36 protein-coding genes (1 of these 36 running past the window's edge) are annotated in these 40897 nt (G+C 46.0%); 32 read left to right on the forward strand and 4 right to left on the reverse strand.

Annotated features, from left to right (window positions below; translation table 11 throughout):
* On the forward strand, window positions 1-842 hold the 3' portion of the coding sequence (lolE, locus tag E8M12_RS12955; protein ID WP_136736638.1) for a lipoprotein-releasing ABC transporter permease subunit LolE. Its footprint begins 409 nt before the window's first position; only the last 842 of its 1251 coding nucleotides appear in the window; its start codon lies off the left edge, out of view; it ends in the stop codon at window positions 840-842.
* A 117-nt stretch (window positions 843-959) separates the two neighbouring features.
* Here the strand turns inward: lolE and E8M12_RS12960 are convergent, their stop codons facing one another.
* Window positions 960-1475, reverse strand: coding sequence for a DUF2062 domain-containing protein (locus E8M12_RS12960; protein ID WP_136736639.1), 516 nt, complete (start codon window positions 1473-1475; stop codon window positions 960-962).
* A 66-nt stretch (window positions 1476-1541) separates the two neighbouring features.
* On the opposite strand from E8M12_RS12960, the gene E8M12_RS12965 reads away from it, so the two are divergent.
* The 5 genes from E8M12_RS12965 to kdsB all read left to right on the forward strand — a co-directional run bounded on the left by E8M12_RS12965 (window position 1542) and on the right by kdsB (window position 7936).
* Entirely contained in the window at window positions 1542-3923 is a 2382-nt protein-coding gene (locus tag E8M12_RS12965) for a DNA internalization-related competence protein ComEC/Rec2 (RefSeq protein WP_136736641.1), read from the forward strand.
* Window positions 3924-4168: 245 nt separating this feature from the next.
* On the forward strand, window positions 4169-5938 hold the full coding sequence (gene msbA / locus E8M12_RS12970; protein ID WP_136736643.1) for a lipid A export permease/ATP-binding protein MsbA: 1770 nt from the start codon (window positions 4169-4171) through the stop codon (window positions 5936-5938).
* Window positions 5939-5986: 48 nt separating this feature from the next.
* Complete coding sequence (gene lpxK, locus E8M12_RS12975) at window positions 5987-6982, forward strand: tetraacyldisaccharide 4'-kinase (protein ID WP_136736645.1); 996 nt, start codon at window positions 5987-5989, stop codon at window positions 6980-6982.
* Window positions 6982-7161, forward strand: coding sequence for a Trm112 family protein (locus tag E8M12_RS12980; RefSeq protein ID WP_136736646.1), 180 nt, complete (start codon window positions 6982-6984; stop codon window positions 7159-7161). Before lpxK ends, E8M12_RS12980 begins: the two co-directional genes overlap by 1 nt.
* Window positions 7162-7171: 10 nt before the next feature.
* Window positions 7172-7936, forward strand: a complete 765-nt coding sequence (kdsB, locus tag E8M12_RS12985) for a 3-deoxy-manno-octulosonate cytidylyltransferase (protein WP_136736648.1) — start codon at window positions 7172-7174, stop codon at window positions 7934-7936.
* 53 nt (window positions 7937-7989) lie between these two features.
* Here the strand turns inward: kdsB and dapD are convergent, their stop codons facing one another.
* The 3 genes from dapD to map form a co-directional block, all read right to left on the reverse strand.
* On the reverse strand, window positions 7990-8814 hold the full coding sequence (gene dapD / locus E8M12_RS12990; protein ID WP_136736649.1) for a 2,3,4,5-tetrahydropyridine-2,6-dicarboxylate N-succinyltransferase: 825 nt from the start codon (window positions 8812-8814) through the stop codon (window positions 7990-7992).
* 92 nt (window positions 8815-8906) lie between these two features.
* Window positions 8907-11561: a [protein-PII] uridylyltransferase gene (gene glnD, locus E8M12_RS12995; RefSeq protein ID WP_246034140.1), complete on the reverse strand. Its 2655-nt coding sequence runs from the start codon at window positions 11559-11561 to the stop codon at window positions 8907-8909.
* Between the two features lie 41 nt (window positions 11562-11602).
* Window positions 11603-12460 carry a type I methionyl aminopeptidase gene (gene map, locus E8M12_RS13000; protein ID WP_281277721.1) on the reverse strand — a complete coding sequence of 286 codons (858 nt, stop codon included), beginning with the start codon at window positions 12458-12460 and terminating at the stop codon, window positions 11603-11605.
* 268 nt (window positions 12461-12728) lie between these two features.
* On the opposite strand from map, the gene E8M12_RS16500 reads away from it, so the two are divergent.
* From E8M12_RS16500 to E8M12_RS13130, 26 genes are all read left to right on the forward strand, one after another.
* Entirely contained in the window at window positions 12729-13235 is a 507-nt protein-coding gene (locus tag E8M12_RS16500; RefSeq protein ID WP_246034141.1) for a hypothetical protein, read from the forward strand.
* Between the two features lie 676 nt (window positions 13236-13911).
* On the forward strand, window positions 13912-14409 hold the full coding sequence (locus E8M12_RS13010) for a TFIIB-type zinc ribbon-containing protein (RefSeq protein ID WP_136736653.1): 498 nt from the start codon (window positions 13912-13914) through the stop codon (window positions 14407-14409).
* Between the two features lie 60 nt (window positions 14410-14469).
* Window positions 14470-15204, forward strand: a complete 735-nt coding sequence (locus E8M12_RS13015; RefSeq protein ID WP_136736655.1) for an SIMPL domain-containing protein — start codon at window positions 14470-14472, stop codon at window positions 15202-15204.
* Window positions 15205-15264: 60 nt separating this feature from the next.
* The gene (locus E8M12_RS13020) at window positions 15265-15654 is read left to right on the forward strand and encodes a hypothetical protein (RefSeq protein ID WP_136736656.1); all 390 of its coding nucleotides are present in this window, start codon (window positions 15265-15267) and stop codon (window positions 15652-15654) included.
* A 347-nt stretch (window positions 15655-16001) separates the two neighbouring features.
* Window positions 16002-16214, forward strand: a complete 213-nt coding sequence (gene cspE / locus E8M12_RS13025) for a transcription antiterminator/RNA stability regulator CspE (protein ID WP_136736658.1) — start codon at window positions 16002-16004, stop codon at window positions 16212-16214.
* Between the two features lie 942 nt (window positions 16215-17156).
* Window positions 17157-17885: a 30S ribosomal protein S2 gene (rpsB, locus tag E8M12_RS13030; protein WP_136736659.1), complete on the forward strand. Its 729-nt coding sequence runs from the start codon at window positions 17157-17159 to the stop codon at window positions 17883-17885.
* A gap of 102 nt (window positions 17886-17987) precedes the next feature.
* Entirely contained in the window at window positions 17988-18827 is an 840-nt protein-coding gene (tsf, locus tag E8M12_RS13035) for a translation elongation factor Ts (RefSeq protein WP_136736661.1), read from the forward strand.
* A 140-nt stretch (window positions 18828-18967) separates the two neighbouring features.
* A complete protein-coding gene (pyrH, locus tag E8M12_RS13040) occupies window positions 18968-19708 on the forward strand; it encodes a UMP kinase (protein ID WP_136736663.1) in 741 nt (246 codons plus the stop codon).
* Window positions 19709-19783: 75 nt separating this feature from the next.
* Entirely contained in the window at window positions 19784-20305 is a 522-nt protein-coding gene (gene frr, locus E8M12_RS13045; protein ID WP_438363462.1) for a ribosome recycling factor, read from the forward strand.
* Window positions 20306-20435: 130 nt separating this feature from the next.
* Window positions 20436-21155 carry a polyprenyl diphosphate synthase gene (uppS, locus tag E8M12_RS13050; protein WP_136736666.1) on the forward strand — a complete coding sequence of 240 codons (720 nt, stop codon included), beginning with the start codon at window positions 20436-20438 and terminating at the stop codon, window positions 21153-21155.
* 53 nt (window positions 21156-21208) lie between these two features.
* Window positions 21209-22087 carry a phosphatidate cytidylyltransferase gene (locus E8M12_RS13055; protein WP_136736668.1) on the forward strand — a complete coding sequence of 293 codons (879 nt, stop codon included), beginning with the start codon at window positions 21209-21211 and terminating at the stop codon, window positions 22085-22087.
* A 6-nt stretch (window positions 22088-22093) separates the two neighbouring features.
* On the forward strand, window positions 22094-23329 hold the full coding sequence (ispC, locus tag E8M12_RS13060) for a 1-deoxy-D-xylulose-5-phosphate reductoisomerase (protein ID WP_136736670.1): 1236 nt from the start codon (window positions 22094-22096) through the stop codon (window positions 23327-23329).
* A 1-nt stretch (window position 23330) separates the two neighbouring features.
* Complete coding sequence (gene rseP, locus E8M12_RS13065) at window positions 23331-24695, forward strand: sigma E protease regulator RseP (RefSeq protein WP_136736672.1); 1365 nt, start codon at window positions 23331-23333, stop codon at window positions 24693-24695.
* Window positions 24696-24719: 24 nt separating this feature from the next.
* Window positions 24720-27182: an outer membrane protein assembly factor BamA gene (gene bamA, locus E8M12_RS13070; protein ID WP_136736674.1), complete on the forward strand. Its 2463-nt coding sequence runs from the start codon at window positions 24720-24722 to the stop codon at window positions 27180-27182.
* Between the two features lie 51 nt (window positions 27183-27233).
* Complete coding sequence (locus tag E8M12_RS13075) at window positions 27234-27752, forward strand: OmpH/Skp family outer membrane protein (protein ID WP_246034143.1); 519 nt, start codon at window positions 27234-27236, stop codon at window positions 27750-27752.
* A 10-nt stretch (window positions 27753-27762) separates the two neighbouring features.
* The gene (gene lpxD / locus E8M12_RS13080) at window positions 27763-28803 is read left to right on the forward strand and encodes a UDP-3-O-(3-hydroxymyristoyl)glucosamine N-acyltransferase (RefSeq protein ID WP_136736676.1); all 1041 of its coding nucleotides are present in this window, start codon (window positions 27763-27765) and stop codon (window positions 28801-28803) included.
* Window positions 28804-28818: 15 nt separating this feature from the next.
* Complete coding sequence (fabZ, locus tag E8M12_RS13085) at window positions 28819-29271, forward strand: 3-hydroxyacyl-ACP dehydratase FabZ (RefSeq protein WP_136736677.1); 453 nt, start codon at window positions 28819-28821, stop codon at window positions 29269-29271.
* Window positions 29272-29274: 3 nt separating this feature from the next.
* Window positions 29275-30045 carry an acyl-ACP--UDP-N-acetylglucosamine O-acyltransferase gene (gene lpxA, locus E8M12_RS13090; RefSeq protein WP_136736679.1) on the forward strand — a complete coding sequence of 257 codons (771 nt, stop codon included), beginning with the start codon at window positions 29275-29277 and terminating at the stop codon, window positions 30043-30045.
* 3 nt (window positions 30046-30048) lie between these two features.
* Window positions 30049-31209 (forward strand): lipid-A-disaccharide synthase, encoded by a 1161-nt coding sequence (gene lpxB, locus E8M12_RS13095; RefSeq protein ID WP_136736681.1) that lies wholly within the window; start codon window positions 30049-30051, stop codon window positions 31207-31209.
* 8 nt (window positions 31210-31217) lie between these two features.
* Window positions 31218-31820 carry a ribonuclease HII gene (rnhB, locus tag E8M12_RS13100; protein WP_136736683.1) on the forward strand — a complete coding sequence of 201 codons (603 nt, stop codon included), beginning with the start codon at window positions 31218-31220 and terminating at the stop codon, window positions 31818-31820.
* An 8-nt stretch (window positions 31821-31828) separates the two neighbouring features.
* Complete coding sequence (gene dnaE / locus E8M12_RS13105) at window positions 31829-35314, forward strand: DNA polymerase III subunit alpha (protein WP_136736685.1); 3486 nt, start codon at window positions 31829-31831, stop codon at window positions 35312-35314.
* A 40-nt stretch (window positions 35315-35354) separates the two neighbouring features.
* The gene (accA, locus tag E8M12_RS13110; protein WP_136736687.1) at window positions 35355-36311 is read left to right on the forward strand and encodes an acetyl-CoA carboxylase carboxyl transferase subunit alpha; all 957 of its coding nucleotides are present in this window, start codon (window positions 35355-35357) and stop codon (window positions 36309-36311) included.
* Between the two features lie 130 nt (window positions 36312-36441).
* On the forward strand, window positions 36442-37848 hold the full coding sequence (gene tilS / locus E8M12_RS13115) for a tRNA lysidine(34) synthetase TilS (RefSeq protein WP_136736689.1): 1407 nt from the start codon (window positions 36442-36444) through the stop codon (window positions 37846-37848).
* A gap of 47 nt (window positions 37849-37895) precedes the next feature.
* Entirely contained in the window at window positions 37896-39071 is a 1176-nt protein-coding gene (locus E8M12_RS13120; RefSeq protein ID WP_136736691.1) for a dicarboxylate/amino acid:cation symporter, read from the forward strand.
* Between the two features lie 471 nt (window positions 39072-39542).
* The gene (locus tag E8M12_RS13125; protein WP_136736693.1) at window positions 39543-39914 is read left to right on the forward strand and encodes a SirB2 family protein; all 372 of its coding nucleotides are present in this window, start codon (window positions 39543-39545) and stop codon (window positions 39912-39914) included.
* Window positions 39915-39975: 61 nt separating this feature from the next.
* Window positions 39976-40776, forward strand: coding sequence for a tetratricopeptide repeat protein (locus tag E8M12_RS13130; protein ID WP_136736695.1), 801 nt, complete (start codon window positions 39976-39978; stop codon window positions 40774-40776).
* The last annotated feature ends 121 nt before the right edge of the window (window positions 40777-40897 follow it).

The raw sequence follows: 40897 nt of genomic DNA on the forward strand, positions 1-40897 counted from the left end.
AATGGCTCGACGATCACGGCCAGACATTAGTGATTGGCCGCGGCATTGCCAGCAAGCTTGGGGTGAAGCCGGGGGATACGGTACAGCTTTTATTACCCAGGGAGCAGGGAGAACAGGGACTATCGACGCGTTTTGCGGCGCCAATGAAAAAGAATATGACCATCGTTGGTGTCTTCGACTTTGGCGGTACCATTGATGATTCAATGGCCTTTATGCCACTTGCAACCGGGGCCGAATTCCTCAATCTGGGCGATAAGGTTCATGGCATCCGCATCAGCGTCAGCGACGTATTCCAGGCTCCGAAAGTCATTGCTGAAATTGGCCATAGCCTGGAAATTTATGTTTATATGCACGACTGGACTCGCACCCAGGGTCATTTGTTTAACGATATCCAACTGGTTCGAACAGTGATGTTTGTTGTGATGTTGCTGCTTATTGCGGTGGCCAGCTTTAATATTGTGTCGAGCCTTATCATGGCGGTGAATGAGAAAAAAGGCGATATTGCCATTCTCAAAACCATGGGAGCGACACCGCAGACCCTGATGCTCGCATTTATCGTCCAGGGATTGGTCAATGGAATCTTAGGTTGTTTGCTTGGTGGCCTGGCCGGGGTGTGGTTATCGCAGCATCTGACTGCCATTATTCGTCAAATTGAACAGTGGTTCGGAGTGAATTTCCTCTCCGGAGACATCTACTTTATTGATTTTTTACCGACGCATTTGCAAGCTTCTGATGTGATCACTACCATTTGTGCAGCTTTGCTGCTGAGCCTGTTAGCTACTCTTTATCCGGCCTGGCGAGCCACTAAGGTTGAACCCGCGCAGGTTCTTGGCCACGTTTAACGCCGATAAGCCCATCATTTGTTATTGAGCGCCCAAATGGCGGCGCTCTCTCTTCTACAATGAAATAGTCACAAACTTATGGTGATGAGATTCCGGTATTGCCAGCCGAACTGGGAATTAGGAATTACGTTGTTTGCGGTTACGCCAGTTTCTCGACACATTAAGTTTCCACAATGTGCTGATACCCAGGTAGCCAAGGGTTGAAAAAAATACAGCACAAACCAGACACCCTAACAAAAATGGTGCCCAGACGGCGGTCAGGCTTTCGGTTATCCATGCCCAGCTTAACTGGAAGGTAAATTCTTTAGGCGGCACATTCAGTAATAACGTCCCGAGTTTATAACAGCCATAAAAAATAGGAGGGATTGTAATCGGGTTACTTAACCAGACTAAAGCCACGGATAAAGGCAGGTTGGCGTGCAACCAGATAGCGGTACCGGCCGCCAGTAACATCTGAAAAGGAACCGGTACAAATGCCATAAACAAGCCGATCGCAAAAGCTTTAGTTACTGAACGGCGATTGAGATGCCATAAATTACCATCGTGCAGAAGGTCTCCAAACACCTGCAGGTGCTTGTGGCTTTTTAGTGTGTGATGGTCTGGCAACCAGCGTTTAATCAGTTTTTTCGGCATAGGGTTATTGAATAAGGACCAGGTTAGCTTAGTTAACTTAGGAATTATTACAGGATAATTAACACAATGGAAAAGTGGTTACTCTCGTTCATCCTAGGAGCCATATTGTCGCTATTTTTGCCGACAGTACCAGAAGTTTTTTCGATTATCATCACTTTTACCCTGGGACTGGCTTTTTTACTGGTGAAAAAGCTTCGCTTTGTTAGTGGCTTGTTAATTGCGGCAGCGTATATCTGGTGTCAGGCCGATCTGCATTATACCGTATTGGCGGCAAATGCACCGGCAACAAAAAACCTGTTTAGCGAACCGATGCGGATTGATGCAACGATTGCCACCTTAATCGATAAGCAAACGACCGACAAACGCTTCACCGTTATCGTCGATGCAATAAATGATGAAAAGCTAGTTCAGCCGTTCAAGGTGCGCTTGAGCTGGTATCGTAACAGTCCGGCATTGTCCCAGGGAAATCGCATTGCGGCATGGGTGAAGTTAAAGCCGGCGCATGGGTTTGCCAATCCTGGGAGCTTTTCATATCAACGCTGGCTGTTGGTAAGCGACATTGTAGCGACTGGCTACGTGTTATTTGACCCGCCTCATACCACAGCTGATATATCGGCCACCGTCACAATGGCACAGCGTATTCGTAATCAAATAGATGCTTTTATCCCTGAATCTGAGGTGAAACCGCTGATTTTTGCTTTGACACTCGGCGATCGGCAGGCGTTTACTGCAACTCACTGGCAGGTGCTACAATCCACCGGTACCGCCCATTTGATGGCGATTTCAGGTTTGCACCTTGGCATCATCGCGGCCTTAGGTTACTGGTTAGGGCGCGCCTTGGTGTTGCTTTTACCAGTAACTCTGCTGCAAACCGCACCCGCGTTTTATGTGCCGGTAATGTGCAGCCTGTTAAGTGCTCTGGCATATGCTCATCTGTCGCAGTTCTCGACACCAACCGTACGGGCACTGCTGATGTTAATGTTATTTTGGCTAATTCGACTCAGTCATGGCAGGCTAAGCCTGTGCCTTTGGGTGCTGGCAGGAATGGTTTTAGTGATTGTGGTTCAGCCGTTCAGCCTGGTGTCGCCGTCATTCTGGCTGTCCTTTTTGGCATTGCTGAGTATTTTAATTTGGGTGTACTGGAGCCGGAGTTCGCAACCACCTGGCATAATTACCAGAATCTGGTGGTTTGTCAGGTTGCAGCTGGCTCTTGCAGTGATGTTATTGCCGATAAATTTAGTGCTATTTGGGCAGTCCTCATGGCTTCCCTGGCTGGCAAATTTGTGGATATTGCCCTGGTTTAGTTTGCTCCTGATGCCAACATTAATGCTGATGGTTCTGGTATCTTCGTTGTTTCCTTTACTCGCCAGCTACCTGGCGATGTTCAGCCACTGGCAGCTGGCATTTATCTGGGAACAATTACGTTGGCTCGATTCTCAGCAAATTATGGTCCTGTCCCGCAGTTATCAAACAGCGCTATGTTCATTGACTCTAATGGCGATGGTGATGACCGTGTTATTCAGGTCAAAAACAATGAAACGCAATATCGCCCTATTGGCCGGTGCTTCAATGCTAATGTATTTCATCGTATTACCAGCGCATCAGCACGCAAACAGGCATCGATGGACGATGAGTATCCTTGATGTTGGCCATGGCCTGAGTATCGTAGTTGAGAAACAGCGCCGCGCCTTAATTTATGATACCGGAGCTCGATTTTTCTCGGGGCAAAGCATCGCCAGCTCTGTGGTCATTCCATTTATGAAAAGTCAGTGGTTGCAGACCCTGGATTATCTGGTGATCAGTCACAGCGATAACGACCATGCCGGCGGCATGATGGATATTCTCGCAGACTTTTCGCCAACCACAGTAGTGGCGAATATCCCTGCATCGGATGATATCTATAAAGTAATTGAGCAACGAAAAACGGGAAATGTTAGCCAATCTTGTCAGTTCCCCAGGCGATGGTCATGGCAGGGTTTAAGCTTTGAGGTGCTATGGCCTGATTTACCTCGTTGGCAGGAAAATGAAGATTCCTGTGTATTGCTCATATCTGACGGCGCCACCAATGTGTTGCTAACGGGGGATATTACCGCTGCGGTTGAGGCAAAACTCCTACCCAGGCTGATTCAGCACAAAATCGATATTCTGGTAGCACCTCATCATGGTTCGCGAACCTCATCCTCAATTGCGTTCGTGGACGCATTGCAACCTGAGCATGTGGTTTTTTCAACCGGATATATGAATCGCTGGCAGTTACCGGCAGATGATGTGGTGGCTCGATATCAACAGGCCAACGTTAAGATGCATAATACCTCGGTATCGGGGATGGTAAGGTTTTCGATCGATCAGCATCGCGTGAATAATGTTATCGCCAGTCATTACCGTCAGGACCTGGCACCGTTATGGTTTTTAAATCAGTTTGCTACACTTGCTCAGGATAAACCGTGAACGAATGTCGATGTCCAATTGCCATAGCCATTTGCTCAACCTGAACGGCAAGAATGTTTATGCCCTTAATGTCTATTGCTTTTAAATGTAGTGCGATTGCTGAATAAAAAATCATCGTATATCTCACTGTCAATTCTCGCGAGATGAGAAATCTGCTGAGGTAATTGCTATAAGCTAGTTATTTAGTTGGTAGATCAGGCGATTATCGTTAGAATACAGCTGTATTGTTTTACTTGAGAGTTTTAATGCAAACTACAACGTCTTTAGAAAGTCATACCACTAAAGAGAGCCGTACCTGGCCCAATTTTCGACGCCTGATGACCTATACCCGGGGCCTCAGAGCCGGGTTAATCTTATCCATTGTAGGTATGCTCGGTTACGCTAGTATCGACACTCTGTTTTTTTCGCAACTTAAACCTCTGATTGATGAAGGATTAACCCAGGAAAATCCGGATATTCTTAAATACGCTCCGATATTCGTGTTAGTTGCTTTTTTATTCCGTGGTATTTTTCATTTTATCGGTACCTATTGTCTGGCCTGGGTTGGCAACCATGTGGTGATGAAACTGCGCCAGGAATTATTTGAACATATTCTCGCCATGCCGGTGTCATTCCACGACAAAGAATCTACCGGTGCTTTAATTTCCAAGCTTACTTATGATACCGAACAGGTACTTAATACCACCTCAAAAGCGGTCTTGACCTTAGTTCGCGAAGGTGCGTTCGTGATCGGCTTATTAGGCCTGATGTTTTACTATTCGTGGCAATTATCATCGATATTTTTGCTGATCACTCCGGTTATTTCGGTGATTGTAGTGATTGTCTCAAGACGATTCCGGGCGGTGAGTAAACATATTCAGCAAGCGATGGGCGAAGTGACCGGCGCTGCCGAACAAAGCTTTAATGGTCATAAAGTGGTCGTGACATTTGATGGCCAGGTTCGGGAAAATGAACGGTTTGCGAAAATAAATAATCAAAACCGCTCGCAACGGATGAAAATGGCTGCGGCTAAGGCGATCAGTGTGCCGGTCATTCAAATCATCGCTTCATTCGCACTGGCGTTTGTGCTCTATATCGCCAGTATGGAAAACATGATGGCGAACCTGACACCAGGTATTTTTACCACCGTAGTCACTTCCATGATCATGTTACTACGGCCATTAAAACTGCTCACCACAGTGAACAGCGAATTTCAAAAAGGCATGGCCGCCTGTACCAGTATTTTTGAAGTGCTGGATCAACCGATTGAAGCGGATACCGGTACCCTGGATATTACCCGTAGCCGTGGTGACATCTCCTTTAAAAATGTCAGCTTTTCCTATGACGGAACCGAAAATCCGGCGCTCGATAATGTCAGTTTTGACGTGCCTAATGGCACTACGCTGGCACTTGTTGGGCGTTCTGGTTCCGGTAAATCCACTATCAGTACCTTGCTACTGCGTTTTTACAGCGCTACCGACGGCGAGGTGACAATTGACGGTGAAAACATCGAAGCGTATCGCCTCAAACCGCTGCGTAAGCAGTTTGCTTATGTATCACAGCAAGTGGTGTTGTTTAATGATACCTTAGCCAACAATATCGCTTATGGTCGCCCGGATGCCAGTGAACAGGAAATTATCGATGCAGCCAGACACGCTCACGTACTGGAATTTGCAGAAGACCTGCCGGATGGCTTAGAAACGGTGATTGGTGAGAATGGCTCGATGCTCAGTGGTGGTCAGCGACAGCGGGTGGCGATTGCCCGGGCGTTGCTTTGCGATGCACCAATATTAATTTTGGACGAAGCGACCAGTGCTTTGGATACGGAATCGGAACGACACATCCAGGACGCATTAAAGTTCCTGCAGCAAAACCGCACCTGTATCGTTATTGCCCATCGATTATCAACCATCGAAAGTGCTGATAACATTGTTGTCATGGAAAAGGGTAAGCTGATTGAACAGGGCAACCATCAGCAGCTACTGGCCAAAGACGGCGCTTATGCGCAACTTCATAAGTTTCAGTTTGGGGCGTAACGTCTTGCTTAAGGTTGGTTATACCAGGTCAAAAGGAAGGGCTGGAACATGCGCTTAATTGAACAGGCCTGGTATCAGAATCACTGGCTTAGGTGGCTGCTGCTTCCCTTGTCATTGTTGTTCTGGGTACTGTCTTCGCTCAGAAAATGGGCGTACGCATCAGGCCTGAAGAAAAGTTTTAACGCCGGTGTGCCGGTGATCATTGTCGGAAACATAGGGGTTGGTGGCAATGGCAAAACGCCGGTGGTTATTTACCTGGTGAAATTACTGCAACAGATGGGCATCACGGTCGGCGTAACCTCACGGGGCTATGGCGGTAATGCCGAGTCCTACCCATTGACGGTGGAGGCAGACACTCGTGCAGAGCAGGCTGGCGATGAACCAGTATTAATTTATCAGCGTTGTCAGGTTGCAACGGTAATAGGTCCGGATCGGGTAGCCAACTGTCAGCGTTTGGTTGAGCAGGGTTGCCAGGTGATCATTAGTGATGATGGCTTGCAGCATTACCGATTACAGAGAACCCTGGAGATCGTGATCATTGATGGCCAACGACGATTTGGCAACGGTTGGTTGTTACCGGCAGGGCCGTTACGGGAACTCCCTTCAAGATTAAAGCAGGTTGACGCTGTCATTTGTAACGGCGCAGAAGCGCAGGGCGACGAATTACAATTGACACTGCAACCGGGACACCTTGTTCATGTTGCCTCAGGTAAGACATTATCGGTGGATGAATTTCAGCAAGCCCATGGTAAGCAGGCCCAGGCGCTCGCCGGAATCGGCAACCCACAACGTTTTTTCGACACATTGGCGGCGCTGGATTTTCAATTGCATAACCCATTGGGATTTGTCGACCATCACAAATTTATCGCCACCGACTTTGAGCAGTTTTCCAGTCAGCAGCCACTGTTGATGACAGAAAAGGATGCCGTCAAATGTCGGGAGTTTTGTCCGCAGAATGCCTGGTACTTGCCGGTAGACGGCGTATTGAATGAGGCAGATGCACAACATTTAACCCAATTAATTAACACGAGAGTATTGAACTAATGGCTTTTGATATCAAACTGATCGATATTCTGGCTTGTCCGATTTGTAAGGGCAAACTGGCTTATGATAAAGAACAACAAGAACTGATCTGTAAATTTGATCGCCTGGCCTATCCCATCGAAAAGGACATTCCGGTATTGCTGGAAAACCAGGCCCGAAAAATTGCCAATGACGAGTAACGAGGTATCTATGTCATTTACTGTCGTTATACCTGCTCGTTTTGAGTCGAGCCGCTTACCGGGAAAAGTGCTGGCGGATATCGGCGGTAAGCCGATGATCGAATGGGTGGTCGAAAAGGCGTTGGCTTCGGGCGCATCGCGAGTTATTGTCGCGACCGATAATCAGCAGGTCATGGATGCTATTGCCCATTTGCCGGTGGATGTCTGTAAAACCCGTGCCGACCATCAGTCAGGAACCGAACGCCTTGCCGAAGTCGTCGAGAAATATCAGTTTGCTACCGATGAGATTATTGTAAATGTGCAGGGTGATGAGCCTTTCATACCGAGTGAAAACATCGCCCAGGTTGCTGCAAATCTCGATAGCCAGTCAATGGCGAGGATGGCAACGTTAGCAGTAGAAATTCAGTCTGCGGAAGACGTATTTAACCCTAATGTGGTTAAAGTGGTTTGTGATCATCAAGGGTATGCCCTGTATTTCTCCAGGGCCAGCATTCCATTCGACAGGGATCAGTTTAGTATCCAGCAGAGCCGTGATGAGCTGCGTACTAAATATTTGCGCCACCTTGGCATTTATGCCTATCGGGCAGGCTTTATCAGCGATTATGTCGCATGGCCAGAATCTGAGTTGGAGCAGATAGAGGCACTTGAGCAATTACGGGTATTGTTCCAGGGAGAAAAGATCCATGTCCAGCAGGCCGTCAGTCATTTGCCGGTTGAAGGGGTGGATACCGCCGAGGACCTGGAAAAAGCCAGGCGTTATGCAGCATCGCTCTGAGCATAACGAGTCGGGTGTAACCCGACTCGCCATTGCATTTCGTTTTCCAGATGTTAATCGACCGAGCGAAGTAATTCGTTAATACCGGTTTTTGCCAGGGTTTTAGCATCGACTTTTTTGACGATGATGGCAGCATATAGCTGACAGGTACCGCAGCTCGATGGCAGGGTGCCAGGTACTACCACGGAGCCTGCTGGTACGCGGCCATAGTGAACTTCTCCGGTCTCCCGATCAAAGATCTTCGTTGACTGGCCGATATAAACGCCCATGGAGATCACTGAACCTTCCTCAACGATAACGCCTTCAACAATTTCCGAGCGGGCACCGATAAAACAGTTGTCTTCAATGATTGTCGGACCGGCCTGCAGCGGCTCAAGAACACCACCGATGCCAACGCCACCGGACAGATGAACATTTTTACCAATTTGTGCACAAGAGCCCACGGTTGCCCAGGTATCAATCATACAACCGTCATCGACAAAGGCTCCAATATTCACAAACGAAGGCATCACCACTACATTTTTACCGATAAAGCTGCCGGTGCGAACACTGGCGCCAGGAACCACGCGTACGCCATCGTTATTAAAATCAGCGCGACCATATCCTTCATATTTCAGTGGCACCTTATCAAAATAGGTACTCTCGCCGGCATGCATTACCTGGTTATCGTTAATCCGAAACGATAGTAAAACCGCTTTTTTCAACCATTGATTAACAACCCAGTCGCCGTTAACTTTTTCAGCCACGCGGGCGTGACCTTTATTGAGAAGATCCAGTGCCGCTAGAATCGAGTTTTTGACTTCAGGATCCACACTGTTGGGACTGATGTTGGCTCTGTCTTCAAAAGCCTGTTCAATGATGTTTTGAATGTCTTGCATCGATAAATTCCTGTTTAGATTGCGTATAATTTTTTTGATGTTTTTTTCTGTGACATCCCTCCTGCCGGGTTGGCAGGAGGGCGTTGGCAGCATCAGTAAGCTGCTGTTTTAATTTTTGCTAACGGTTTGTTGATCAGACAAAGTTTCTGTTCCAGCTCCATTTGTTGCTGCTCACTCAATGCATGGTTATCTTTGGTTGAGATCAGGAACATGTCCTCCGCACGCTCGCCAAAGGTGGTGATTTTTGCCGAATGGATACTCAACCCCTGTTCCTGGAACACCTTGCCAATTTCCGCAAGTAATCCGGGCCTGTCCAAAGCAACCAGCTCCATCGAGGTCATTTTGGCATTGTTATAGGGCATAAAACTGACCTGCGTCGGAATATTAAATTGCCTGAATTTAAGGGGAATTGGCTGAGGCACAATTAATACTGGCTCTTTAGACTGGAGGTAATGCGTCAGCGAGTCTTTAATATCCTGCATATGATAATCATCTTTTAATGCATGGCCTTTACTGTCCAACACTACAAACGTGTTTAAGGTATATCCGTCTTTACTGGTCAAAATTTTCGCATCATGGATAGACAGTTTCTTGCCGCCTAATACTGCCACGATAGTCGCAAAAATATTTTCTTTATCTTTAGTGTAAATGAATACTTCGGTACCACCACGATAAGGCTTAGGGCTTACCAACACTAATGGTGAAGAGCGATCGTGAGTAAAGATTGCTTTAGAATGCCAGCGAATTTGCTGAGGACTGTAGCGCAGGAAATAATCTGGCTTGAATTGCTTCCAGACTGGTTTGATTAAATCTTTGCTAATTTCATCCTGATTCAACAACATTAACGCCTGCTGCTGATTTTCTTTGATTTGCGCCCGGTATTCCACCGGCTTTTCCAGACCGCGGCGCAGGGCGCTTTTGGTGGCATAGTATAGCTCTTCCAGCAAATTGCCTTTCCAGCTATTCCATAAGCTTTCGTTGGTAGCGCGCATATCAGCCACGGTCAGGCAATACAGGTAATCCAGGTGCGCTTCATCGCGGACGATTTTGCCAAATTCGCGGATCACATTAGGGTCGGATATATCACGACGCTGGGCGGTGACTGACATCAGTAAATGGTACTTAACTAACCAGGAAATCATCTTGGTGTCATGTTTGGTGAGGCCATGCATTTCACCAAAGTTTATCGCATCGACCGCACCCAGTTCGCTGTGGCTGCCGCCCCGGCCTTTGGCAATATCATGGAAAATACCGGCGATATACAACAGTTCCGGTTTACGAATGCGTTGCACGATCTTGCTGCACAGGGGAAATTCATGATTGTGTTCTGGCAGGGAAAAACGATACAGGTTTTTAATGAGTCGGTAGCTATGCTCATCAACGGAGTAAGCGTGAAATAAGTCAAACTGCATTTGTCCGACTATGTTTTGCCATTCGGGTAAATAATGGCCCAGCATTTCATGGCGATACATTAAGTTAAATGCACGTCCAAGACCGCGGGGATGGCGCATTAACGCCATAAACAGGCGTCGACACTCGGCGTAATCGATCAGCTCAGAAATTAATCGGCGGCGGGAGTTTCGTAACAGGCGAATGGTATCGGAATGAATTCCTTTAATTTGCGGATTATCGGCGATCACCAGAAAGATTTTCAGCATCATTTCTGGTCGTACAAAGGCGCGATAATTCTTGGCCTGGATCAGATTTCCGACCATCATGAAATCTTTGTCGATATCCACGTCCGGTTGCTTCACGTCGTGGTTCAAGATCGCTTGCTGGAAATGCTGGAGCAACATTTCATTCAGTTCGGAAACGTAATTGATAACCCGGAAGAACCGTTTCATCATGCGTTCAATGGCCTTTTTGCCATCTTCGCCAAACCCCATCAGGCGAGCGACATCACCCTGATAGTCAAACAACAGGCGGTTTTCACTGCGACCGGCAATTAAGTGCAGGGCAAAACGCATCCGCCATAAATAGTCCTGACATTCCATTAACTCGTAAAATTCATTGAGGGTCAGGTAATCATGCTGAACCAGCTCATACAAACTATCAGCGTGAAAATGGCGCATCGCGACCCAGGAAATATTCTGAATGTCGCGCAACGCTCCAGGGTTGGCCTTCAGGTTTGGCTCAAGCGTATAGGCCGCACCCTTATATTGCTGGTGACGTTTAAACTGTTCATTGCGTTTGGCGATAAAGAACTTTTCTGATGGCCAGAAGTTTTTAACCCAAAGTTGCGGCCATAATTCATCGGCAAGGGCCTGGTTACCACAGATCAGCCTTGATTCCAGCAGGTTGGTGGCAATGGTGATGTCTTTGCTGGCCAGTTTTATGCATTCTTTAACACTACGGACGCTGTGGCCGATGTCGAGGCGAATATCCCATAACTGGGTAATAAAAGCACCGATATAATCCTGCAGTTCCTGACTCAGGTTTTTCTGGGTCAGGATCAAAATGTCAATATCAGAGTAGGGGTGGAGTTCGCCACGCCCATAACCACCGACGGCCATCAAGGCGATTTGATGTTCATCCAGATGCTGCTGGCACCATATCTTTTTCAGCACCAGATCCACATACTCGGCCCTGGTGTGAACCAGCTCAGTCACTTCATGGGCAGCAAATGATTGCTGCAGCCATTGATAAAACGCTTCACTTTGCTGTTGAAAATCACTGAGCGACATTGCTGGTGCCGCCAGTGAAAGCTGCTCTTTAAAATGAGCGGGTAAGATACTAGTGTCAACCACAGTGCTAAACCATCCTTATTTACGGGCAGAACATTGACAGATTAATTAACCAGGACCCTTGGTAATTCTTTCTCTTCCTGGCGATGGGTAAGAATTTCACAACCAGTTTTGGTCACCAGAATGGTGTGTTCCCACTGGGCGGAGTTTTTACCATCGACAGTATATGCCGTCCAGCCGTCGTTTTTGTCGAGTACGGTACCGCCTTTACCCAGGTTAATCATGGGTTCAATGGTAAAAATCATGCCTTCTTTCATAACCCGGGCATCACCATTTTTATAGTGCAGAATTTGTGGCTCTTCGTGAAATACGGTACCGATGCCATGACCACAGAAGTCTTTAACGATCCCGTAACGCCCGGCTTTTTTGATGTACTTCTGAATGGTGGCACCAATTTCGTTAAATTTCGCGCCAGGCTTCACTTTACGAATTGCCTGATACAGACTTTCCTGGGTAATACGGCACAGGCGACGATTTTCAGGGCTGACATTACCAATCAAAAACATTTTCGAGGTATCACCATGGTAATAGGTTTTTTCGTCCTCGGGCGTATCGTCACTGTCAAAAGATATCTTGCAGGTTATGTCGATATTGATGATATCGCCGTCCTGTAACGTTTGCTCTGAAGGAATACCGTGACAAACCACATGGTTTACCGACGTACAGATGGATTTCGGAAATCCACCCTCGCCATCGGCATCAGCGCCATAATTCAGTGGTGCGGATAGAGCATTGTTTTCTGCTGTGTAATTAGCACAAATAGCGTCCAGTTCAGCGGTTGTTACACCAGCTTTGACATGGGGTTCAATCATTTCCAGAACACTGGCGGCCAGTTTGCCCGCGGCACGCATATGTTCGATGTCACTTTCGCTTTTTATGGCAATACTCATTCTATTCCTCAAAGATTGGCTGAAAACACTCCCATGTGATTTTGGGAGCGGGCGTAAATGAGCCGAAATAATAACCCAAAATAAGGGGTTATGCTACCTGAGCCAAGAATTTATAAGACCTGTAGCGATGTTTTACACGGTTGGTTTCACGCCTGTTTAATGAAAGAGTATAACGCGTTGATTCGCGGATGATTGGTGCATCTGTGAAATTCGATTATATCCGCCATGATTGCAACTCCGCTGCCATGGCTGGAATCCTATTTTTAGGAGGTTATTTTGGATGGTGTTGTTTAACACTTTGAATAGGTTGGTTTTTTTTGCTCTTCCTGACTGTTTGGCGTACTATCGATTTTTAGTTAAAAAAGGAACTTTTATTGTGAAGTCAACGTTGCTGTCAGTCATGGTCACTGCATCTTTACTATTATCCTCAACTGCATTTTCAAAAGAAGCTAAATTTGGTTTATCGGTGGGGACGCCATCTTTGATTAATTTCGTCTATAAGGGGGATAGGCTGCATTTTTCCGGTGGATATTGGGGGGACAACATACGAGGAATTGAGTTGGGAATCCCTTTCTACGATATAAAACACAGTTACTTGACAACGATCAATGCAACAGTCGGACATACTCGTACAGAAGATAGTATGAATGACGTAGACGAGTGGACTTATGTTGGTGTTTCTACAACGATCGACTTCAATGGGTTCTATATTGAACCCGGACTCACCATTGGAAAAGGTGATTATGATTCTCCTCAATTATCGCTCCAACTGGGATACCTGTGGTAAACGGTTCTCACAATTTTTAACCGGCGATTATGGCCAGTGTTAGATGTGCTATCGGTAGTGTGTTGATTTCGTTAAGCTGTGACGTTCGGCCCTTGAACTCAGCACCCTATAGACCTATCTGCCGTTATCCCGCACTCGGTGCCCAGGAAGTCTGGGCAACTAACTAAACACGGCAGCCGCTACAAAGTTGACGTTAACTGATTGAAAAGGTTAATGTCTTGTTAGCGATTTAGAGTCATTCAAAACACCTGAATACCTCGCGAGCCAATACCAAATTTTTATCAAGGAAGTTTAGATGAAAAACCAGTGTCCATACTGTAACCATCATATTAGTGTCAAAGAAGTCTTCGTAGCTTCTGTTATTACCTGCAGGTCCTGTGGAAATAAAAGTTATCACGGGAATTTTCTTCAATGGTTATCGGTAGCGTTGCTTAATTTAGGTATATTATTTTTATTGTTATTTTCTACAGCATCTATTGAGGATGAATTAGTTAGAAAAACTCTAATTTATTGTTGTAGTCCCTTAGCCTTTTTTATATGTGTTTTAGCGATTGTTCAGCCAGTGAAGTCGAAAACGAGCGAGCCAGAAGGGTAATGTGACTGGTTCTAATGAACGATAAATAGACCTTTTGGTTTTAATAATCGAACAGTATAAAAGATAAAAGGGAATTATTTAGTGAGATGTCCTAGAACAGGTACGAAATTAAAAACAATTAAAGTAGGTGGTATTTCTTTAGAGGTATCAGAGAGTTGTGGTGGAGTATTTTTTGATAATACAGAATTATGTAACTTCAAAGATCCACAAAGTGTTCGAGGATCTGCATTAGTTAAACATTTGAGGCAATTTGAAAATTCAGTATTGGATGAAACACAAAGAGTCAATTGCCCCAAGTGCGATAACATCGTAATGATGAGAAGATACTTTAGTCCTCTCAAGGTAGTTGAGATAGATGAATGCCCAGGCTGTGGCGGTATTTGGCTTGATACTGGGGAACTTTCAAAGTTGCATGACAACCATTTAACAGAAAGAGAACGAGCATTATTGAGAGTAGAGCTTAAAAACGATACGTATATTCCGAATATTGAGGCCCCAATGCACCCTAGAATACGTTACTCACAAGATCGGGTGAGCTCTGTACTTGAAGCGGCATTTTATTTAATCAGTGACTTTTAAATTTGTCTGATAGAGAGAACAAGAGACAGTCATTTCTGCTAAATCATACAAGGATGTCTAATGAAATTTATAATAACTATAACGATATTGTTCATGTCTTTTAGTTCAATAGCTGGCTCGGAACTTCCAAATCACCGTCACATATCTATAACTGGTTCTGCATCACTAACAACTATCCCTGATCTCGCAGTGATCGAACTAAATGTTGAAAGTGTCAAAGATACTAGCTTTGACGCGAAGCGGGACGTTGATTTGAAAGTGAACAACTTTCTAAAGGGACTGCCTGATTTCAATATATCGAATAAAGATGTATCAGCGTCAAATATCGTGACAGAACCTAACATAGATTACTCGGATGAAGGCGAACCGCTCGTTAATGGGTACGTTGCATCTCGCACATTGAAAGTGACGTTGAGCCAATTAAAGGATTTAAATAAGCTTCTCAATTTTGCCCTCAGCGCGGAGCTAAACGAAATCGAAGATATCGTACTGAAATCTACTAAAGCCAATTCATTAAGGAAGGAAGCGAAAAAGTTAGCCATTCAAGATGCGAAAGACCGAGCCAATGAACTCGCAGAAGCTTTTGACTCTCAACTAGGAAAGATTTATAGCATAAACGAGATGAGGAACTCTTCGAATTATGAATACAAATATGGGGCTAACGAAAGTATTGAGATGATTGAGGTTACAGGCTCTAGGGTCAAAAAAGTTGATTTGGTGCCTGGAAAATATCTTGAAGCTGAGATTACATTTGAAGAGTCAGTCAGAGTAGTCTTTGACTTAGATGTTAATTAACAGGCCTTAGTCCGAAATGAGCGAACTACAGGCGCTCAAATAAAAAATGAGGGATAGCTATTGTATAAGTGGACTATTTGTGACCCAACAAACGAAAAAGTAATTCAAAAAGGTGCGATATCTAAAGAAGATATTTTAGTAACGTTTGAGGCATATCCTTGGGGTTCAGAGCTAAAGAAGTTTACTGATAACCCACTCGAAACTGTACACTATAATCCTTCGATCGAATTTATCGATACTCTGAATAAAAGAGGAATTACATTTTCAGCAGTGCCGGAGGATAATGGTTTCATATTTTATGTTTTTTACATGCGACCTGAATTAGTGAAGAAGTGGTTTGGGTTTGTGGAAAGACTAGAACCTAAACATGTAACAGATTTACTAGATAATTCATTTGAATCATCTAAAAATTTATTAAATATGTTTCTTGAACATAAATTTGATGACTAAGCTGAAATATTCTAATTTGCAATCGAAAAGGTTAAGGTCTGGTTAGAGCGATCTACAGTCATTCAAAATCTTTAAAAGCGATGTTTATGCAACCAATGATAATACTAGTCGGAACTTATTCAGTTAAATAAATGTGTACACATCAACGAAACTAGCGTACCATTAACTGGCTTTAGAAAATTAAAGCTTTATCTATTACTGCACTTTGCGTTTCTCTTTCTTCTTTTTATTTATTTTAAGTCGAACTTGTATCTACATTTGCTTTACTGGCTAATGTTTTACTTGTTTCATCTAATGCAATATCGGTGAGTTTTCACCAGATTTTTAATTTATAAAAGGTTCGTAATATGACTAATTCTGTAACTGGCGTAGTAAAGTGGTTTAATGAAGATAAAGGTTTTGGTTTTTTAACACCAAGTGAAGGCGGGAAGGACGTTTTCGTTCATTTTCGTTCTATCGTTTCGGAAGGCTTTAAGTCTTTAGCGGAAGGCCAACAAGTTCAGTTCACTATTGAGCAAGGTCAAAAAGGCCCGCAAGCGGCAAATGTTGTTGCTATCTAGTAAATTAGATATGTAAAAGGCTGGAAATAACTAGCCTTTTTAAATTACCGTAAAACTCTCTCCTGGAATTAATCCTCAATTACTGTATTACAGTATCCCTTCTCTCTTTTATATAAGATTAAATATATGTTTCATACAATAAATGGTGTAACCGTCGATGCGAGACCACCAATTTCAACAATATCAGTCAACAAATTCAGCGTTGTTTTTAAAGACAAACAAAAGTTAAAAAGCGTCAGTTTTGAGAATGCTATCGATACTCGAAATTTTATTACGTGGTTAGTGGCAATATAATCTCACAGAAATAATGAGGCACTGCAGGGTCATTTACAGGTAGATTTAAACTGCTAAGGCAGGAGTTAATTACTACGAGTTCTCTTGCCATATATTTGCGGAATAAAAACTCATTAAGCTCTTACGTTAGCAATTGCTAACGGGCAGCTATTGGCTGTGAATCGCCAATAGTTGAACTCACAGCACAAAGCCGCCGTTTAGGCGGGCTTGAATTTTGCCAAAAAAACGAGATTACGGCCTACTCCGCAATGACTATACTAAAAACTTCGACAACGTCCTCACCAAAAATTGCTCCTGCATTTTTGGCATACAGGCCAATCCATGGCCATAACCGACAACGTCCTCACCGACGCAGTCCTCACCCCAATTTAAACTATCCTCTTACAGCTTGAGACTTACAGCTTAAAGCTTGCCCTTAAACAACATTTTTTCACGCCATCGCTTTATTTTTGAGCGGTTAAATGGTATAAAGCACCGCCCGTGATCAAGCCACAGGTTTTGAACATGGGTTCGGGTTCAATTTTGAACATTATTAATTAAAAACTCACATACATCGGCAAACGTATTCCGGGGTGCTGCACTGATGGTTATCAGATGCGGTCGGTAATACGGGATGTATGGACGCTTAACCCCAAAGAGGATTTAAAAATGCCAAACGTTTCTATGCGCGATATGCTTAAGGCCGGCGTACACTTCGGTCACAAAACCCGTTACTGGAACCCAAAAATGAAATCATACATTTTTGGTGCTCGTGACAAAGTTCATATCATCAACCTTGAGCAAACTGTACCACTATTCAACGATGCCCTGGCTTTCTTATCTGGCGTTTCTGCTAAGAAAGGTAAAGTATTATTCGTTGGTACTAAGCGTGCAGCAAGTGATGCCGTGAAAGAAGCAGCGCTAAAGTGTGATCAATTCTACGTAAACCACCGCTGGTTAGGTGGTATGTTGACTAACTGGAAAACTGTTCGTCAATCTATCAAGCGTCTGAAAGATCTTGAAACTCAAAGCACTGACGGTACTTTCGATGCTTTAACTAAAAAAGAAGCATTAATGCGTACTCGTGAAATGGAAAAGCTTGAGAAAAGCCTTGGTGGTATCAAAAACATGGGTGGCCTTCCAGACGCTATCTTCGTTATCGATGCTGACCACGAGCACATTGCAATCAAAGAAGCTAACAACTTAGGTATCCCAGTTGTTTCTGTTGTTGATACCAACTCAAACCCTGACGGCGTTGATTACATCATCCCAGGTAACGATGATGCAATCCGTGCAGTGAGCTTATACCTTGATTCTGCAGCAAACGCTGTAATCGAAGGCCGTGAGTCAAACATTGCTGTTCAAGCTGAAAAAGACGGTTTCGTTGAAGCTGAATAATTGCTTTATTCGTTAGAATAACGAAATTATTAGCACATTGTATCTCGGCTGACTGGTCATCCAGTCAGCCTGTTTTCATACTTATTTTCGAGGAATTAACTCATGGCAATTACTGCTGCAATGGTTAAAGAATTACGCGAGCGTACTGGCGCTGGCATGATGGATTGTAAGAAAGCCCTTCAAGAAGTTGACGGCAACATGGAGCTTGCAATCGAAAATATGCGTAAGTCTGGTCAGGCAAAAGCTGCTAAAAAGGCTGGTAACATCGCTGCTGAAGGTCAAATCATCATCAAAGATGGTGCTTTAGTTGAAGTTAACTGTCAGACAGACTTCGTTGCAAAAGATGACAATTTCTTAGCATTTGCTAACAAAGTAGCAGATGCTGCTGCCGCTTCTAAGCCTTCAATCGAAGAATTACAAGCTCAGTTCGAAGAAGAGCGTATTGCTCTTGTTGCTAAAATCGGCGAAAACATCAATGTTCGTCGTGTAGCTTATGTTGAAGGTGCAAACCTGGCTTCTTACAAGCACGGCGCTAAGATTGGTGTTGTTGTTGCTGGTGAAGGCGATGCAGAATCCCTTAAGCACGTTGCAATGCACGTTGCCGCTTCTAAGCCAGAGTACGTAAATCCTGAAGACGTACCAGCTGACGTTGTAGAAAAAGAAAAAGCCATTCAAATCGACATCGCGATGAACGAAGGTAAGCCTGCTGAAATCGCTGAGAAAATGGTTTCTGGCCGCATGAAGAAATTCACCGGTGAAATTTCTTTAACAGGTCAACCTTTCATCATGGAACCAAAGCGTACTGTTGGTGACGTACTGAAAGAGAAAGGTGTATCTGTTTCTACTTTCGTTCGCCTGGAAGTTGGTGAAGGTATCGAGAAGAAAGAAGAAGATTTTGCTGCTGAAGTAGAAGCGCAAATTGCTGCAGCAAAAGGCGAATAATCACCTTTTACTGGGCTGCAAAGCCGTTTACAGCGTTATTTTCTTTTAGGACTTTTTAAAGTCTGATAAACGTATTAAAATAGCCGCGGTCAGAAATGTCCGTGGCTATTTTTTTAACTACCCCAAGGAATGTTTATTTTATGAGCACCAACCCCAAACCAGCATACCGTCGTATTTTACTCAAACTTAGTGGTGAAGCCCTGATGGGGGATGAAGGTTTTGGCATTGACCCAAAAATCCTTGACCGTATGGCGCATGAAATCAAAGAATTGATTGAGATGGGCGTACAGGTTGGCCTGGTGATTGGTGGTGGTAATCTGTTCCGCGGTAAAGGGTTAGCGGAAGCGGGCATGAATCGTGTGGTTGGTGACCAAATGGGCATGTTAGCGACTGTGATGAATGGCCTGGCGATGCGTGATGCCCTGCATCGGGCATTTGTAAATGCGCGACTCATGTCGGCGATTGACCTGACGGGTGTTTGTGACAGCTACAACTGGGCCGAGGCCATCAGCCTGTTGAAATCCGGGCGTGTTGTGATTTTTTCCGCCGGTACCGGTAATCCATTTTTTACCACCGATTCAGCGGCCTGTCTGCGCGGCATTGAAATCGAAGCCGATGCGGTATTTAAGGGCACTAAGGTTGACGGTATTTTCTCAGATGACCCGGTGAAGAACCCTGAAGCACAATTGTATTCGCAGCTTTCCTACTCGGAAGTGCTTGATAAAGAATTAAAAGTAATGGATTTGGCGGCTTTCACGCTGGCACGGGACCACTCGATGCCGATTCGTGTTTTTAACATGAATAAAGAAGGTGCATTGAAATCTATTATTCTTGGCGGTGACGAAGGTACCGTTATCGACCACGTAGAGAATTTGAATTAAACTCCTGTTAACACACAGGTTTACAGAAGGAAGAATATTTTGATTAACGACATCAAACAAGATGCCAAAAGCCGTATGGGTAAGAGCGTCGAAGCGTTAAAAACTAACCTGAATAAAATTCGTACCGGCCGCGCGCACGCATCGTTGCTCGATAATATCTCGGTTGAATACTACGGTATGGATACTCCGTTAAACCAGGTGGGTAACATTTCTACACCAGATGCGCGTACCATCGCGATTACGGTATTTGATAAGGCGATGATCGGTGCGGTTGAAAAGGCGATAATGGCATCGGACTTGGGTTTGAACCCTTCGTCACAGGGCACCCTGATTCGTATTCCTCTGCCGCCACTGACGGAAGAGCGTCGTCGCGACCTGGTTAAAGTGGTTGGCGGTGAAATTGAAAGTGGAAAAATCGCTATTCGCAATATTCGTCGTGATGCCAACTCTGACATCAAGAGTCTGAATAAAGAAAAAGAAATTAGCGATGATGAAGCACGTCAGGCTGAAGACGAAATTCAAAAAATTACTGATGAATTTATCAAGCAGTGTGACGCGTTAGCTGCTGAGAAAGAAAAAGAACTCATGGAAATCTAATCGATTTTCATCGGGATTGCCGTATTTTCTATCAAATAACCGGATTTATTTCAGGTTATTTTGGTAAAACGTACGGCATTTTTATATGATGCTAGATCATAGAAAGAAAAGTGTAAGTTAAAGGGAAATCATGTCGGTACCGCAGCACGTTGCTATCATCATGGACGGTAATGGTCGTTGGGCTCAACGACAGGGCAAGGGTAGGGTGGCCGGCCACCGGGCCGGTGTCGAAACCGTGCGCTCTACAGTTACCACAGCACGTGAACTGGGGATCAAAGCGTTGACGCTGTTTGCGTTTAGTAGTGAGAACTGGAAACGCCCGCCTGAAGAAGTCAGTGTACTGATGGACTTGTTCATGTTTGTACTGACTCGCGAAGTCAACCGCCTGCACAAGCACAATATCCGCTTTCAGCTGATTGGCGACAAACAGCGCTTTTCTCAAAAACTACAAGAAAAAATTATTGAGGCAGAGCAACTAACTAAAAATAATGACGCGATGGTGTTATCGGTGGCCGCTAATTATGGTGGTCGCTGGGATATCACTCAAGCTTGTCAAAAAATCGCTCAGCAGGCTGTTAACGGCCAGATTAGCCTCGATGCAATAAATGAGCAAATGCTCAACAATCATATTCAGTTGTCTCAGCTACCGGAATTGGATCTCTTGGTCCGCACTGGTGGCGATTACCGAATCAGCAATTTCCTGCTTTGGCAGGCGGCTTACGCCGAGTTTTTCTTTACCGAAAAGCTGTGGCCGGAATTTGATGCAGATGCGTTTAAACAAGCGCTGGAAGCGTTTACCCAACGCGAGCGTCGATTTGGTCAAACCGGCGAGCAGGTTCGCGGCATCTGAGATAAACCGGGCGAATATCGTTCAGGTTTATATTGTTATAAAAGGAAGCACGTTTGTTAAAACAACGTATTATTACCGCTGTAATTCTTGCGCCACTAGCAATTGCAGCCATATTTTTTCTGAGCCTGCCGTGGCTGGCAGCGGCTTTGTTGTTGGTTATGGCGATTGGCGCCTGGGAATGGGGCCCGTTAATGGGCTTTGACAATAAACGTCGCCGTATTGCCTTTGTCGCTGGTATTTGTATCGCCATTGTTGCCCTGTGGCAGTTGTTACCACCGGAGCAAATCTGGCTTATCGACGATGGCGGTTCAAGTTCACTGAACCCTGTTGCCGTTTGGGTATTATCTATCGCTTCAGCGTTTTGGTTATTTACCGTCGTTCTGATTTTAAACTATCCAAGATTTTCCAGTTTCTGGGTGTCTCGCCGCAGCGTTCGTGGTTTGTTTGGCCTGTTTATTCTGGTTCCTACCTGGCTGGCATTTCTGGTTCTCAGAAGTGCTGATATTAATGTCGATGAATTTCATGGTAGCTGGTTAGTGCTGTTGCTGTTTGTTATGGTCTGGAGTGCCGATATTGGTGCTTATTTTGCTGGCAAACGTTTTGGCAAACATAAACTGATGCCAAATGTAAGTCCGGGTAAAACCCTGGAAGGATTTTTTGGCGGCAATGTAAGTGCTGCTGTAGCGGTATTGATCATCGGTTTTAGTCTTAACTGGCAGGTGTCGCAACTTGCTTTGGCGGTTGTACTGGCATTACTGATTAGCACCGTTTCGGTATTAGGTGATTTAACCGAAAGCATGCTCAAACGCCAGGCAGGGGTTAAGGACAGTGGTTCGATTCTGCCGGGGCATGGCGGGGTGCTGGATCGCATTGACAGCCTTACCGCGACCGCACCGGTATTTGCTTTGTGTTACGTTACCTTTGGTTGGTAAACATCCATGAGTAGTAATCACAGTTCGGCAATTGTACCTCAGGGCGTCTGTATTCTCGGTTCAACCGGTTCAATTGGCCAGAGTACGCTGGATGTGATTCGTCGTCACCCCGATAAATACCGGGTACTATCGTTAAGCGCCAATCATCGCGATGATCTGATGTTAAGCCAATGCCTGGAGTTCAATCCGAAAACCGTTGTAATGGTCTGTGAGCAGGCGGCGCAGCGACTCAGGGAAAACCTCAACACACAGCATCAGCAACAGATTGAGGTATTGTCAGGTAAACAGGCACTTGAACAAATAGCCGCCAGTGTTGATGCAGAAATTGTCATGGCAGCCATTGTCGGCGCCAGTGGCCTGTTACCGACCTTAGCCGCGATCAAAGCGGATAAGCGGGTATTGCTCGCCAATAAGGAAGCCCTGGTCTGCTCGGGACAAATTTTTATCGATGCGTTACGTGCCTCGAAAGCGCTGTTGCTGCCGATTGACAGTGAACATAATGCCATTTTTCAGTGTTTGCCCACTGGCATGCAGACACATTCTACCGATGCCAATATTGCTGAGCACGGCGTAAACAAAATATTGCTGACGGGCTCTGGCGGACCATTTCGTGAACTTCCCATCGAGCAGCTTCAGCAGGTTACGCCAGAGCAGGCATGCGCTCATCCAAACTGGGATATGGGGCGGAAAATATCCGTAGACTCAGCAACGATGATGAATAAAGGCCTGGAGTTTATTGAAGCCAAATGGCTGTTTAACCTTGATGTTGATGATATTCAGGTAGTATTGCATCCACAAAGTTCGATTCATTCAATGGTGCAGTACAAAGATGGCTCGGTTCTGGCGCAACTCGGCAACCCGGATATGCGTACCCCTATCGCCCATGCCCTTGCTTACCCGGAGCGAATCGACGCGGGGGTTGCTGATTTTGATTTTTTCCAGTGTCAGTCATTTGATTTTGCAGCGCCGGATGCCAACCGCTACCCGAACCTGCAACTGGCCATTAAGGCCTGTAAACTAGGACAGGGCGCCTGTACGGCCCTCAATGCCGCCAACGAAGTGGCGGTTGCGGCGTTTCTTCAGGAACACATCCGCTTTACCGATATCGCCAAGGTGAATGGTGAGGTTATGCAACAATTCTCGGATGCATCGATCAACAACCTGGACGATGTCAGCAGAGTTGATAATGATGCCCGACGCAGTGCCAACGCTTTGGTTACTGCGATGATGGAAGGAAGTTAACATGTTTGATTTTTTCTGGAACCTTGCTGCGTTTGTCATTGCTCTTGGATTGTTAGTCACGGTCCATGAGTTTGGCCATTTTTGGGTGGCACGTAAATGTGGCGTTAAGGTTGAGCGCTTTTCCATTGGTTTTGGGAAAAAATTGTTTAAAACCTATGACAAACACGGAACCGAATTTGTTATCGCCCTGATACCTTTAGGTGGCTATGTCAAAATGCTCGACGAACGGGTCGATGACGTTGCCGAACAGGACCTGCCTAATGCGTTTAATCGTAAAAGTGTGCTGCAACGCATTGCGATTGTAGCGGCCGGTCCATTAGCCAATTTCATCTTTGCGATCTTTGCTTTTTATTGTTTATTGTTAATTGGCCAGACCGAAACCAAACCGATTATTGGTGCCATTGAAAATGATTCAATTGCCAGTCAGTCGGGTCTGTCCGCCGAGCAGCAAATTGTTGCCATCAATGGGGAAGACACCCCGACCTGGCAGCAGGTGCAAATGCAATTAGTGGGATTGATTGGCGAGACACAATTAACCATATCCACCAAAGAAGAAAATAGTTCATTTGCCCGCGAGCATGTCCTTGATACGTCTGACTGGCAGTTTGAGCCCAGTAAAATATCAGCAATGCAAAGTCTCGGCATTGTCCCGTTTACGCCGGATATCCTGACTACCATTGCTCTGGTCGCGCCTGATAGTGCGGCGGCCGCTGCAGGTCTGCAGGCTGGCGATAAAATACTGGTTGTCGATGATGTTGATGTTACGGATGACTGGCCAACCCTGGTTAGCCGCATCGAACAAAGTCCGGGGCAGACACTGCCCCTGACCATTAATCGCAACCAACAAATCCAACAAATTGATATCACCGTGGGAACCAAAGAAGCCGAAGATGGTCGTAAGGTAGGGTTTATCGGGGTTTCTCCTTCGCGAGAAGCCTGGCCAGAATCTTACCTGGTCACCATTCAACATGGCCCTTTTGAAGCGGTGGGAATGGCAGTAGATAAAACCTGGCAGTTGATCAGTTTAAGCTTTGTCACCATAGGCAAACTGATCAGTGGAGATGTCAGTGTCAGTAATTTAAGTGGGCCGATTGGCATAGCTCAGGGGGCAGGGGACTCCGCAAGCTACGGAATTGTCTATTTTCTCGGCTTTTTAGCCTTGATTAGCGTTAATTTGGGAATAATTAACCTTTTACCGCTACCAATACTTGATGGCGGCCACTTACTTTATTATGTTATAGAACTTTTCAGCGGCAAACCGGTACCTGAGAAGGTTCAGGAACTCGGATTCAAGTTCGGAGCCCTGGTTCTATTAATGTTGATGAGTATTGCACTCTTTAATGATTTCTCCCGGCTTGGACAATAGTTAGTAGATAAGTTGACAGATCGTATGATAATAAGAAAACTCGCCTTAGCAGTATTAATGGGCAGCATTGGTTGTAATGTTCAGGCAGCTGATGAATTTGTAGTAGAAGATATTCAAATTAAGGGACTGCAACGGGTCGCACTAGGAGCCGCACTAACCCATTTACCGATCAGTGTTGGCGATGAGCTGACCGAATTTCGGATTTCCCAGTCGATTAAATCCCTGTACGCCTCCGGCCACTTCCATGAAATCAGCGTATTTCGTGACGGTAATGCCATTATCTATCGGGTAAAAGAGCGGGAAACGATTTCAGATATCACTTTTGAAGGCAATGACGATATCAAGGACGAGCAACTGCAGGAGAGCCTGGATAGCAGTGGTATTCGTGTCGGCGAAACCCTGGATCGCTCTGTGCTGACCAATATCGAAGCGGGCCTGGAAGACTTTTACCACAGCGTTGGTAAGTACAATGCCAAAGTGACGACTAAAATCACCCATTTACCGCGTAACCGTATCAATCTGGTATTTGATTTCGAAGAAGGTGATGCGGCAGCCATTGAACAGATTAACATCGTTGGTAATGAACTATTCAGCGATGCACAACTGCTTGAGAAAATCGAATTAACCTATGATTCCCCGTGGTGGAATTTCATGGCTCAGGATCGATACCAGAAGCAGACCCTGCAAGGCGATATGGAAACCATTGAAAGCTATTACCTGGATCGTGGTTACCTGCGTTTTAATGTCGACTCCACCCAGGTGTCGATGAGCCCAAATAAGGAAGGGGTATATATTACCCTGAACGTCACCGAAGGTGAGCAATACACCGTTAGTGAAGTGGAGTTTGTCGGTGATATGGCGGGTTATGAAGATACCATTAAGCGTATTACCCCGCTTAAACCGGAAGAATTATATTCTGGTGCCGAGGTTACCTATAGTGAAGAGTTAATCTCAAATTTCCTCGGACGATTCGGCTATGCATACCCGGAAGTCAAAACTATCCCGGAAATCAATGATGAAGATAAGACGGTAAAACTGGTTGTCTCGGTTGACCCAGGCAAGCGTGTTTATGTAAATCGCATTAACTTTGCCGGTAACGATGTAACGTCGGAAACGGTACTACGTCGCGAAATGCGCCAAATGGAAGGCTCCTGGTTGTCAAACTCCTGGGTTGAAGCATCGAAGATGCGTATTCAGCGCCTGCCATATTTTGAAACCGTAGAATTTGAAACAACACCGGTACCGGGCGAAGAAGATTTGGTCGATGTTGACTTTACCGTAAAAGAACAGCCATCCGGTTCGTTCACTGCTGGTATTGGTTACGGTTCATACTCGGGGCTGAGCCTGAATGCCGGGATCCAGCAAAATAACTTTTTAGGTACTGGTAACCGTGTAGGTTTCCAGATTAATACCAACCGTTTTGCCCGTAATGCCAATATTTCCTATACGGATCCGTATTTCACCATTGATGGGGTTTCATTGGGCGGTAACATTTTCTATTCCGAATTTGATGCGGGATCTGCGAACCTGGTTAACTACAACCAGACTTCCTATGGAACCGGGCTGAACTTTGGATTTCCAATCAATGAATATGTACGGTTAAACTTTGGTGCCGGATACAAATACAGTGATATCTCTAATCTGCAGTCCTATGAGCAGATCAAAGACTTTTACAGTATTTTCCAGGATCCCAACGATCCGGACGCACGGGTTAGTTTTGATACCTTTGATTTGAACGGTACAATTTCGCGGGTGACATTAAACCGAGGCACATTCCCGACCGCAGGCTCGAGTATGTCGTTATCTGGTAAAGTGACCACACCGAATTCGGATATTCAATACTTCAAAGCTAAGTTTGACTCAAAGTTTTATTTTCCATTATCTCGTGACCACAGCTGGAGTTTCCTGACCCGCCTGGAAGCAGGCTATGGTAATGGTTACGGTGATATTGATGGTAATGACTACCTGTTACCATTCTGGGAAAACTTCCGTGCCGGTGGTTCTGACACCATGCGTGGATTTGAAAATAATACGGTAGGTCCACGAGCGATTTTCAGAACCGCGAATACCATTCCTGGATTACCGGGTGAGAATGAAGTACTCGGTCCGGATTCCGACTCGATTATTGTCGATAACCGTCGGAGTGTCGGTGGTAATGCCGTGTTAATCGGTGGTGCGGAACTGATTTTCCCGACACCGTTTTTAGACGAAAGTTATGCCAACAGTGTGCGTACCAGTGTGTTTGTAGACGTTGGTAACGTATGGGACACGGAATTTAACCCAAATGATTACCAGGAGTTGGATCCGGTATACTTCGATATGATCGATGATTACTCCGATCCATTCCGTTTTCGTGCATCGACGGGTATTTCCATTCAATGGCTGTCGCCAATGGGGCCGATGATCTTTAATTTTGCCAAACGATTAAAAACTCAGGATGGCGATGATCATCAGTTCTTTAGTTTTAATATTGGTAAAACGTTTTAGAATCAGGCAGGATAGGCTGATCAACGGACAACAAGAACTAGGAGAAGTAAGTTGAAACAATTAATGAAATCTTTGGCCTTTACGGCCGCAGCATCAAGCATGTTATTCACCGGTGCTTCATTAGCCGCAGATCAAAAAATCGGTACGGTTAATGTGCAGAAGGTAATTTCGCAATTACCACAAATGGCAACGATTCAGCAGGATATCGCTGCCGAATTTAAAGAGCCGATGGACGCATTGAAACAGCTTGAAGGTGATATCAAGTACAATCTTGAAAAGCGTAAGCGCGACGAAGCGATTATGAGCAAAAAAGAGATTGATGAACTGGATGGCAAGATTGACGCGTTGACCAAAGAGTATCAAGCTAAAGCTCAGCCATTACAACAAAGCCTGAAGCGTCGTGAACAGGAAGAGCAACAAAAGATTCTGCAACTGGTCAGAACGGCGGTTGACAGCGTTGCTGATGAAGAAGGTTTTGATTTGATTTTACAACAATCAGCGGTAGCCTTTGCCAAACCAGAATTTGATATTTCAACTAAAGTTGTAGAACAAGCTTCAAAATCTAACTAAGAGCTGATTAATGATTACATTAGCGGAGCTAGCCACCAAGCTGGGTGGCACTGTGATGGGCGACGGTAATTGTGTCATCCAGAAGTTAGCCGCATTAGAAGAGGCCGGAACAGGTGATATCGCCTTTCTGGCCAATTCCAAATACCGACAACACCTGCAACATACCCAAGCATCGGCTGTTATCCTCAGCGAAGACGATGCCCAATATTGCCCAACCAATGCATTAATTCTCGCCAACCCCTACCTGGGTTTTGCCAGGGTGGCACAACTCCTCGATACGACGCCGGCCCCTAGCGAGGGAATCGCCGAATCTGCGGTGATCGCCGCTGACGTCAGTTTTGGCCAGAATGTCAGTATCGGCGCCAATACGGTGATTGAATCTGGCGTGCAGTTGGGTGACGACGTGCGTATAGGTGCCAACTGTTTTATCGGAAAGTGTGCTAAAATTGCCGCCAGAAGCCGATTATGGTCAAACATCAGTGTTTATCATAATGTCATCATTGGTGAAGATTGCCTGGTGCAGGCTAATACCACCATAGGTTCGGACGGTTTTGGCTATGCCAATGATAAAGGCCGCTGGGAAAAAATTCCCCAGCTTGGTGCCGTTGTGATTGGAAACCGGGTCGAAATCGGTGCTAACACTACCATCGACCGTGGCGCCCTGAAAGACACGACCATCGCTGATAACTGCATCATCGATAACCAGGTGCAAATTGCCCACAATGTGGAAGTCGGTGAAGGTACGGCGATAGCCGGATGTGCAGTCATCGCTGGCAGTGCCAAGATTGGTAAATATTGTGTCATTGCCGGACAAACCGGTATCAATGGTCATATTCACATAGCCGATGGTACGGTGTTCACCGGCCAGGCGATGGTTGTCAAAGGTACCGATAAAGCGGGAACCTATTCTTCCGGTATGCCGGCAATGGATAATCGCGACTGGCGCAAGACGACTGCCAGGTTGCGACAATTAGATGATATGTACAAGCGGCTTAGCAAACTGGAAAAGCAGATGCGCGCAAGCAGCAGTGATTCAGGCGAAAGCAAATAAACAGAGGGATATGTTATGGAACCCAAGAATAATGTCATAGACATTGAAGAAATTAAGCAACTTATCCCGCATCGATACCCGTTTTTACTGGTTGATAAAGTGCTGGACTATGTGCCTGGAAAATCCATCCATGCGATTAAAAATGTAACCATTAATGAACCGATATTTACCGGACATTTTCCCAGTTACTCGATTTTTCCAGGCGTTCTGATCCTTGAGTCTCTGGCTCAGGCAAGCGGAATTTTAGGCTTTAAGAGTGTAGAAAATCGCGCCGATGGCGAGATGTTTTTATTTGCTTCCATCGATAATGCAAAATTTAAACGCCCGGTTCACCCCGGCGACACCATGCACTTGCATATCGAATTTCTAAAGGATCGTAGAGGCATGTGGAAGTTTTATGGAGAAGCAAAAGTCGACGGGAAGGTCGTCTGTAGTGCTGATCTGATGTGTGCAAGAAGAGAGATGTAGTTCGTGATCCATCCGCAAGCTATTATTGAGCCAGGTGCTCAACTTGGCAACAACGTAACCGTAGGTCCCTGGACCTATATCGGTAATGACGTAGAAATTGGTGACGATTGTGTCATTGGTTCACACGTCGTCATCAAAGGTCCGACAAAGATCGGTAAAGGTAACCGAATTTTTCAATTTGGTTCTATCGGTGAAGAGTGTCAGGATAAAAAATATGCCGGTGAAGATACTCGTCTGGTTATCGGTGATAATAATGTCTTTCGTGAATGCGTCACGATTCATCGTGGTACCATCCAGGACAACTCATTGACGCAAATCGGCAGTAATAACCTGTTTATGGCATACGCTCATGTCGCTCATGATTGCATGATTGGCGACAACTGTATTTTTGCTAACAATGCCACTCTCGCCGGCCACGTTCATGTTGGCGACTGGGTCATTTTTGGTGGTATGTCCGGTGCACATCAATTCTGTCATATTGGTTCGCATGCCTTTATCGCCGGCGGTGCCATTGTCTTAAAAGACACGCCTCCATTTGTGATGGCCTCAGGCTACCCGGTTTCTCCGTTTGGTCTGAATACGGAGGGCTTAAAGCGCCGTGGCTTTGCCAAGCAGGACATTCTTGCGATTCGCCGTGCGTATAAAGAAGTGTATCGTAAGGGCCAGACCCTGGCAGAAGCGATGCCGGCTTTAAATGAGCTGGCAAAAGAATCTTCGCATGTGCAGGATTTCGTCGATTTCATTAACCAGTCCTCGCGTGGCATTATTCGCTAGTCTATGACAGATTCCAAACCACTTACTTTTGCCATCGTTGTTGGTGAGCATTCTGGCGATACCCTGGGTGCCGGGTTAGTTGCCGAATTGCAACGCCGTTATCCTGATGCACGCTTTGTTGGCATCGGCGGACCGAAAATGTTGAACCTTGGTTTTAACAGCCTGTTCGCCATGGAAGAGCTGGCCGTAATGGGTATCGTTGAAGTCCTTGGTCGATTGCGACGACTGCTGCATGTGCGCAAAACTCTGGTTGAGTATTTCAGCGAAAACCCGCCCGATGTCTTTATCGGTATTGATGCGCCGGATTTTAATCTCGGGCTCGAGCAGCGACTAAAAGACCGTGGTATTAAAACCGTTCACTACGTCAGTCCCAGTGTCTGGGCCTGGCGTGAAAAGCGAATTTTTAAAATTGATAAAGCCACCGATATGGTACTGGCGTTGCTACCATTCGAAAAACAGTTTTATGACAAACATGATGTCGCCTGTACCTTTGTAGGTCACCCGCTGGCCGATGATATCCCGCTGCACAGTGACAAGGCTCTGGCTCGCGAGCAACTCGGTTTGGATCTCGATGCCAAATACCTGGCAATTATGCCCGGTTCTCGCGGTGGCGAGTTACAACGCTTATTACCTGACTTTTTCGGTGCAGCGAGCTTATTAAAAGCCAAGCATCCGGATTTGAAATTTGTGGCGCCGTTAATTAATGAGTTACGGTTGCAACAGTTTGAATCGATCAAAGCGGAACATGCGCCCGATTTAGATGTCACCACTGTGGTTAATCAGACCCAACAGGTAATGGCGGCAAGTGATTGCCTGCTAACTGCCTCGGGTACCGTAACCCTGGAAGGGGCACTGGTAAAACGCCCTATGGTGGTTGCTTATAAATTCCAACAGCTGACTTATTGGATTGGACGCAGGCTGGTGAAACTAAAATGGTTTTCCCTGCCAAACCTGCTCGCCAATAAAGCCTTGTTGCCCGAGTTACTGCAGGAGCAGGTAACACCGGAAAATCTGGCGCACGAAGTCGAGCCGCTGTTATACGCCGATCAAAAACAATTGATGGATGAATTTACCAACATTCATCATACCCTTAAACAAGATGCCAGTGCCCGGGCGGCAGACGCCGTTGAGCTGGTGTTAAATTCACAAAAAGTTATCGCCTAGTAGTCATTATGGAACCCTATATTCTTCCGGATGTCGATGTTATTGCCGGTGTCGATGAGGTAGGGCGTGGCCCCCTGGTCGGTGCGGTAGTCACCGCTGCCGTTATTCTTGATCCTAATAAACCGATTGCAGGATTAATGGATTCGAAAAAATTATCCGAGAAAAAGCGCGTAACGCTGGCCGGGCAAATTAAAGAAAACGCATTGGCCTGGTGTATTGGGCGTTGCGAAGCCTGGGAAATTGATCAATTAAATATCTTGCAGGCGACGATGGTCGCGATGCAAAGAGCGGTGCAAGGATTAAGTGTGCAACCTCAGTTAGTGTTGGTTGACGGTAATCGTTGTCCGGATTTGCCGATGGCAAGTGAAAGTGTCGTTAAAGGCGACGCTCGTGTTGCGGCAATAAGTGCCGCATCGATTATTGCCAAAGTTGCCCGCGATCAGGAAATGCATGAACTGCATGAACAGTATCCCCATTACGGATTTGCCAACCATAAGGGCTACCCGACCAAAGCCCATTTGCAAATCATTGAGGAATATGGCGTACTGGACAATTATCGTAAATCGTTTAAACCGGTTGCGCAGATAATCGCCCGCAATTCAGCTGAGTAAGGAATAATATGGCCGAGCCGAAGTTTGTTCATTTAAGGGTCCACTCTGACTTTTCAATGTCCGATGGCCTGAACAAGGTTAAACCCATCATCGCTGCTGCCAGCGAGCAACAGATGCCGGCTATTGCCCTGACTGATCAAACCAATTTGTGTGGTTTGGTAAAATACTATGGCGCCTGTCATGGTGCTGGTATCAAACCGATCATTGGTTGTGATTTTTGGGTAACCAGCGATGACTTTGAAGATGAGTTGTTTCGCCTGGTGGTATTGGCGATGGACAATACCGGCTATAAAAACCTGACCGAACTGATCTCAAAAGCCTACCTGCAGGGACATATTCAAGGCAAAGCGGTTTTAAACAAACGCTGGCTTGCTGACTACGCGCAGGGATTGATCATTCTCTCTGGTGGCCGTGAAGGCGACGTTGGTAAAGCATTGCTTAAGGGCAATCAAGAGCTGGTCGACAGTTGCGTTAGCTTTTACCAACAGCATTTTGCCGAGCGCTTTTACCTGGAATTAATCCGAACTTCCCGGGATCAGGAAGAATCGTATCTGCATATGGCGGTCGCATTATCAGCAGAGCGACAAATACCGGTAGTTGCCACCAATGAAGTGGTATTTTTAAAACCCGAAGATTTTGATGCCCACGAAATTCGTGTCGCCATTCATGATGGTTATACGCTTGAAGACAAACGTCGACCAAAGCGCTATTCCAAAGAGCAGTATTTGCGCAGCGAACAGGAAATGCAGGAGCTGTTTGCGGATATCCCGGAAGCCCTGGCCAACAGTGTCGAGATTGCCAAGCGCTGTAATGTGACGGTGCGGCTTGGTGAATATTTTCTACCAGACTTCCCCACCGAAGGCATGCACATTAATGATTATCTAATCAAAGTGTCGGAAGAGGGTCTGCAGGAGCGTCTCGAGTTTTTATTTGATGTTAATGCTCCCGATTTTGCAGAAAAGCGCAAAGAATATGACGAACGTTTAAAAATTGAACTTGATGTTATCAATAACATGGGGTTCCCCGGATATTTCTTGATCGTTATGGAGTTTATCCAGTGGTCGAAAGATAATAATATTCCGGTCGGCCCGGGTCGAGGTTCGGGGGCCGGTTCCCTGGTCGCCTATGCATTAAAAATTACCGATCTCGATCCACTCGAATTCGACCTGCTATTCGAGCGATTTTTGAACCCGGAACGTATCTCGATGCCGGACTTTGACGTCGATTTCTGTATGGACCGACGCGATGAGGTCATTGACCACGTTGCCGAGCTTTATGGTCGCGATGCGGTATCGCAAATTATTACCTTTGGTACCATGGCGGCCAAGGCGGTTATCCGGGATGTCGGCCGGGTATTAGGCCACCCGTATGGTTTTGTTGACCGAATTTCAAAATTGATTCCCGGCGATCCGGGAATGACGCTGGCGAAAGCGTTTGAGGTTGAACCGCGACTTCCGGAAATTTATCAACAGGACTCGGAAGTCAAAGATCTTATCGATATGTGTCGCATCCTCGAAGGGACGACCCGAAATGCCGGTAAACATGCTGGTGGTGTTGTGATCTCGCCAACCACTATTACCGATTTCGCGCCCCTGTATTGCGACGACGAAGGCAAAAACCCGGTAACCCAGTTCGATAAAAACGACGTCGAAGAAGCGGGACTGGTCAAATTTGACTTTCTCGGCCTGCGTACGCTGACTATCCTGCAATGGGCCATTGAAATGGCCGACGAGAAGTTATCAAAAGCTGGCAAAGAACCTATCGATATTGCCGCCATTCCATTGGACGATCCGAAAAGCTACGACGTTTTACTAAAAGCAGAAACCACCGCCGTATTCCAGCTCGAATCGCGTGGTATGAAAGATTTGATCAAGCGCCTGAAACCGGATTGTTTTGAAGATATGATCGCTTTGGTGGCGCTGTTCCGCCCCGGTCCATTGCAATCGGGCATGGTTGATAACTTTATCGACCGAAAACTCGGTCGTGAGGAAATATCATACCCAGATGCCACCTGGCAGCATGAGTGGCTACAACCGATTCTTGAACCGACTTACGGCATTATACTGTATCAGGAGCAGGTAATGCAGATTGCCCAGGTGCTTGCCGGGTACACCCTGGGTGGTGCCGATATGCTGCGTCGAGCCATGGGTAAGAAGAAGCCGGAAGAAATGGCTAAGCAACGTGGCGGCTTTAAAGCCGGTGCAGAAAAGCTGGGGGTTGACGGCGAACTGGCGATGAAAATCTTCGACCTGGTGGAAAAATTTGCCGGCTATGGATTTAACAAATCACACTCGGCTGCCTATGCTTTGGTGTCTTATCAAACCTTATGGATGAAAGCCCATCATCCGGCACCATTTATGGCAGCGGTAATGTCCGCCGATATGGATAATACCGATAAAATTGTGACCCTGGTGGATGAGTGCGCCAATATGGGGCTGGATTTATTGCCACCGGATGTAAACTCTGGCTTATATAAATTCACCGTCAACGATGACAACCAGATTGTTTATGGCATAGGTGCCATCAAGGGCGTTGGTGAAGGCCCGATTGCGGCAATTATTGAAGCCCGGGAGCAGGGCGGGCCATTTAAAGATCTATTCGATTTCTGCGCTCGCCTGGACCTGAAGAAAATTAATAAGCGGGTGCTGGAACGCCTGATTAAAGCGGGCGCCATGGATAACCTGGGACCACATCGTGCGGCGATGTTTGAGACCCTGGCTGAGGCGATTAAGGCTGCCGACCAACACGCTAAAGCTCAGGCACTGGGACAGGATGATCTGTTTGGCCTGATCAATGTCGAAGAAGAAGATACCCGCCAGTCTTTCAAAGATGTGCCGCGCTGGGCCGAAGACGTCTGGCTTGACGGCGAACGGGAAACCTTAGGCCTATATCTGACCGGCCATCCGATAGACCGTTACCTGGCTGAAATTAAGCATTATGGCAGTGGCCGCCTGGTTAACCTGCAACCGGCCGGTAAAGATCGGGTGCAGACAGCGGTAGGCCTGGTTATCGGAGTACGGGTGCTGGTCAACAAAAAAGGCCGGCGCTGGGCGTTGGTGACGCTTGATGATAAAAGTGCACGTATTGATGTACGCCTGTTTCCTGACGATTTTGAGCGTTATCAGGATATCCTGGTTAAAGATGCTATTTTAGTGTGTAGCGGACAGGTCAGCTTTGATGATTACTCCGGTGGTATTACAATGACTGGCCGAGAGATTATGAGTATTGCCGAAGCGCGAGAAAATTATATAAAATCTCTTGATTTACAATTGCATCGCAGCAACCTAGGCGATAACTTTATTGCTGAATTTAACCGGGTCCTGACGCCTTATAAAGAAGGTACATGTCCGGTACGGGTGTTTTATCAGCGACCGGAAGCGAGTGCCACGATTGAACTTGGTACACAATGGCGGGTAACACCCAGCGATGCGCTAGTACATGAATTAGGATTATTACTTGGCGAGGAAAATGTCGCCATGGCATTTAAAGAATAAATCGACGGGAATATCCCGCACAGATGATTAGGTAACCAATATGTCACTCAACTTTTTGGATTTTGAGCAACCCATTGCCGATTTAGAAGCAAAGATCGAAGAATTGCAATTGGTCAATCAGGGCCAGGACCTTGATTTAGATTTAGAAGAACAAATTGCTCAGCTGCGTAGTAAAAGTGAGGAGTTAACCAAAAAAGTATTCTCGGATCTCGACCCTTGGCAGGTTTCTCGTATCGCGCGTCACCCAGGCCGTCCTTATACCATCGATTATATCAAGCGCATCTTTACCGATTTTGATGAGCTAGCCGGTGACAGAGCTTACGCCAATGACGAAGCGATTGTTGCGGGTACTGCTCGCCTTGATGGTCGCCCGGTGATGGTTATCGGCCACCAGAAAGGTCGCGATACCGCAGAGAAGGTTCGCCGCAATTTTGCGATGCCTCGCCCGGAGGGGTACCGTAAAGCATTGCGCTTAATGGAAATGGCAGAACGTTTTAATATGCCAATAATCACTTTTATCGACACCCCGGGTGCGTATCCAGGTATTGGTGCTGAGGAGCGTGGTCAAAGCGAAGCCATTGCCCGAAATCTGAAAGTCATGTCACGATTGACGGTACCGATTGTCTGTACGGTTATCGGTGAAGGTGGCTCCGGTGGTGCACTGGCCATTGGTGTTGGTGATCGGGTTAACATGCTGCAGTATTCGACCTACTCGGTGATTTCTCCGGAAGGTTGTGCATCAATCTTGTGGAAAACCGCGGAAAAAGCGGCAACAGCGGCAGAGGCGATGGGCGTTACCGCAGACCGCATTAAAGAGCTAGAGCTTATTGACAATATCATTGATGAGCCACTTGGCGGTGCGCACCGTGATTTCGATTTGATGGCGTCTAACCTCAAGCAGGCAATTAAGGCAGACCTGGCATCACTGGACGAGCATAAAAAAGATGAGCTCATTGAAAACCGCTATCAGCGCCTGATGTCCTACGGCTACTGTTAATACCAATCACATTAAATTATTGCTCACTCAGTGAGAATTTAAATGCTGAAAATGTCCCGTACCGGGACATTTTTTGTTTTAGCAGTTACTATATCGGTCATTAAATAACATCATTTACGTATCAGGTTAGATGGACAAGACAGTAAACAACCCGGTTTATGCCGCTTTGCTGAAGTTTTTTGCAGAGCCGCAGCTCGTCCAGAAAAACTTGCTTGTCGCCTATAGTGGTGGCCTTGATTCGCAGGTATTGCTACACGCTCTGGCATCGCTTAAGCAGCAAGGCCACATTGCTACAGACATTTGTGCCGTTCATATTAACCATGGCTTAAGTCGCAATGCTGATCACTGGCAATCCTTTACCCGGCAACAATGCGAAATGCTGGACGTCGATTACCGGGCGATAAGGGTTGATGTTAATAATGTTTCTGGTGGTGGTATTGAAGAGAAAGCGCGAAATGCCCGTTATCAGGCGTTGGCCGAAATCCGCACTGCGCAAGATATAATCCTCACCGCACACCACCAGGACGATCAGGCCGAAACATTTTTACTGGCACTGAAACGTGGCGCGGGGGTGCTAGGGCTGGCAGCGATGCAACCGTTGCGCCAGAACAGCGCTGTCGGTTTGCTGGGGCGTCCTTTGCTCGACGTTTCCCGGGCTCAGTTGCAACATTATGCCGAGCAACGGCAACTGACCTGGGTTGAGGATGAATCGAATCAGGATACCCGCTTTGATCGCAATTTTTTGCGACAGCAAGTGTTGCCATTAATACAAAGTCGCTGGCCAGATTTTTCTGCCAGTGTCGTTAAATCTGCAGCTGTGCAAAGGCAAACACAATCCTTGCTGGAAGAACTGGCACAAATTGATTTAGGCGAAAACCTTGCCAATCAGCCTATTGCCCTGGACACTTTCAATCGACTCTCACAAAGCCGCCAGATCAATGCTCTGCGCTTTCGTTTTAAGCAGCTGGGATTGAGAATGCCGGAGCACAAACCATTGCTACAGGCTATCAACCAAATTGCAACTGCCGCTATCGATAAAAATCCCGAAGTTAAGTGCGGTGATGCGGTGCTCAGACGTTATCAACAGAAGCTGTTTATTACCCGGGATTTTCAGGATATCCAAAGCTGGACGATGCAGCTGGATACGTCATTAACCTCTCCTTATCGAGTTTCGCTTCCTGACTCTTCAGTTATCCTGTGCCTGCATGAGGTTAGCGATGCGCAAAGCGGCCAGTCTTCTGACGATAATCATGATAGTAATAGTCCACAGTTTCTGTGTGTCGCGGATGAAGCGGAAATACGCTTGAGTTGTCATCACGATAACCCGGTATGTAAACCCCAGGGCAGAGACAAAAGCCGGCCATTAAAAAAAGTGCTGCAGGAACGAGGTATTCCACCCTGGTTACGCAGACGCCTGGTTTTTATCTATGTGGACAATATTTTTGCCGGTGTTGTCGGTCACTTTATCTGTGAAGACTTTACCTTGGCAGCCAATATGGCGCACAATAAGCGGATCATAAAAATAACAACAGAATAATCCCTGTACCAGACGTTACTGGCAAACAGGTGTCACTCGGAGTATCTATGAACTTAATTTTAAAACTTGTCGCAGGTATCGCGGCTGGCTTTGTGGTTGGCATGTTCGCCCCAGAGGCCATCACCCGCACCCTGTTAACCTTTCAATCCCTGATCGGCCAGCTGATCACCTTTACCATTCCGTTAATTATTTTATTTTACATTGCCAGTGGTATCGCCACGTTACCGCAGGGATCGTCGAAACTGCTCGGTAAAACGGTGGGACTGGCTTATGGTTCTACCATCACCGCCGGCATCTTTGCCTTTTTGGTTGCCAGTACTTTGTTACCGGGTTTAATGGAAGGTTCTCGAATTGAAAGCATCGCTGAGGGTGAAGGCTTAAAATCATTTATCGAATTCAGCATTCCGCCAATGTTTTCGGTGATGACGGCCCTGGCGCTGGCATTTGTATTTGGTCTTGGTATTAGTGCCACCAATGCGAAAAACCTGCGCAGCAACCTGATAGAAGGGCGCGATATTATTGAGTTATTGCTGGTTAAAATCATTATCCCATTATTACCGGTTTATATTGCCGGTGTGTTTGCGGAAATGACAGTAGCAGGAACGGTATTTGCGACGTTAAAAACCTTTGCGGTTGTGCTGGTGATGGCATTAGTGATGCACTGGTTGTGGATCACCGTGATTTATGTCATTAGCGGTCTGGCAATGGGACGCTCACCGTTGACTTTGCTTAAGAACATGATGCCAGCTTATTTTACCGCATTAGGTACCATGTCCAGTGCCGCAACGATTCCGGTTTCGCTGAATTGTTCTAAGGAAAATGGTGTCGATGATGGTGTGGTCAATTTTACCATCCCATTATGTGCATCGATTCACCTGAGTGGCTCGACGATCACAATCGTTACCTGTGCCACCGCGGTAATGCTACTTACCGAGTCAATGACGGTTCCCGGTTTGCTGGGTATGATTCCATTTATCCTGGTACTGGGGATCACCATGATTGCAGCACCTGGTGCCCCCGGTGGCGCGGTTATGGCCGCTCTTGGACTGTTGGCCAGCATGCTTGGCTTTAATGAAGCGGCACTGGGATTAATGATTGCCTTATACCTGGCTCAGGATAGCTTTGGAACGGCCTGTAACGTCACCGGTGACGGCGTGATTGCGCTGTGGGTGAATCGATTTGCCGGTGAGGAAGGCCTGACCGTCGCCCAAAATAACGAATAACGACCAGACAACGATCCGTTCACGGATCAAGTTTTGATCAAAGCCATGCTGGTACTGTTGATTTATCGACAGCAGCATGGTTTTTTTATGTTCAAAAAGTTAATCACACAAACTGTGGATAACATTGTGTATTAGCTTTTGAGAGATGAATTGAACGCAGAAAAATGGCTTGTTCAGCTCTCTGGTTGTTTTCTGAACAGTAAGAATCGGTTGTATTCTTGCTAACCGAAAGCTGGTTATTTGTTAGCAGCGTAAATCGCTTAATTTAGCGGGTAATGCTCGGATCCTAAGATTGGTAATCAGGATCTTTGCCAGTTATCTTAGCGCCTGCAGCCGTTGCCTAACCTTGTTATACCGATTGCACTGAATGATTTCCCACTCAGTGGAATTGCTATTAACCGCAAACTGATGGCAAGCAAGGCGTTTTATGCTATGCTACGCGCTAATTTTTTGTAAGCAGGAACAGCGATAATGGAGCTGGTAAAAAGTGCACATTTTACACTGGCAATGATCAGCATACTGCTGTTCAGTTATCGTTTTGTGCTGTTAATGCGCAACCCCAAAAAGCTTAGTCAAAAGTGGTTGAAAATACTGCCACATGTGATTGATACCATATTACTGCTTACCGGCATCACCCTGATGGTGTCTCTGTCTTTGTATCCGGGTGAGCATGACTGGATGCTGGAAAAACTGCTGGCTTTGGTAGCATATATCTTTACTGGCTTTTACACCTTGAAATGGGCGCGTACAGACGCCATGAAGTATCTGGGTTATTTGGGCGCTCTCGGATGGTTTATTCTAATCATCAAACTCGCCATGACTCATCAAACCATGTTTTTGTAGGCGCTGAAGGTCATCACCTGCGTTTTCCTGTATTCGTTGTGAATTATTCGTAGTAGAAGTAATGAAAGAATTGTTAATTTCGGAATTAATGCCGGAAAAAGTGAATTTATTAGACAGTCTTTGTTTGTTGGAACAAGAAATATTCGGCGAGCAACCACGGTTAATGGAAAAGGTTCAGCAAATGGCTGAGCAGCTGGTCTCGCAACTGTCTGACATCGAAGATCCGCTGGAACAGGCTGAAAAAGTGCTTGATGTGTTGTTTGTACAACAGTTACTCACAGATACGCCAAAATCTCTCTACGGGCTTGCCAGTCATCGTCTCGATTACGGCCTTGATTTTATTAGCATGGCACCAACCCTGAAGATTATGGTGATGGTACATGTTATCCGTAGTACGGGTTTGAATGTGGATGTAGTCTTTGTTCCCGATGATATGATGATTCGCATCACCTGTGATGATACCTATGCGGTAATTTTTGACTGCATTAATGGCGAACCGATTAACTGGCAGGAGCTGGATCAGCGTTTGCAGCAGGTCAGCCCAAATGATGCGCAGCTGCCCCTGCAAAGTCTCGAAGATAATAAATTAATCAGTCAGCATTTGACCTCGTTGAAAAATGCCTTAATTCGTGAGCAGCAGTTTAAGCAGGCATTAACCTGTGTGGATATATTGTTGGCAATGACCCCGGATGACCCATATCAACGTCGGGACAGGGGGTTTTTGTTGCAGCAAATGGACTGTTTTAAAGTTGCCTATGATGATTACCGTTATTTTGTAGAGAGTTGCCCTCAGGATCCGGCCGCAAAAATATTGCAGTTGCAGCTCGATCAGATTGCACAAATGGATACCGTATTACATTAACTCAGCCGAAGAGGTCAAACCGTTGCATTGACCAAGGCGATGTATAATACCAATCACATTAAATTATTGCTCACTCAGTGAGAATTTAAAGGCTTTTAGACAAGGCTTTGATTGCAGAGAA

Origin of the sequence: Thalassotalea mangrovi, from assembly GCF_005116735.1 — a bacterium.
GTDB lineage: Bacteria > Pseudomonadota > Gammaproteobacteria > Enterobacterales > Alteromonadaceae > Thalassotalea_A > Thalassotalea_A mangrovi.

What these genes read in the sequence shown, in the direction of transcription:
- E8M12_RS12960 (WP_136736639.1), bottom strand. Translation starts at nt 1,475, where the DNA reads ATGCCGAAAAAACTGATTAAACGCTGGTTGCCAGACCATCACACACTA.
- E8M12_RS12965 (WP_136736641.1), top strand. Translation starts at nt 1,542, where the DNA reads ATGGAAAAGTGGTTACTCTCGTTCATCCTAGGAGCCATATTGTCGCTA.
- msbA (WP_136736643.1), top strand. Translation starts at nt 4,169, where the DNA reads ATGCAAACTACAACGTCTTTAGAAAGTCATACCACTAAAGAGAGCCGT.
- lpxK (WP_136736645.1), top strand. Translation starts at nt 5,987, where the DNA reads ATGCGCTTAATTGAACAGGCCTGGTATCAGAATCACTGGCTTAGGTGG.
- E8M12_RS12980 (WP_136736646.1), top strand. Translation starts at nt 6,982, where the DNA reads ATGGCTTTTGATATCAAACTGATCGATATTCTGGCTTGTCCGATTTGT.
- kdsB (WP_136736648.1), top strand. Translation starts at nt 7,172, where the DNA reads ATGTCATTTACTGTCGTTATACCTGCTCGTTTTGAGTCGAGCCGCTTA.
- dapD (WP_136736649.1), bottom strand. Translation starts at nt 8,814, where the DNA reads ATGCAAGACATTCAAAACATCATTGAACAGGCTTTTGAAGACAGAGCC.
- E8M12_RS16500 (WP_246034141.1), top strand. Translation starts at nt 12,729, where the DNA reads ATGGTGTTGTTTAACACTTTGAATAGGTTGGTTTTTTTTGCTCTTCCT.
- E8M12_RS13015 (WP_136736655.1), top strand. Translation starts at nt 14,470, where the DNA reads ATGAAATTTATAATAACTATAACGATATTGTTCATGTCTTTTAGTTCA.
- cspE (WP_136736658.1), top strand. Translation starts at nt 16,002, where the DNA reads ATGACTAATTCTGTAACTGGCGTAGTAAAGTGGTTTAATGAAGATAAA.
- rpsB (WP_136736659.1), top strand. Translation starts at nt 17,157, where the DNA reads ATGCCAAACGTTTCTATGCGCGATATGCTTAAGGCCGGCGTACACTTC.
- tsf (WP_136736661.1), top strand. Translation starts at nt 17,988, where the DNA reads ATGGCAATTACTGCTGCAATGGTTAAAGAATTACGCGAGCGTACTGGC.
- pyrH (WP_136736663.1), top strand. Translation starts at nt 18,968, where the DNA reads ATGAGCACCAACCCCAAACCAGCATACCGTCGTATTTTACTCAAACTT.
- frr (WP_438363462.1), top strand. Translation starts at nt 19,784, where the DNA reads ATGGGTAAGAGCGTCGAAGCGTTAAAAACTAACCTGAATAAAATTCGT.
- uppS (WP_136736666.1), top strand. Translation starts at nt 20,436, where the DNA reads ATGTCGGTACCGCAGCACGTTGCTATCATCATGGACGGTAATGGTCGT.
- ispC (WP_136736670.1), top strand. Translation starts at nt 22,094, where the DNA reads ATGAGTAGTAATCACAGTTCGGCAATTGTACCTCAGGGCGTCTGTATT.
- rseP (WP_136736672.1), top strand. Translation starts at nt 23,331, where the DNA reads ATGTTTGATTTTTTCTGGAACCTTGCTGCGTTTGTCATTGCTCTTGGA.
- bamA (WP_136736674.1), top strand. Translation starts at nt 24,720, where the DNA reads ATGATAATAAGAAAACTCGCCTTAGCAGTATTAATGGGCAGCATTGGT.
- lpxD (WP_136736676.1), top strand. Translation starts at nt 27,763, where the DNA reads ATGATTACATTAGCGGAGCTAGCCACCAAGCTGGGTGGCACTGTGATG.
- fabZ (WP_136736677.1), top strand. Translation starts at nt 28,819, where the DNA reads ATGGAACCCAAGAATAATGTCATAGACATTGAAGAAATTAAGCAACTT.
- lpxB (WP_136736681.1), top strand. Translation starts at nt 30,049, where the DNA reads ATGACAGATTCCAAACCACTTACTTTTGCCATCGTTGTTGGTGAGCAT.
- rnhB (WP_136736683.1), top strand. Translation starts at nt 31,218, where the DNA reads ATGGAACCCTATATTCTTCCGGATGTCGATGTTATTGCCGGTGTCGAT.
- dnaE (WP_136736685.1), top strand. Translation starts at nt 31,829, where the DNA reads ATGGCCGAGCCGAAGTTTGTTCATTTAAGGGTCCACTCTGACTTTTCA.
- accA (WP_136736687.1), top strand. Translation starts at nt 35,355, where the DNA reads ATGTCACTCAACTTTTTGGATTTTGAGCAACCCATTGCCGATTTAGAA.
- tilS (WP_136736689.1), top strand. Translation starts at nt 36,442, where the DNA reads ATGGACAAGACAGTAAACAACCCGGTTTATGCCGCTTTGCTGAAGTTT.
- E8M12_RS13120 (WP_136736691.1), top strand. Translation starts at nt 37,896, where the DNA reads ATGAACTTAATTTTAAAACTTGTCGCAGGTATCGCGGCTGGCTTTGTG.
- E8M12_RS13125 (WP_136736693.1), top strand. Translation starts at nt 39,543, where the DNA reads ATGGAGCTGGTAAAAAGTGCACATTTTACACTGGCAATGATCAGCATA.
- E8M12_RS13130 (WP_136736695.1), top strand. Translation starts at nt 39,976, where the DNA reads ATGAAAGAATTGTTAATTTCGGAATTAATGCCGGAAAAAGTGAATTTA.